This is a genomic window from Mastigocoleus testarum BC008, from assembly GCF_001456025.1.
Lineage (GTDB): Bacteria > Cyanobacteriota > Cyanobacteriia > Cyanobacteriales > Nostocaceae > Mastigocoleus > Mastigocoleus testarum.
In genome coordinates, this window is sequence record NZ_LMTZ01000106.1 from 1 (window position 1) to 57,671 (window position 57,671).

42 protein-coding genes and 1 pseudogene (1 of these 43 running past the window's edge) are annotated in these 57,671 nt (G+C 37.3%); 18 read left to right on the plus strand and 25 right to left on the minus strand.

The window, feature by feature from the left end; translation table 11 throughout:
* Nucleotides 1-217 precede the first annotated feature (217 nt).
* The 3 genes and pseudogenes from BC008_RS25110 to BC008_RS47625 form a co-directional block, all read right to left on the minus strand.
* On the minus strand, nt 218-1,246 hold the full coding sequence (locus tag BC008_RS25110) for a zinc-dependent alcohol dehydrogenase (protein WP_027847008.1): 1,029 nt from the start codon (nt 1,244-1,246) through the stop codon (nt 218-220).
* Nucleotides 1,247-1,442: 196 nt separating this feature from the next.
* Nucleotides 1,443-1,628, minus strand: coding sequence for a hypothetical protein (locus tag BC008_RS25115; protein ID WP_058183994.1), 186 nt, complete (start codon nt 1,626-1,628; stop codon nt 1,443-1,445).
* A gap of 127 nt (nt 1,629-1,755) precedes the next feature.
* Nucleotides 1,756-3,222: pseudogene (locus BC008_RS47625) on the minus strand (IS5 family transposase).
* A gap of 245 nt (nt 3,223-3,467) precedes the next feature.
* Between BC008_RS47625 and BC008_RS25125 the strand changes: the two are divergent.
* Nucleotides 3,468-3,884, plus strand: a complete 417-nt coding sequence (locus BC008_RS25125; RefSeq protein ID WP_082650626.1) for a transposase — start codon at nt 3,468-3,470, stop codon at nt 3,882-3,884.
* A 177-nt stretch (nt 3,885-4,061) separates the two neighbouring features.
* Here BC008_RS25125 and BC008_RS25130 read toward each other — a convergent pair whose 3' ends face one another.
* From BC008_RS25130 to BC008_RS25150, 6 genes are all read right to left on the minus strand, one after another.
* Nucleotides 4,062-4,259, minus strand: a complete 198-nt coding sequence (locus BC008_RS25130; RefSeq protein WP_058183995.1) for a hypothetical protein — start codon at nt 4,257-4,259, stop codon at nt 4,062-4,064.
* 748 nt (nt 4,260-5,007) lie between these two features.
* Entirely contained in the window at nt 5,008-8,115 is a 3,108-nt protein-coding gene (infB, locus tag BC008_RS25135) for a translation initiation factor IF-2 (protein WP_058183996.1), read from the minus strand.
* A 435-nt stretch (nt 8,116-8,550) separates the two neighbouring features.
* Nucleotides 8,551-8,823, minus strand: coding sequence for a YlxR family protein (locus BC008_RS46750; RefSeq protein WP_072207768.1), 273 nt, complete (start codon nt 8,821-8,823; stop codon nt 8,551-8,553).
* A 63-nt stretch (nt 8,824-8,886) separates the two neighbouring features.
* Nucleotides 8,887-10,260, minus strand: coding sequence for a transcription termination factor NusA (gene nusA / locus BC008_RS25140; protein ID WP_036267399.1), 1,374 nt, complete (start codon nt 10,258-10,260; stop codon nt 8,887-8,889).
* A gap of 357 nt (nt 10,261-10,617) precedes the next feature.
* Nucleotides 10,618-11,076, minus strand: coding sequence for a ribosome maturation factor RimP (gene rimP, locus BC008_RS25145; RefSeq protein ID WP_027845607.1), 459 nt, complete (start codon nt 11,074-11,076; stop codon nt 10,618-10,620).
* 240 nt (nt 11,077-11,316) lie between these two features.
* A complete protein-coding gene (locus BC008_RS25150; protein ID WP_027845608.1) occupies nt 11,317-12,768 on the minus strand; it encodes a hypothetical protein in 1,452 nt (483 codons plus the stop codon).
* A 270-nt stretch (nt 12,769-13,038) separates the two neighbouring features.
* On the opposite strand from BC008_RS25150, the gene BC008_RS48650 reads away from it, so the two are divergent.
* Complete coding sequence (locus BC008_RS48650) at nt 13,039-14,319, plus strand: peptidoglycan-binding domain-containing protein (protein WP_235595936.1); 1,281 nt, start codon at nt 13,039-13,041, stop codon at nt 14,317-14,319.
* Between the two features lie 23 nt (nt 14,320-14,342).
* Here BC008_RS48650 and BC008_RS25160 read toward each other — a convergent pair whose 3' ends face one another.
* Together BC008_RS25160 and BC008_RS25165 are read right to left on the minus strand one after the other, a co-directional pair.
* Complete coding sequence (locus BC008_RS25160) at nt 14,343-15,266, minus strand: SDH family Clp fold serine proteinase (RefSeq protein ID WP_027845019.1); 924 nt, start codon at nt 15,264-15,266, stop codon at nt 14,343-14,345.
* A 191-nt stretch (nt 15,267-15,457) separates the two neighbouring features.
* Complete coding sequence (locus BC008_RS25165) at nt 15,458-17,062, minus strand: bifunctional ADP-dependent NAD(P)H-hydrate dehydratase/NAD(P)H-hydrate epimerase (protein WP_027845018.1); 1,605 nt, start codon at nt 17,060-17,062, stop codon at nt 15,458-15,460.
* A gap of 186 nt (nt 17,063-17,248) precedes the next feature.
* On the opposite strand from BC008_RS25165, the gene mnmA reads away from it, so the two are divergent.
* The gene (gene mnmA / locus BC008_RS25170) at nt 17,249-18,307 is read left to right on the plus strand and encodes a tRNA 2-thiouridine(34) synthase MnmA (RefSeq protein WP_027845017.1); all 1,059 of its coding nucleotides are present in this window, start codon (nt 17,249-17,251) and stop codon (nt 18,305-18,307) included.
* A gap of 307 nt (nt 18,308-18,614) precedes the next feature.
* Here the strand turns inward: mnmA and BC008_RS25175 are convergent, their stop codons facing one another.
* Complete coding sequence (locus BC008_RS25175; RefSeq protein ID WP_058183998.1) at nt 18,615-18,950, minus strand: hypothetical protein; 336 nt, start codon at nt 18,948-18,950, stop codon at nt 18,615-18,617.
* 332 nt (nt 18,951-19,282) lie between these two features.
* Between BC008_RS25175 and BC008_RS25180 the strand changes: the two genes are divergently transcribed.
* Nucleotides 19,283-20,176: an alpha/beta fold hydrolase gene (locus tag BC008_RS25180; RefSeq protein WP_027845016.1), complete on the plus strand. Its 894-nt coding sequence runs from the start codon at nt 19,283-19,285 to the stop codon at nt 20,174-20,176.
* Between the two features lie 189 nt (nt 20,177-20,365).
* Nucleotides 20,366-21,895: a protein kinase domain-containing protein gene (locus BC008_RS25185; protein ID WP_082650627.1), complete on the plus strand. Its 1,530-nt coding sequence runs from the start codon at nt 20,366-20,368 to the stop codon at nt 21,893-21,895.
* 197 nt (nt 21,896-22,092) lie between these two features.
* Here BC008_RS25185 and BC008_RS25190 read toward each other — a convergent pair whose 3' ends face one another.
* Complete coding sequence (locus tag BC008_RS25190) at nt 22,093-22,770, minus strand: PEP-CTERM sorting domain-containing protein (RefSeq protein ID WP_027845014.1); 678 nt, start codon at nt 22,768-22,770, stop codon at nt 22,093-22,095.
* A gap of 748 nt (nt 22,771-23,518) precedes the next feature.
* Between BC008_RS25190 and uvrA the strand changes: the two genes are divergently transcribed.
* From uvrA to BC008_RS25215, 5 genes are all read left to right on the plus strand, one after another.
* A complete protein-coding gene (gene uvrA / locus BC008_RS25195; protein ID WP_027845013.1) occupies nt 23,519-26,431 on the plus strand; it encodes an excinuclease ABC subunit UvrA in 2,913 nt (970 codons plus the stop codon).
* A 393-nt stretch (nt 26,432-26,824) separates the two neighbouring features.
* Nucleotides 26,825-27,559: a dienelactone hydrolase family protein gene (locus tag BC008_RS25200; RefSeq protein ID WP_027846653.1), complete on the plus strand. Its 735-nt coding sequence runs from the start codon at nt 26,825-26,827 to the stop codon at nt 27,557-27,559.
* 120 nt (nt 27,560-27,679) lie between these two features.
* Entirely contained in the window at nt 27,680-29,155 is a 1,476-nt protein-coding gene (locus BC008_RS25205; RefSeq protein WP_058183999.1) for a sensor histidine kinase, read from the plus strand.
* Nucleotides 29,156-29,335: 180 nt separating this feature from the next.
* Nucleotides 29,336-30,487, plus strand: coding sequence for a CapA family protein (locus BC008_RS25210; protein WP_027846654.1), 1,152 nt, complete (start codon nt 29,336-29,338; stop codon nt 30,485-30,487).
* Nucleotides 30,488-31,200: 713 nt separating this feature from the next.
* Entirely contained in the window at nt 31,201-31,812 is a 612-nt protein-coding gene (locus BC008_RS25215) for a TVP38/TMEM64 family protein (RefSeq protein WP_058184000.1), read from the plus strand.
* A 42-nt stretch (nt 31,813-31,854) separates the two neighbouring features.
* Here BC008_RS25215 and BC008_RS25220 read toward each other — a convergent pair whose 3' ends face one another.
* From BC008_RS25220 to BC008_RS25230, 3 genes are all read right to left on the minus strand, one after another.
* Complete coding sequence (locus BC008_RS25220; protein WP_027841469.1) at nt 31,855-32,583, minus strand: diacylglycerol/polyprenol kinase family protein; 729 nt, start codon at nt 32,581-32,583, stop codon at nt 31,855-31,857.
* A gap of 215 nt (nt 32,584-32,798) precedes the next feature.
* Nucleotides 32,799-33,227, minus strand: coding sequence for a DUF2358 domain-containing protein (locus BC008_RS25225; RefSeq protein ID WP_027841468.1), 429 nt, complete (start codon nt 33,225-33,227; stop codon nt 32,799-32,801).
* 111 nt (nt 33,228-33,338) lie between these two features.
* Entirely contained in the window at nt 33,339-34,490 is a 1,152-nt protein-coding gene (locus BC008_RS25230) for a glycoside hydrolase family 10 protein (RefSeq protein WP_027841467.1), read from the minus strand.
* Nucleotides 34,491-34,571: 81 nt separating this feature from the next.
* On the opposite strand from BC008_RS25230, the gene BC008_RS25235 reads away from it, so the two are divergent.
* From BC008_RS25235 to BC008_RS25245, 3 genes are all read left to right on the plus strand, one after another.
* On the plus strand, nt 34,572-35,429 hold the full coding sequence (locus BC008_RS25235; protein WP_201026178.1) for an alpha/beta fold hydrolase: 858 nt from the start codon (nt 34,572-34,574) through the stop codon (nt 35,427-35,429).
* Between the two features lie 101 nt (nt 35,430-35,530).
* Nucleotides 35,531-35,809 (plus strand): DUF2470 domain-containing protein, encoded by a 279-nt coding sequence (locus tag BC008_RS25240; RefSeq protein ID WP_027841465.1) that lies wholly within the window; start codon nt 35,531-35,533, stop codon nt 35,807-35,809.
* A 917-nt stretch (nt 35,810-36,726) separates the two neighbouring features.
* Nucleotides 36,727-38,178, plus strand: coding sequence for an SLBB domain-containing protein (locus BC008_RS25245; protein WP_027841464.1), 1,452 nt, complete (start codon nt 36,727-36,729; stop codon nt 38,176-38,178).
* A 156-nt stretch (nt 38,179-38,334) separates the two neighbouring features.
* On the opposite strand, the gene BC008_RS25250 is transcribed toward BC008_RS25245, so the two are convergent.
* From BC008_RS25250 to BC008_RS25260, 3 genes are all read right to left on the minus strand, one after another.
* Nucleotides 38,335-39,882 carry a hypothetical protein gene (locus BC008_RS25250; RefSeq protein ID WP_027841463.1) on the minus strand — a complete coding sequence of 516 codons (1,548 nt, stop codon included), beginning with the start codon at nt 39,880-39,882 and terminating at the stop codon, nt 38,335-38,337.
* 230 nt (nt 39,883-40,112) lie between these two features.
* Nucleotides 40,113-40,826, minus strand: a complete 714-nt coding sequence (locus tag BC008_RS25255) for a TIGR03943 family putative permease subunit (protein WP_235595937.1) — start codon at nt 40,824-40,826, stop codon at nt 40,113-40,115.
* A 424-nt stretch (nt 40,827-41,250) separates the two neighbouring features.
* On the minus strand, nt 41,251-42,303 hold the full coding sequence (locus BC008_RS25260) for a permease (RefSeq protein ID WP_027841461.1): 1,053 nt from the start codon (nt 42,301-42,303) through the stop codon (nt 41,251-41,253).
* Between the two features lie 1,300 nt (nt 42,304-43,603).
* On the opposite strand from BC008_RS25260, the gene BC008_RS25265 reads away from it, so the two are divergent.
* The 3 genes from BC008_RS25265 to BC008_RS25275 all read left to right on the plus strand — a co-directional run bounded on the left by BC008_RS25265 (nt 43,604) and on the right by BC008_RS25275 (nt 47,773).
* Nucleotides 43,604-44,776: a glycosyltransferase family 4 protein gene (locus BC008_RS25265; RefSeq protein ID WP_027841460.1), complete on the plus strand. Its 1,173-nt coding sequence runs from the start codon at nt 43,604-43,606 to the stop codon at nt 44,774-44,776.
* A 735-nt stretch (nt 44,777-45,511) separates the two neighbouring features.
* Entirely contained in the window at nt 45,512-46,375 is an 864-nt protein-coding gene (locus tag BC008_RS25270) for a glycosyltransferase (protein WP_027841459.1), read from the plus strand.
* Nucleotides 46,376-46,627: 252 nt separating this feature from the next.
* Nucleotides 46,628-47,773, plus strand: coding sequence for a glycosyltransferase (locus BC008_RS25275; protein ID WP_027841458.1), 1,146 nt, complete (start codon nt 46,628-46,630; stop codon nt 47,771-47,773).
* 127 nt (nt 47,774-47,900) lie between these two features.
* On the opposite strand, the gene BC008_RS25280 is transcribed toward BC008_RS25275, so the two are convergent.
* Both BC008_RS25280 and BC008_RS25285 read right to left on the minus strand, forming a co-directional pair.
* Nucleotides 47,901-48,164: a hypothetical protein gene (locus tag BC008_RS25280; RefSeq protein ID WP_027841457.1), complete on the minus strand. Its 264-nt coding sequence runs from the start codon at nt 48,162-48,164 to the stop codon at nt 47,901-47,903.
* A gap of 1,202 nt (nt 48,165-49,366) precedes the next feature.
* Complete coding sequence (locus tag BC008_RS25285; RefSeq protein ID WP_027841456.1) at nt 49,367-50,116, minus strand: DUF561 domain-containing protein; 750 nt, start codon at nt 50,114-50,116, stop codon at nt 49,367-49,369.
* 546 nt (nt 50,117-50,662) lie between these two features.
* On the opposite strand from BC008_RS25285, the gene BC008_RS25290 reads away from it, so the two are divergent.
* Nucleotides 50,663-51,079: a hypothetical protein gene (locus tag BC008_RS25290; RefSeq protein WP_027841455.1), complete on the plus strand. Its 417-nt coding sequence runs from the start codon at nt 50,663-50,665 to the stop codon at nt 51,077-51,079.
* Nucleotides 51,080-51,303: 224 nt separating this feature from the next.
* On the opposite strand, the gene BC008_RS25295 is transcribed toward BC008_RS25290, so the two are convergent.
* A complete protein-coding gene (locus BC008_RS25295) occupies nt 51,304-51,864 on the minus strand; it encodes a DUF2854 domain-containing protein (protein ID WP_027841454.1) in 561 nt (186 codons plus the stop codon).
* Nucleotides 51,865-52,092: 228 nt separating this feature from the next.
* Here BC008_RS25295 and BC008_RS25300 point away from each other — a divergent pair, with 228 nt between their 5' ends.
* Complete coding sequence (locus BC008_RS25300) at nt 52,093-52,275, plus strand: hypothetical protein (RefSeq protein ID WP_027841453.1); 183 nt, start codon at nt 52,093-52,095, stop codon at nt 52,273-52,275.
* 160 nt (nt 52,276-52,435) lie between these two features.
* Here BC008_RS25300 and BC008_RS25305 read toward each other — a convergent pair whose 3' ends face one another.
* The 3 genes from BC008_RS25305 to BC008_RS25315 all read right to left on the minus strand — a co-directional run.
* Nucleotides 52,436-52,849: a response regulator gene (locus BC008_RS25305; protein ID WP_027841452.1), complete on the minus strand. Its 414-nt coding sequence runs from the start codon at nt 52,847-52,849 to the stop codon at nt 52,436-52,438.
* Between the two features lie 161 nt (nt 52,850-53,010).
* On the minus strand, nt 53,011-55,221 hold the full coding sequence (gene ppk1, locus BC008_RS25310) for a polyphosphate kinase 1 (protein ID WP_027841451.1): 2,211 nt from the start codon (nt 55,219-55,221) through the stop codon (nt 53,011-53,013).
* Between the two features lie 263 nt (nt 55,222-55,484).
* Nucleotides 55,485-57,671 carry the 3' portion of a carboxypeptidase regulatory-like domain-containing protein gene (locus BC008_RS25315; protein WP_027841450.1) on the minus strand. The gene runs 1,224 nt beyond the window's last position, so only the last 2,187 of its 3,411 coding nucleotides appear in the window; its start codon lies beyond the right edge, outside the window; the stop codon is at nt 55,485-55,487.

Below are 57,671 nucleotides of genomic sequence, written 5' to 3' on the forward strand. Positions count from 1 at the left end.
TAATTCGGGATAAGTCCTCTTCTAATCCTTTTGGTTGGTCATGGATACCTGAGTAACTCCTTACCCCGGAATTTTGAGGGGATACATAAAAAATTTGTGGGAGTATGGAAAGCACCTCTATTCAGAGCCTGCGGCGTCGGCGGAGCGAAAGACAACACGGGAGAATTTATTGTGCGTTAAAAAATAATTTAACATTTAAATACTTGCTGCTAAGTTTTTAAGGAAGCATTGCGACTTTAACCACTTTTCGTTCTCTCATGTCACACAACACCTGTTCCAAATCTTTCAACGGTCGCTTTTGAGTGATTAATAAATCAAACGGTATTTTGCGACTTGCGATTAAAGATAATGCTTCTCGAACGAAATGAGGGGTATTATGAAAAACACCTTTAAGTGTAAGTTCGCTGTAATGCAGTTGTTCGGTATTAACCTTAATATTTGTATTTCTCGGACAACCACCAAATAAATTTACTGTCGCACCAGGACGAGCGCAAGCGATCGCAGTTTCCCAAACACTGGGTACTCCCGTAGCTTCAATGACTACATCTGCACCCCATCCTTGGGTTATTTCCTTCACCACCTCAGGGATATCAACCAAATTATGATAATTAAAAATGTGGGCTGCACCTAATTCTTTACCAATTTCTAAACGCGAATTATTACCACCAAACAATAAAACTTCTGCGGAAAAATCGCGAGCTAATTTCGCTACAAACATTAATCCAATTGCTCCATCACCCAAAACAGCTACGCGATCGTCTGCTTTAACATCAGAACGGGCGACTCCATGGAGTACACAAGCTAAAGGTTCTGTAATTGCTGCTAATTCATCGGGTAATTCGCCAGGAATAGAAAGCATATTATGGTTAACAATTGGTGCTGGAATTTTGAGAAACTGAGCAAAAGTTCCATTATTCCAAGTTAAATTTGGGCACAGAGAGAACTCCCGACGCTGACAAAAAAAACATTCCATGCACGGAGCAGAATTATTTGCAACAATGCGATCGCCAATTTGCCATTTGGTAACACCTTGACCCACAGCGACAATAGTCCCAGCCGCTTCATGACCAAAAAGAGTGGGAGGTTTAAGCATTCGTGCATGACCGCCACGTCGCCATACCTTTAAATCCGTACCGCAGGTTGTAGCTGCATCAACTCGGATTACAACCTCTCCTTGCTCTGGTGCTGGATCGGTTACCTTTTCCCAACGTAGATCCTCTTTACCGTAAAGTACTGCTGCTAACACGTCGTTTTTTCAGTTATCAGTTGTCAGTTTATGGCTAACGCCACGCCCTTACGGGCTACAGTTATTAGTTGTTAGTTAACTGTTCACTGTTCACTGATAACTGTTCCCTAAATAAAATCAACTCCACCCGATTTTATCAGGTGGAGCAAGAAATTTTGGTTTTATGAAAAAATAAAAATCTGGAGTTGCAGAAGACTTAGGAATTGATTACTGAACGGCGAAATACTTTACTATCAATAGTTTCAGGGGTAGATATCTGAGTAACACCTAGAGAAGGTACTTCTTGCCAGCAAGTTTTACAAAACCAGTAGACTTCACTTTGACGGACATGACGCAAGAGAGAAGAACCACAACAAGGACAGTTGTTAACTTTCATGCTCATACCGATGTCCTCCTAAAAAAAGGTTATTAATTAGGGCTTGCTGAAAAAGTAAGATACAGATTGATTCGTTATTCGAGGAAAAACAAAAAATAAGTTTTGAACATATTAAGGCAACTAAAATATAAATTCATCTAATACTAGACTGTAAAAAAGGTGTATTTCTGAAAAATAGACATAAAAAAGCCCTAATTAAACGTGAGAGATGAGTAGAAAGATTCATCACTAAAAAAGCAATAGCAATTGCAGTTTCAGATGTACAAGAAAGTTTTGTCATAATTTGATTGAGGCTAAATTTTCTTTTAGCTTGTCCAAACTTTCCCTCAATACAATTGCGAATCCTTTCGTCTTGTAAAGCTTGCTTTTTTTGTTCCTTGGTAACCATTTTAGTTGGTCTACCTAAAGGGGGACCACTAATTCTAATACCTCGTTCTTTGCACCAAGCTCTATTTTCTCTTGTGCGGTAAATTTTATCTACATGAACAGATTCTGGATAATAACCAGTATATTTTTTAAATGCTTCAAATGAGTGTTTTTAAGTCTCCTGATTCGTTAAAGTTATCCCAACTAATATGGTCTAAAAATATATACCCATTAAAACAACTAGCTGATAACTTTGCACCGAATTCCACGGATTTACCGGCTTTACCTCTAACGATTGGACGGATATGTGGTTGATTTAAACTGACAATACGATCATCAATACTCTGCTTTTTATTCTTGTGCAACCATAGTTGTTGTCTATAAACTTCTCCTACAACTAGCAACATTTTATATTGTCTTTTACTTAAACCCTCTAGAGTAGCTCCTAACATAATTAGCCGCTCAATATGAGATAGGTTTCTTTTAATGTACTGGAGCTGTTTTTTTATTGCTTTTCTTCTTTTCTCTCGCAACACACAACGCTTTTTAGCTACTTTTAAATACTCTTTTCTTGCTATGTCTCGATATGTTCTTGGTTTTTTATCTAATTTTTCTTTTATCTGTTTATAAAGTAAATCTATAATTTTTTCTGTCTGTTTTCTTGCTTGGTTTAATAATCCTAAATCTGTTGGATAGCTGATATCACTTGGCGCACAAGTAGCATCTAATATCAGTTGACCACGATTTTTTGATTCACTTACTTCTTGTTCTTCTTTTTTTTTTCATTTCCTGGAGTTGTTCGTGCCCCGCACGGGTGCAAAGATGTTTCTTCTAACATCCTCTTCACCATTTGTTGATTTATTTGATTGACTAGATTTACGCCTATTCTTTCCCGAAAATGAACTAGCATTGATGGGTCAAATGGAGCTTTATGATTATAGGATGACATTCCTATAAAATACTGTAGATAAGGGTTTTCCTTTATTTGCTCAACTGTTTCTCTATCACTTATTCCTAACTTTTCTTTAATAATCAATGCCCCTAATGCCACCCTAAATGACTTTGCTGGTGCCCCCATTTCCTCTGAAAAAAATGAAGAATATTCTTCTTCAAACTCTGACCATGGTACTAAAGAAGCCATGATTACCCAACGGTTATCTTCTGATAACTTTCCTTGAAACGGAAGCTCAAAGTTTTCAGGTGATATTTGAGATTTTTCCTCTTTTCGGTACATAAATACTAGTTGCACCCCTTGTTCTTCCTCACCGTGATGCAAGGGTTTTGAGTTATTTTAGACTGTTTTCTTGCATCTGAATATATTCCTTGGGTCTGATAATGTATTAACCATCACCTTTTTGTATTTATTCAGCAAGCCCTATTTACACTCGTGGTTCTCTGATAGGAAATTAAAAGTGTTTCCCTAACTTTAGTAATACAGCAGTTTTGAGGTATATGAGGTACAAATAGTATTAGTGCATCATATACCTCAAAACTGCTGTAAGTGTAATAGGAGCAATTTGCTTGAAGAAAGTATTGGGTGTGATGACTTTAAATGGATCAATGGATGGAGATGCATATAAAGTTTTTGTAGAACATATTTTACTACCGCAATTATGGGTAGGTGCGGTTGTTGTAATGGACAACTTACCAGCACATAAAGTCGAAGAAATTAAGCCCTTAATTGAATCTGTAGGTGCAAGTATTCTTTACCTATCTCCTTATTCACCGGAATTTAATCCAATAGAACATTGGTGGTCACAATTAAAAGCTTTTCTTAAACAATTCTCTCCAAAAAATGCATTTGTAGTTGATGGTTTAATTAAAATCGCACTGCAATTAATTAATCCACAACACCTAAAAAATTGGTTTACAAATTGTTGTTACTGTACCTCATAAACCCCAAATATGCTGTATGTGCAAGTGACGACCGACAAGTAAAGTCGAGCGAAATTATCCAGAAATACGATCCAGAAATATACTACTCAGAAATCAGCTATAGAAGGAAAAATTTGTATGTTATATATATTTCCATCTGTGCTGTTGACAAGATAAATGTGGGAGGTTATGAGATTTTTAGTAAGCCAAAGCTTCTAAAGTTTCCCGCAAGTAACATTGTACTTGTTCCTCTAAGGGCAATTTTTTTAGCTGATTATCTCCATCGTGTAGCCAGCGTTGGAAGCCAGAACTAGCGGCGATAGCAGATTTCAGGCTATACCAAATTTCATTATCACCAGAAAATAGTTGTTCGCTAGAAGCTAAAGTGTGATTCATAGTTTTGATCCTTGTATTTTTTTAGAGAATCAAGGAGAACAAGACTTGGGTAGATCCATAATCCGTATCTCCAGCGTGAAATATTGCTTAATACAATCTCAAGGTAATAGTTTTACAGTAACAAATTCTGTTTAATTGGCAACTAAATTTGCTTTTCTAAGATGTTTTTTTTATATCAACCGCATTAATTTTAACGCTTTGTAGAGAAGGATTCAGAATTCAGAAGTCATAAATTTAAATAAGAATTTATACTTTTAAATTCTTTTATGACCTTAAAAACTATCTTTGTGTCTTTATCAAAAGTTTTTCCAGCTTAATCTTACAAGAGTTGTAATCATAGCACTACATAATAAAGTTAGGGCATAGGTAAATCCTGTTTGTCCTACGGACACGCGCTTAGGTTAACGCCGACGCCATAAAAGCTTCAACTGTAGCCGCGCTACCTACGGTTAAGTCTTACTGCATTGCTGCGCTAACGTCGTCAGAGGCGTGCATTCGTCTTTAGACGCGTCCAAACCGTTATGCTTTGCTAGACGCTAATGACTTACGCATAGCGCTATATATCGCTAACAACAAATCAAAAAACTGGAGTTCTGAAGGCAGAAATCTCCAGTTTTTTGGTATAGCTTGCAAACATAGAACTATTTGCAGCTAACCTTATGTAGGCGATGTCCCCGTAGAGGATGTGCGTAGCTCTTATGAGATGAGAGGGTCAACTCATCCCATTCCCTGATACTCACCTTGGGAATCATCTTGCAAGTGATAGAGTCCGGCGCTTAGTAACCATTTGGTAGGCTTCAATGACGTCACCTTCTTGCCAAGAATTGAATTTATCAATGCCAATACCGCATTCATAACCAGAATTCACTTCTCGGACATCTTCTTTCATCCGCTTGAGTGAGTCTAAGACTCCTTCGTAAATGACCCGATCACCACGGCGAACCCTCAATTTGGAGTTACGCAACAGTTTTCCGGATTGAATGTAACAACCAGCAACTGCTCCTCGACCCACAGGGAAAACAGCACGTACTTCGGCTTGACCCAAAGCTTCTTCTACTAGTTCCGGTTCCAGCAATCCTTCTAAAGCTCCCTGGATATCTTCTAGCAGTTTGTAGATGATATTGTATTCTCTTACATCCACACCTGCTTCATCCGCAGCATGTCTAGCTCCGCTAGCGTAAGTAGTATTAAAACCGATAATTACAGCACCACTCGCTGCTGCTAAGTCAATATCAGTTTGAGTTACTTCTCCTGGCGCAGCTAAAAGTAAACGAATTTGCACTTCGTTTTGCGGAATTTGTTGAAGCGATCCGAGAATAGCTTCGATAGAACCTTGAACATCAGCTTTAAGAATAAGGTTGAGTTCTTTTAACTCGCCTTCCTGTGCTTGTGCAGAAATTCCAGTTAAAGTAACGCGCCCCTGCATCAAACGAGATTGACGTTGCTTCTCAGCACGCTCACTAGCAAGTGCTCGTGCTTCTTTTTCATTATTGAAGACTTCGAATTCATCACCTGCTGCAGGAACATCATTTAAACCAAGAACCTCTACAGCAAAAGAAGGAGCAGCAGTTGTTACTCTTTCACTTCTATCATCAACCATAGCCCGCACTTTACCAAATACCGAGCCAGCAACCAAAATATCGCCGACTTTCAAAGTACCATTTTGGATTAGTAACGTAGCGACAGCGCCTTTGGCTTTGTCCAGATGGGCTTCGATAACGGTTCCTTTCGCCATACGATCCGGATTCGCATTAAGTTCTTCTACTTCTGCTACTAACAGAATCATTTCCAAGAGTGTGTCTAAGTTCTCACCCTTGATTGCACTTACAGGAACCATAATAGTTTCACCGCCCCATTCTTCAGGGGTTAGACCATACTGGGTTAATTCCTGCTTAACTCTATCTGGCTGTGCTTCTTCCTTATCAATTTTATTAACTGCCACAATGATTGGAACCTTGGCAGCTTGAGCGTGGCTGATAGCTTCAATGGTTTGGGGACGAACTCCGTCATCAGCAGCTACTACCAATATCGCAATATCTGTAACTCTTGCCCCGCGCGCCCGCATCGCTGTAAACGCTTCGTGACCCGGCGTATCTAAGAACACAATTTGTTCTTGTTTATCATTATGCTCCAAGTCTACGTGGTATGCTCCAATGTGCTGGGTAATGCCGCCTGCTTCTCCAGCTGCGACCTTACTTTTACGAATAGAATCAAGTAGGGTTGTCTTTCCGTGATCGACGTGACCCATAATTGTCACAACTGGCGGACGACGATGGAGATATTCCAAGTCTTCCAAATCGATCATTTCTGTGACCTTGCGAGCTTCAGCTTCTGGTTCTTGGGTTTCAACTTCAACCCCTGCTTCGTTCGCAACCAAAATCACTGTAGGAACATCCAGGTTTTGGGTAATACTTACTGCCATGCCTTTAAGGAACAGAATTTTGACAATTTCTGTATCTGCTATTGTCAATGCTTCTGATAACTCCTGCACAGTCATGGTGCCGGTTATTTGTAGTTTTTCAGGTCGCTGAGGCTTCTGCTCTGTTTCGCGACGGCGATTTTGATTTTGTTCGCCTTTAGATGTAGAAGGTTTTTTCGTTCTCGCGCTTGGGGTCGCTCTAGTAACTGCTTGTGCAGGTTTAGCGCTTTTTGGTTTRGGCGGRCGAGCGAYCGCGTTACTTACTTGAATTGCTTCTACTGTATCTTGATTTTCATCATCTAGGAGATCGTCATCTTCAAAATCATCAACGATTGGTTTTTGACGTTTATTTTTAGCTGGGCCTTTACCAACCTTACTTGATTCTTTAACTTCGTCTAAAGTATCTACTTCCGAATGACGTTTTTTACCACCTCTATTCAAACGCGGTGGTGTTGGACGCTTAAGTTCTATTGTTGTTTCAGTGACGACATCATTGTCATCATATTCTTCGCTAGATACTTCTGCTGGTTTATTTGGTGGAATTGCTTTGACAGGTGCAGGAACTGCTGAAGCTGCTGGATATTCCGTGGAACGTCCAGGCTTGCTCGGGCGCTGAGGCGATGCTGCCTTTTCAGACCTATTTGTCCTGATTTCTGGCTTACTCGGTGCAGAAGATGCCGAACGCACTGGTTTCTGCGGCAAAGGTTTGGCTGCATCAGCTTGTTTTTGCTGTTGCTGTTGCTTATTAACTTTTTGCTTGCCTTGCCCTTGTTGATCTTTATTGCGTCTGAGTATTGGTTTCTCAATGTTAACACCCGAAACATTTGCCGTTGGTTTTGGCGCTGCCGGTCTTTGGGGAGGAGCAACCAACTGTGGTTTTTCTACCGGACTGACTGCTTTTGGAGCAACTGCGGCCGGTTTTTCGGGTCTTGTTTTACTAGTATCTGCCGTTTGATTATTATTGCGATTACTGTTGCTATTGTTATTGGCAACAGCAGGTTTTTGTTGATTTTCTGATTGATTTTGTACTGGTCTAGTTGATGCCACAGGCTTCATTGGTGGAACGGTTGGAGCGAAAGGCCGGGGGGAAGAAAGAGGTTTAGCCTCATCATTATGAGCAGCTTGTTGGTCGGTAGCAGCCGACGCCTCTGGGTTGTTGGAGGCAGAATTTTTCACCACTTTGGGTTTACGAATCTCCAAAATTTCTGGTTTTTTAGGTGTAGCAGATCGAGAACGGGAGCCAGTTTGTGACGGATGATGTCTATTGGGTGGAAGTTTTTCGGCTGCCGACCGGATACGCTGGGCTTCGGATTCTGTAATCGTACTGCTGTGACTTTTGACCGCGATGTTGAGCTGGTCGCAAATTGCTAATAGCTCTTTGTTATCCAAATTCAATTCCTTTGATAATTCGTAAATTCTAACTTTGCCGTTGTTCATCCACTCTTCCCCTTAAATTTACAGCTTTAACGGATGGTTGCCAGATTAAAGCGACATCTCCATCCTTTGATACTGTGTAATAGTTGCCGTAGAATTTCATATTGGCAGCTATGCTTTAGGAAAGAGAGATGTTTCAGTTCAATGCTGGCATCTCACCTAAATTGATGGTTGACGCCACAATGGGTGTAGGCGCTACCCGTTGTTGGTTGTGTAGGTTTTTGTTTTGCAGATTTTGAGTTTTCCACGACACAAGCAAGTAAGACTTGTTGGAGGTTTGATTTCGCTGCTAAAAATTATTAGAGCGGGGTGTATGACACCCATATATATTCTACTCCGGCACTACATGAACCATCATAGAGGGTTTAATGACAGCCACAGGCAATAATGACTGTAATTTTTATTCGGAGTATGGATTGCTGCAAAAATAAGTTCAAATTATGAACATTTGGTATGGGAATTACTTTGATTTAGGCGTTCCCACAATGTCTGATACACCGTATCAGGGACAGATACACGCAGTGCTCGCCCTAGTCTATTTTTTTTCCCTGCCGCTTGCAAGCAGCTAGGATTCTGACAAATGTAGGCGGAGCGCCCCATACCCCTATCTAATTGTACCTGCCCGGATGAGAAGACTCTGACAATCCGCCAAAATTCCTCCTTCAAACCCACTTTGCGGCAACTAATACAACGCCGATAATTTGGTTTCATTAGTTTTGTGTTGTGGAATTTTTGGTAATTCTAGTTAAGTTTTAAAATTTCATTTATTTAAGTTTATACCGACTCTTCTTTAGTGGTCTCAAATATCTCATTTTCCTCTAATAATTCCGTTTTTTCTTGCTCTAAGTTTACTAGTTGTTCTGATAGCTGTTCCGATGAAAATTTCTCAAGGGGAATTTCTTCATGAATTCGTGTTTCTGTCGGGCTTACCTCTTCTTCTAGAATTTCTTCAACCTCATCAAATTCTTCTGATGCATGTTGTGCTCTTGTTTCTGCAAACTTAGCGTCCTCTGCTGCATAATCATATTTGGCTTTGTCTTTGATGTCTATTTTCCACCCCGTTAAGCGAGCAGCTAGGCGAACATTTTGTCCTTCTTTACCAATGGCTAAACTGAGCTGATCCTCGGCAACCAAGACATGAGTTTGTCTGGTTTCTGGGTCCATCAAACGCACCTCATCTACCCGTGCTGGGCTTAAAGCATTGGCGATATAGGTTGCAGGATCTGGCGACCAACGAATGACATCGATTTTTTCACCCCGTAATTCGTTTACTACCACCTGAATCCGCGAACCTCTTGCCCCAATGCACGCACCAACGGGATCTACATCGCGGTCGAGGGTATCAACAGCAATTTTGGTGCGAGGTCCAACATAACGTGATGGTGGATTAGCTTCTCGCGCCACCGCTACTATTCGCACGACTTCATCTTCGATTTCTGGGACTTCATTAGCAAACAAGTAAACGACTAAACCAGCATCAGCACGGGACACTAATAGTTGTGGACCTCTTTGCTGCCCCTGAGAAACTCTTTTGAGATAGACCTTAAATGTAGCATTCGCTCGATAGTTGTCATTAGGTAGCTGCTCGCGTTTTGGTAACTCAGCTTCTACTTCTGGTTGACCAAAATTGCTACTCACTGCCATAATTACTGACTGTCTTTCGAATCGCAGGACTCTAGCTTGCAAGACAGTTCCTTCTAAATCCTGAAATTCTTCTTGCACCATTTGGCGCTGTTGATCGCGGAGTTTTTGCGCCAGAACTTGTTTGGTTTGCATTGCAGCCATTCGACCGAATTCCCCTTGATCTGGGGTAACGTCCAATACTACTTCCTGACCGAGTTGGGCTTCATCACCGCCCATTTCTTGGACTTGCTTAAGGGAAATTTCGTGATCTGAATTGGTAACTTCTTCAACTATTGTTTTAGTTGCAACAACTCGAAAACCCTCATCTTCAACATCAAGTTGCACGTCGAAATTATTAAAATAGTCTTCATCAAATTGTTTGCGTTCCAAATTTTGGGCGCGGCGAAAACGTTCATATCCTTTAAGTAAGGCTTCCCTGATTGCTGATTGAACTGCTAGCCGGGGTAAATTCCTTTCCTTACTGATACTTTCAATTAATTCTTTTAATCCTTTTAAATCAACCATTGACATAATTAATCTCCATTGAAACAATAGGAAATAGGTAGAAAAACAAAAGAATAAGAAATAATATTCGCAATTGACTCCTTTTTCGATTTGAGGTAAGTTGTCAATTTTCTAGTATGTTCTTTTATCTTTTGCCCCCATTTCTTAGGCTTTTTAAGTCTATAAGAGTTAATTTTTCTTACTCCGAAACAGAGGTAAGACTTTTTTCGTCCGCCTGTTTCTCTGGGAACTAAATAATGTTTTGTTGGTAAAAGATTAAGATATCACCAACATAGGGGAATAGCTAATTGTTATCCCCAAAATACCTGTCCCAGAACTTAGATAAGAAGAAATTAATAACCCCTACATCTTTATCTCTCAACCTTCACTCAACTGGACTTTGGTCACAGAAGAGCGAGGAATACCAACTGTACGACCTTTACGATTCAAATACAACTTGCTTTCGTCACGACTAATTAACTGACCGCTCCACTCTTGCTTTCCGTTGTAGGGTGGAGAAGTGGATACAGTTATAGGGAATCCTTTGAAGGAAATAAAATCTCTTTCAGTGACTAGCAGTGGTGAAACACCAGGACTTGATATTTCCAAAACATAAGAATCTGGAATAACTTGTGCCGTATCTAAGCAAGCTTCCAAAGCACGGCTCATCCGTTCGCAATCATCCAGGCCGGTATCTTGCTGGGGGTTACGGATGTCTAAGCGCAAAACTGGCGGACGTTGGTTGGTGTGAAAGACAACGCCAACGACCTCTAATCCCAGTTGTTTGGCCACTGGTGTCGCTAATTCAATAATTTGCGGAACTAAGGGATGAGTCATGCAACAATTCCAACAAAAAAAGTGGGCTTCTACCCACTTCCGGTGATAAGTATATCTTCCAAGAAGTCTTGTCACGAATCAGTATTGATTCATTTCTATTCTGAGTTTAGCGCATTTCTTCTAGAGGAAGAAGGAAAGTACAAAATCAGGCGTTAATTTTTAAGATCCCTCAAAATCCTTCTTTTAAAACTAAAAAGATAATACTGGGAATAAAGAAAATAGCGATGGTTATATCTACTGCTATTTGATTTTTCTCATTTCTACTAGAGTAGAATTTTGCTTGACAACAGCGGGTACAGATACTTGATTTTTTAACTGCCTAGTTTTTTCTAATATTTGTTCCATGTCTTCCTGAGAAAGACGCTGTACGTAGTTAATTTTTACTTCCTCAAGAAAGTCGAACAATAAACTTTGGATTTCCGTTAAGATTTTTTTCCGCTGTATTTCGTCTCCCAAGCTTTCACCAAAACGCTGTATGAGGCGACTTGAGAGCTGCGCTGCAACTGGATCTTCTACTGCTGAAACTAAAGCTTTGTGCAGGTTAGTGGTAATTTCAGTCGCTAATTTCTCACTGAGTTGAGTTTGCATTTCTCCCATTCCTGGTAAGCTATGCAAGTTGCGATAGATCGGAGATTGATTCAGGGCGCTATCAATACTGTGTCGTAATAAGGCTACTATCTCTGGTTGGATTTTTGGTAAGACTTGATGTACCGTCGCTTTAACTACAATTCCACTAATCGCTTCAATTTCGTTGATATTATTAATATCTACATAAGTGTTTACACTACGGCTTTGTTTTAACCAGCGAGTCAAATCCCCGTTGTGGATGGATTGTTGAGTTTGATCGATTACGCGAATCACTACCATCTGGGTAATTTCTTCAGCAAAGTTAGCAACAATACCTTGCTCAATTTGTCGGCGCAATCCATGTAGTTTTAATAGCTGTGCTTTATCTAAGCGAAAAGCTACTGGTATGATTCGCAGCCACCGCCAAGCAGGTATCAGAAAAATTGCGTCATACCAATGCCACAAAATAGCGTTTAACCAACTAAAACTACTGTGACGGCGCTTGATGAAGTAACTGCGTACTATTAAGTCTAAAGTAAATAAAAGTACAATTGGCAAGTCATATAGCCAAAATCGATCGATATATTCACCATTTTCACCAATACGGCGGTAATAATTACTGGCAATTAAAGGCTTGATATTTCGAGCAAAAAATCCGATTTCTTTCGTAAAACTTTGTTTTGAGAGATACTCTTGAGACCAAAAAATACGGAAAGCTTCTTTTGCAGAATCATCACCGATGTGGGCACGCATTCGATTTTTGATTTTTTCCAAAGTTCCGCTTTTGGAAGCACTAGCAAAAGGATTTTCCTCAATCATTTCGACACTGAGGTTTTTTAAATCTTCAAGAGTTGCTTTGACTTGCGACGATTGCAAACCTGTATTGCTTATCTGGTTTTGCAATCGATTTACTACTTGGAGGTAGTTTTGTGTATCTCTGTGAGGTTCAATTCCTTTAACCGGATCGTAAACTTGGGTTAATTTTGGTAGATTGCGGAAATAAAAAGTTCGCCAAGGTACGTAGCTCAAATCGAATAAAACGAAACCTAAATTTATTGCAGCAATGATTGCCATAAATCTCTCAAACCAGAGATGATATCGCTTTGGGAGTTGATTCTGATTCATTACCATAAATAACCAATTTTGGCAAATACATTTATTATTTATTTAGTAAATATATCCAAAGAGGGATGACATTAAAAAAAAATGAGCAATCCCTCAAAAATAATTAATAAATAAAGACAAAAGCGTTAAACAAAATTAGAATGCAGCTACCAAGCACATATGTCTTGATAAAGATTGATTTAACCAATAGGAGTTTAAACCATGTGGTGTGGGATTCGTCGATCCACAAGTGCGAGAATAGCTACCATTTGTTTATTTGTTACTGGTATAGTGACTTCTAACACTGCCCTAGCGTTGAGGGAACGTAATTATACCCCTGAGGAATTTTGCGGTGTATTGCGTGGATTGGGTTATGAGGTTGAGATATCAAATACCTGCTTACAAGATTCCCAAACTAAAAAAGCAGTCGGTGAATTTCAACAAGGCTATAAGTTGGGTGTTGAGAGCGTTACTGGAGCAAAAACTCAAAATCACGCAGCCAGCATAGTCAAAATTCTTCAGACTAATTTAAATATGATTGTTAAGCCCGAACCACCCTTACCAGTAAATCAATTCTATGGTCCTCAAACAGCAGCAGCAGTCAAGAAATACCAAGAAAAATTGAAAATAGAACAAACTGGTATTGCTGATCTAGCTTTGCGACAACGTTTAGATAAAAAAGTTAAGGAAATGTTAGATACTCCAGAGTCAGGAGCAACAACTACTCCAAGTTCTGAAGTAACAACTCCAAAATCAGGAGAAACCACTACCCCGAGCCCTGAAGCAACAACTACTCCAAAACCAGGAGCAACAACTACTCCAAGTTCTGAAGTAACAACTCCAAAATCAGGAGAAACCACTACCCCGAGCCCTGAAGCAACAACTACTCCAAAACCAGGAGCAACAACTACTCCAAGTTCTGAAGTAACAACTCCAAAATCAGGAGAAACCACTACCCCGAGCCCTGAAGCAACAACTACTCCAAAACCAGGAGCAACAACTACTCCAAGTTCTGAAGTAACAACTCCAAAATCAGGAGAAACCACTACCCCGAGCCCTGAAGCAACAACTACTCCAAAACCAGGAGCAACAACTACTCCAAGTTCTGAAGTAACAACTCCAAAATCAGGAGAAACCACTACCCCGAGCCCTGAAGCAACAACTACTCCAAAACCAGGAGCAACAACTACTCCAAGTTCTGAAGTAACAACTCCAAAATCAGGAGAAACCACTACCCCGAGCCCTGAAGCAACAACTACTCCAAAACCAGGAGCAACAACTACTCCAAGTTCTGAAGTAACAACTCCAAAATCAGGAGAAACCACTACCCCGAGCCCTGAAGCAACAACTACTCCAACTCCTGAAGCAACAACTCCAAAATCAGGAGAAACCGCTACCCCAAATCCAGGAGCAACAACTCCAAGCTCAGGAGAAACCACCACCCCAAACCCAGGAGCAACAACTACTCCAACTCCGGAAGCAACATCTACTCCCAGCCCAGAAGCTACAAGTACCCCAACTCCGGAAGCAACATCTACTCCCAGTCCAACACCAAAACCTAAACCAGAATAGAAAGTAAAAGCTGAAACTGATAGCTAATAATCTACTAATGAGCAGTTAATTTTTTCATTCATTTGGCTAGGTTCTTCTAATGGTCTTCCCTTGGGAACAGGTAGAGTGGGACGACCGTCGTTATAAGGCATGGGAATGTACTGTACTGTCGGGCGTCCACCTTGCGGTTGAGGGTACAGATCCATCAGGTCGTAAACAGACCGGGGCAGTCCAACTGTAATGGGCAGCCCCATTTTCGTTGCTTCTTCAACGGTAATGGGATAATCATGGGTTACTTGTCCGGTTGTTAAAGCTTCGATGATCTCTTCGATATCTTCCGGTTTAACTTTTTGTTTGGGGATACAATCATTAAGTAAAGTACGGACAAATTCTTGTACTTGCTTAGTTGCTTTGCGGGCGATATCCGCCATAATTAGAGTTTGATCGTCAACTTCACCAATGGGTTTATCTTCGACGACTTTAATAATACTTGCGGCAGGATAATTACCAAGCTGAGGATCTACAGGTCCCAGCACAGCATTAGGATCCATGATTATTTCATCAGCAGCTAGAGCTAACATCGTACCACCACTCATTGCATAGTGAGGGACATATACAGTAACTTTTGCTTGGTGACGGATTAATGCCCTAGCAATTTGTTCAGTTGCTAAAACCAGACCACCTGGAGTGTGCAATATTAAATCTATAGGAACATCAGGGGGAGTAAGACGAATCGCTCGTAATATTTGCTCTGAATCTTCAATAGTTATATAGCGAGATAAAGGTATTCCGAGAAAACTAATAGATTCTTGGCGATGAATTAGAAGTATTACCCGACTCTTGCACTTTTTTTGAAATTCTTGAATTACGCTAAAGCGCCGATATTCTATTCGACGTTTTTGCCAAATCGGTTGGAGAGAAGACAATAATAAGAAAATCCAGAATAAATCAAAAATACCAAAATTCATAGAATAAATTCTTCAAAAATTAGATTCGCCGTCATTATTGTCACAACTTTTTCTAATTCTCAAGTCTATCTGGAGAAGGGGGTTGGGGTAGGCCTGCACTGCTATCACAGCGAATAGTGACTGGCGACTAGGGATGGGCATTGGGTTTGAACAGTTTAGTGAAGTAATTTATGTAACTATTATCTTAAATATCAAAAACTTACTACCCGCATTAAATATTGAGTCAATGTAAACGCATCTACCCCTAACTCTGTACGTTCTACAGCTGCTAATATCCCGGCTTGAGAGTGCCACCACGTAGCAAGTGCGGTAACCGTATCAGGTGCAATTTCACGAGAAATTGATTGTGCTAATAAACCACCCATTAAACCTGTTAATACATCGCCACTACCGCCACGAGCTAGAGCTGGAGTACTTTCAGGATTAATCCAAATTTCACCTTGGGGGTTTGCGATCGCAGTTCTTGGACCTTTTAATAATACGATTGCTCCACTTTGTTTAGCTGCTTTTTTCACAGCTTTGATCCGGTCTTGCTGTTTCTCATTTATTTTGGGAAACAAGCGAGAAAATTCACCAGTGTGAGGGGTCAAAATTGTGGTGGCTTTTCTTGTTTTATCTATAGTTCCTTGCTCGAGCCAAGGATTTTTCATTTGAGCCAGAATATTTAAAGCATCTGCATCTAAGATTAAAGGCACAGTACTATTCAATAGTTGTTTAACTACTGAAATTGCATCAGTGGTCAATCCTGGACCACAAGCGATCGCAGCAAATGAATTCAGGTCGATATTATTGGGTAATAACTGGGAAATTGCACCAGATTCGGTTTCCGGACAACTAAGAATTAAAGCTTCCGGTAATTTTGATACCATTAAATGCTTAAGGGATTCTGGTACCGCGACTGTTAGCATACCAACACCAGAAGCACGGGCACCCAAGCTAGTTAAAATAGCGGCTCCAGCATAGCGACTAGAACCACAAACCAATAATAAACGTCCTTCTTTATACTTGTGGGTAACAAGTTTACGAGGTAATAGAGTTGAATTTGTAGATGCTTTTTCTTTACCAATGATGGATCGTGCTACTTGTGTGGTAAAGCGTTTAATTTTCGGGGATTCTCCCAAAATTGCTTTTATGTCAGCTAATGGGATATCAAAGTCGATTAGTTCAGTTTTACCAAGGTACTCTAAAGCCGATTCTTGTAAGAGACCAAGTTTCCATAAGCCCAGACATAAGGTGTGTGTAGCGTGAATAGCAATTCCTAATACCTCACCTGTATCTGTATGCAACCCAGATGGTACATCAATGCTAACAACTGGTTTATTCGATTGATTGATTATATTGATCGCACTGGCGACAGGTTCTGCAATTGCTCTTTGCAAGCCAAAACCAAACAATCCATCAATAAATAGATCGCAATTTTTTAATTTTTCAACGGATTGATAGCAAGGAATACCTAAGCTTTCCACATATTTTAAATGCTGAGAAGTTAATTCTTTTTGTTTAAACAGTGGATGATACACATAAATTTCATATCCACGAAAGTGTAACTCCCGTGCAACAACCAAAGCATCGCCACCATTATGACCGGGACCAACTAATACCCCAATCCGATGGGAAGATAGAGGTGAAGATAAAGAAATAGGAAAAAGTTGCATAATGCGATGGGTAATAAGCCCTGCAACCTTTTCCATCAAAGCGGCTACAGGAATTCCAGCGGCAAAAATTCGTCCCTCAATATCCCGCATTTGTTGGGCTGTCACTACAAATTGCTCTATGGCTGCTTGTCTATACTGCATTGATTCTGGTATTGAGTTATCAGTTCAAAGTTAGCAGTTATCCTTAGCCATCGTTCTGCTCATTTATCTCTCCTCACTCATCAATCCCTAATTCTTTGAAAAAATTACAACTATTTACTATAAAGACCAATCAATTTATGCTTGTAGCTGTTAGGTTATATAGAGTCGCCTAGCACATTTACTAAGATGAAAAGAGTCGTAGTTGGTCTTTCAGGTGGCGTTGATAGTTCCACTGCTGCCGCCATATTGCACAATCAAAGTTATGAAGTAATTGGTCTCACCCTTTGGCTGATGAAAGGGAAGGGACAGTGTTGCTCTGAAGGTATGGTTGATGCGGCTTACATCTGCGAACAGCTAGGTATCCCCCATCATGTAGTTGATATTCGGGAAGTTTTTCAGACCAACATTGTAGATTACTTGGTAACTGGTTATAGTACTGGCGTCACACCTTTACCTTGCTCTCAATGTAATAAAACTGTTAAGTTTGGTCCCATGGTGCGTTATGCTCGGGAAACCTTGGACAGCGAAAAAATTGCCACAGGTCATTATGCTCGTATCCGCTATAACGAGAATAGCGGACGTCATGAATTATTAAGAGCTGCTGATCGCAATAAAGACCAATCTTATTTTCTGTACGATCTATCTCAGGATTTGCTAGCTGCTTCCATATTTCCCCTAGGAGAATTACAAAAAAGTGATACTCGGCGAATTGCTAGTGAATATGGATTGAAAACTGCTGACAAACCCGAAAGTCAAGATTTATGCTTGGTAGAAAGCAATGGCTCAATGCGAGCATTTTTAGATAAATATCTTGCCCCAAAAAAGGGCGAAATTGTTGATGCAAACGGTAAAGTGTTGGGTCAACATGATGGCGTTCATCACTACACCATCGGACAACGTAAAGGTTTAGGTGTTTCAGCTCCGGAACCTTTATATGTGATTGCTCTAGATGCAATTAATAACAAAGTGATTGTCGGCGATCGCACCAAGGCGACCCAGCCAGAATGCAATGTAGAAAGAGTAAACTGGGTTTCTATGGCTGAACCATCTGCTCCCATTAAAGCAGAAGTACAAATTCGTTATCGTTCTCAGCCCGTACCAGTCACAATTATTCCCTTAGAAAATTCTCGCGTCCGTGTAGTGTTTGACGAACCGCAATTCAGCATCACTCCCGGACAAGCTGCAGTATGGTATGACGGAGAAAAAGTGCTTGGTGGTGGAATAATTGAACGCTTTGATGGGTAATTGGTAATGGGTAATTGGTAATTAGACGAAAAACACTGAGTACAAACTACAGAAAATCAACTACAAAAAATCCCGCTTACCGTTGGTATCCGGGATTGTAAACACTGTTTTGAGTATAAGAGTATAAGGAACAGACAGAACCAAACAGTCCTGTCTAAGGAATTAGGTGTGGGTACAAGATAGCAATACATATTTACTATCGAGTAAAAGTAGTGATTAACTACTTGAAGGAAAAAAACTTTAATGTAATTGGTATTGGGACGATATCCTCCTATTTAAACTTTGTATGTCTTAAGCTTTGTTTGATTTAATTTTGACCGTTGTAGATTGCACGTTTCTGCTGTTTAGCAGATTGCATAATCCCATCTAGCTGCGACTGCTGTTCGGAAGAAAGGTTTAAATTACGGACAGCAGTTTTCATCTTTTGACCATTGTCCAAAGCATTTCTTAATTCTGCTTGCTGTTCGGCTGTTAAAACAGCTTCAATTTCAGAACGTGCGTTGTTTTTCACCTGCTCCAGTTGAGTTTTTTGAGCTTCGGTTAAGTTCGCTTTCCTAGCTTGGTTACCAGCGAAAACTGAAGTGGGAAAAATAAAAGTCAATGCAGCAGATGCAGCCAAAATTGGTAGCAGCTTAGATTTCATCTTGAGATAACCTCAAACATCTTTGAGCCTGACAATTTTTATATTGAGGGATGAATATGACATCAAGATGGCAAGGAGGAATTAATAGGAAATTTGAGGAATGACTGTGGGAAGTGTAAGAAGTGTAAGAAGTGTGTGAAGCGCGGGAAGTAGCGTAAGGGTAAATACTAAAAATTGCAATTGAAGCTTAAATTTAGGATTTGATATTACCCAATCCCCATATGGCTAACGCCACGCTATGCTAACGCCGTTAGGCGCGGGCTCACCCCAATCCCCAATCCCTAATCCCCAATAAATACTAAGATATTAAAAAAGCTTTATGAATCTTAACAATGACTGTAACTACACAGCACCTTTCAACACAAGATTCCTTTGAAAAACTATTTTGGACTTGGAAAGGTTACAAAATTCAATACAGCGTAATGGGTTCTGGACAACCCTTGGTTTTAGTACATGGTTTTGGTGCTTCTATTGGACATTGGCGAAAAAATATTCCAGTGTTAGCCAATGCTGGCTATCAAGTCTTTGTCTTAGACCTTTTGGGTTTTGGTGGTTCGGAAAAAGCAGCAATTGATTATTCAGTAGAAGTATGGGTAGAACTACTGAAAGATTTTTGGGAGCAACATATTCAAGAAAAAGCTGTATTTATTGGTAATTCCATTGGTGCACTTTTAAGCTTAACCGTAGCTGCAGAACATCCGGAAATTACTGAAGCAACAGTACTCATTAATTCTGCAGGAGGTTTGAGCCATCGCCCCCATGAATTAAACCCACCCTTAAGATTTGTTATGGGAGCTTTTAATAAGTTAGTTAGCCATCCAATAACAGGCAAATTTGTTTTTAATAATATTCGTCGTAAATCTCAAATTCGTCGCACTCTTTACCAAGTTTATCGTAACCGAGAAGCCGTCACCGATGAACTTGTAGAAATGCTTTATCAGCCTTCGTGCGATCCCGGAGCAAGAGAAGTTTTTGCATCAATTCTTACTGCACCTCCTGGACCTTCTCCTAATGATTTGCTACCAAAAGTAGATGTACCATTACTGGTTATTTGGGGTGCAGAAGATCCCTGGACGCCGATTACCGGAGCCAAGATTTATGAACAAGCAAAAGAAGCTGGAAAGCAGATTAGAATAGTCCCTATTTCTGGCGCTGGTCATTGTCCCCATGACGAAGTTCCAGATATTGTCAACCACCAAATTATAGAGTGGCTAGAATCTTTATAACTTTTTTGTAAACTACTCATAAAAAATGCAAAGATGTAAGAATTTTCTTATTATCTATACATCTTTGCGCTAGATTCACATTGTCGTTGAAAATAATTTATATACCCCAGACAGAAAGAATATTAAAATTTATTTGAATATTAATTATGGTTAATAGTTTTGTTTGTAAAAATGAAATAATTCAGTGATATGTCCGATAAATTTTATCATAATTTTTCCAATAGCAATCATCAAAATCAAAACAAAAATCAAAATGATCAAAACAAAAATCAAAGTAAAATAGATGGAAGTTTTCGTAAATATCCATACTTCTCTGTTAACGGCTATGAAGTTACTCAAGAGGTAGGCTGTAATCGAGAAGGAGGACGCATTACTTATATTGGAAAGATGACAAAATCTGGGATAGATGTGGTCATCAAAGAATTTCGTTTTGTTCAGAAAGACAGTAATTGGTCTGGCTTTAAAGCTTATCAACAGGAAATAGAAGTTTTAAAACAGCTAAATCATCCACGAATACCTCGGTATTTAGATTCTTTTGAAACTCCGGAGGGTTTTTGCCTTGTTCAGGAATATAGAAACGCTTCTTCTTTAGAGGAAAAAAATAGTTTTACTACAGAAGAAGTAAAAAAGATTGCAATCTCAATTCTAGAAATATTAGTTTATCTCCAGGAATTCAATCCACCAATTATTCATCGAGATATTAAACCAGAGAATATTTTAATCGACGAGCAATGTAATGCTTATTTAGTTGATTTTGGCTTTGCACGTCTACAAAATGAAAACGTTCCTCTGAGTGGAATTGTGGTTGGAACCCCAGGTTTTATGGCACCTGAAAATATTTGTGGTTATACCCTAACTCAGGCATCAGATTTATACAGTTTAGGAGTTACTTTAATTTGTTTATTAAGTAATACTCCTTCAATTGAAATTGGTAAATTAATGGATAGCAACTATCGTTTTGATATTGAAAAGTTACTACCAAAAATTACAAATAAATTTGCTAGATGGTTAACAAAAATGGTAGAGCAAAATATCGAACGCCGCTATCCAAATGCGGCAAAAGCTTTGAAAGAAATAAATTCTATAAATACTGTTGTTCGTTCTCAAAATAAAACAATATTAGCCAGCGTTATAAATAATAAAAAGCGACTAGCAATTTTTGGTATTCTTGGAATTGGGACTATAATAGCTAGCAATTTTACTACTTTCAAGTATGAGAAAAATCATTCCTTGACTCAACTACACAAAACTAAAGAGTGTCAGGCTTGTAACTTATCATTTGCTTACTTAGCATCTACTAATCTAAATGGTACAAATTTAGAAAACGCTAATTTAGAAAATTCTAATTTAGAGAATTCACAACTAAAAAATGCCAATCTGAAAAAGATTAATCTCAAGTCATCCAATCTTGGAAGTGTAAACCTAGAAGGTGCAAATCTTCAAGGTGCAAACCTTGCACTGAATAATTTGGTAGATGCAAACTTGCAAGGTGCAAATCTAGAAGGTGCTAACTTGGAAAATTCCAATTTGGTACATGCTAACCTTGAAGCGGCTAATCTTATGAATAGCAATCTTCGGAATTCCAACCTGTGGGGAACAAATCTTAAGGATGCAAATTTAAAGGGTGCAAATTTAAAAAATGCTAATTTAACCGGTGCTAATTTAGATGGTGCTAATTTAGATGGTGCTAATTTAGACGGTGCAATTATTGCAAGATAGTCGTCCCAAGATGGTAATTAGTGTTAGCGCAAGCGTGACGCGTTAGCATTCGCCGCTCGCGGTGCGGTCTAGCGGGACACGCAAGTGTACACAGCGTCATATGGTAATTGGTAGCAATTATTTAAATTTGTATACTTAAATTTGTAAGTAAAATTTGTAAGCAAAATTTGTAAGCAGCGCTCAATAAAGAGTGACTATTATTTTTTAAGCCTTAACTTTTTCTCACCGTATTTGCGCTTCATCCAATATCCCATAGTTCCTGCAATTGCAGTACCAGCTAAACTCAAGGGTTCGGGTACCGCTTTTTTGTCTGGAGGTATATCATTATTTTTATCTCCGCGCTGAAAGTCATTGTGAATTAAATTTTGCTTTTTATCACCATCTCTAAGCATATCTGCTAAGGTTATTAGCAATGGCATGTAGCACAGCAATGAAGATTTTTCAGAATCGGAATCATCCTCATCCTCAGAAGTATGGGCATATAAGCATAAAGATATCATTGCTCCCACTGGAAGAAGGGTACCTAAGCTAGTACCACCATCATCACCAAAATTTTGCAGATTTCTGACCAAATCTTTAGCAGCTATATTCTCTTGATTTTGAATACCTTGCTTTATGCTATTTCTATTATTGCGATCGCGAGATAGTTTTTCTTCCGATTGGGAATCTCGATTTAAAGAGTTTTGTTGTAGTTGCAAAACTATTTCTGTGATGTCTTGTCTATTCTCAGAAGCAAACTCTTGCTCTAGGTTAATTTGTGCTGCTTGTACTGATAGGGTTGGTATACCGCAAAAGCCTACAAAACAGATAGCAATAGTTAAATTTTGCTTACTAAAGTTCTTCAAGGTGGTATTAATATTTTTGAGATTCATCATTTGATTAAAATTTGAAAGATAAGCGTGCAGATATAGCAAAATACTCTGCTAATTCGAGCAGCTAAGACCGATAGATATGCGTAAATGAATTACCTGAAAATCCTTGTCGAAAAGTTACTATGTCTTGCAATATGCTTCACTAAAGATTTCCATATGATGGACTGCGGGTAGAAAAGAAACTCCCAGATAACTAGTAAGCAATAACAAACCTAGTTATAATCAATCCTTTGTGATGTATATTACTTTTAAGTAAACCAAAACTGCAGTAAGTACACCCTTGACTTGAAGTGTATGTCAATCAAAACTCTGAGTACACAAAAAACGATGTGTTTTAAGTTACTTTATACTTAGGATGGCAATATAAATCCTAAAATGTAAAGCTAATTTAGTTTATTTACAGAATCATTACATTTACTTCTTCGTCATATATCAAGCAATAAATCTTAGAACTAGGAATTTATCCTAATTAACCCCACTGTTAAAATTTTTGACGATATGAATTTTTCTTGAATTTTACTGCCTAAGAGTAGTTTGTGTGAACTTATTAGATATTGTTTCTATTTGAGTAGGTTAATATTATTTGTTTTTTAAAGTATTATATAAAACCCAAAGATAGTTAAGAGCTTATTATTCTATATCAATAACGATATAAATATATATTTAAGCAATAGTACTATTGTTCTGGATTTAAAGGTTGAACAGTAGTATTATTAAGGATTATTTTCCGCTGCTCCTTCACTCTGTTGATATGTCAGAAACCAAGCCTACTGTTTCCTTGAACGGACATCTTCCCCATCTGCATCATAACGGTCAAAATACTATCCGCATTCGGGGTGCCAGACAACACAATCTTAAAGATATCGATCTAGAATTGCCAAGAGATAGTCTGATTGTTTTTACAGGCGTATCAGGTTCTGGTAAATCTTCTTTGGCATTTGATACGATTTTTGCAGAAGGGCAGCGTCGATACGTAGAATCCTTGAGTGCCTACGCACGGCAGTTTTTAGGACAAATGGATAAACCGGATGTGGAAGCCATTGAGGGGTTAAGTCCGGCAATTTCTATCGACCAAAAATCTACTTCCCACAACCCCCGTTCAACCGTGGGAACAGTAACCGAAATTTATGACTATCTACGATTGTTATTCGGAAGAGCAGGGGAACCCCATTGTCCAATTTGCGATCGCTCTATTGCTCCACAAACCATAGATCAAATGGTAGATCGAGTAATGGCTTTACCCGATCGCACCCGTTTTCAAATTTTGGCACCTGTAGTCCGGGGTAAGAAAGGTACTCACCGCAAATTAATCTCGAGTCTTGCTTCTCAAGGTTTTGTTCGAGTTCGAGTTGATGGTGAAATCAGAGAATTATCTGATTCCATTGAGTTGGACAAAAAATATACCCATACCATTGAAGTAGTCATTGATCGCTTAGTGAAGAAAGATGGTATTAATGAGCGCTTGTTTGATTCCCTTTCTACTTGCTTGAAGCAATCTAACGGAATTGCAGTCATTGATATCAATCCTTCGTCAAAGCCAGAAGAGAAAGATAAGGAAAAACAGGAATTAGTATTCTCCGAAAATTTTGCTTGTCCCGAACATGGTGCAGTAATGGAGGAACTATCACCGCGTTTATTCTCGTTTAACTCACCTTACGGTGCTTGTTCTCACTGTCATGGTTTGGGTACTCTCAAGAGGTTTTCCCGAGAATTGGTAGTCCCAGATCCAGATGCACCTGTTTATGCTGCGATCGCTCCATGGTCAGAAAAAGATAATTCTTACTACTTGGAATTGCTTTACAGTTTGGGACAAGAATATGGGTTTGAATTACAAACACAGTGGAACAAGTTAAATGAAGAGCAACAAAGTGTAATTCTCCATGGGGAAAAGGAGAAAAAAACTACAGAAGAACAAAAAGCACAAAGAATATTCAAAGGGGTACTCCCCATATTACAGCGCCAGTATGAAGGCGGTACGGAGATAATTAAGCAAAAATTAGAGCAGTATTTAGTTGACCAACCCTGTCCGGTTTGTCATGGAAAACGCTTGAAACCAGAAGCATTGGCTGTTCAGTTGGGACAATACGGGATACTAGATTTAACTAGTGTTTCCATCCGAGAATGTCAACAAAGAGTAGACGATCTCAAGTTGAGTCCGCGCCAAATGCAAATCGCCGATCTGGTGTTACGTGAAGTTCGGGCTCGGTTAAAGTTTCTCCTCGATGTTGGGTTAGATTATCTGACACTAGATCGCCCAGCAATGACCTTATCTGGTGGTGAAGCTCAGCGAATTAGGTTAGCAACACAAATTGGTTCTGGTTTAACTGGAGTACTTTACGTATTGGACGAACCAAGTATTGGTTTACATCAAAGGGATAATGGTCGCTTACTACAAACCCTGAAAAGATTGAAAGATTTAGGTAATACCTTAATCGTAGTCGAGCATGATGAAGAAACTATCCGTACAGCAGATTATATTGTTGATATTGGTCCGGGTGCAGGGGTTCATGGTGGAAAAATTACCGCCGAAGGCGATTTACAATCATTATTAGATGCGAAAGAATCCCTAACTGGGTCATATTTATCGGGACGAACAGTAATTGAAACTCCAGTTCAACGTCGGGAAGGAAATGGAATTAGTTTAATTCTCAAAAATGCCTGTCGCAACAATCTGAAAAATATTGAAGTGGGAATTCCTTTAGGTAAACTCGTTGCTGTCACTGGTGTTTCTGGTTCTGGTAAGTCTACCTTAGTAAATGAATTACTTTACCCCGCACTGCAGCATCACCTCACCAAAAAAGTCCCATTTCCTAAAGATATAGAAAGCGTTCAAGGACTTAAAGCCGTTGATAAAGCAATTGTAATTGACCAATCCCCCATTGGCAGAACTCCCCGTTCTAACCCCGCAACCTACACAGGGGTTTTTGATGCAATTCGCCAAGTTTTTTCCGAAACAATTGAAGCTAAAACTAGGGGTTACAAACCGGGACAATTTTCCTTTAATGTCAAAGGTGGACGTTGTGAAGCTTGCGCTGGACAAGGTGTAAACGTAATTGAGATGAACTTTTTACCCGATGTTTACGTGCAGTGTGAAGTATGCAAAGGTGCCAGATATAATCGCGAAACCTTACAAGTTAAGTATAAAGATAAGTCGATTTCCGATGTCCTCAACATGACAATTGAGGAAGCATTGGAATTCTTCCAAAATATTCCCAAAGCAGTTAACAAACTACAAACATTACTTGACGTTGGTTTGGGATACATGAGATTGGGACAACCTGCGACAACTTTATCTGGTGGTGAAGCACAAAGGGTGAAACTCGCAACCGAATTATCGCGTCGTGCGACAGGTAAAACACTTTATCTAATTGACGAACCAACCACAGGTTTATCTTTTTATGACGTACACAAGTTACTAGACGTTTTGCAAAGGCTAGTAGATAAAGGTAACTCAGTTTTGGTTATCGAACACAACTTGGATGTCATTCGTTGTTCTGACTGGTTAATAGATCTAGGACCAGAGGGTGGCGATCGAGGTGGTGAAGTGATTGCTGCAGGTACACCTGAAGATGTTGCAAAAAATCAGAGGTCATATACAGGAAAGTATGTGAAACAGGTTTTGGCGCAATATCCAGCGAATAAAGCAGCAAGTAAGGTTGGGTAACAGTAACGGGCGAAGTTTTCTAGCCGATGGTGAGTTAATGTTTGTATGTCGTGTTGCAGTATGGGTGAGTCAATTGTGCGTTATCTAAAGTTGCACGATCGCTCTTCTGCTTCACTAGAAAAATAATACCAATTTATTTTAAGATTGCGACACTTGGAACGCAGCAAGCCGAACGCTTACAAAAGAAAGGGAACAGCGCGATACCCCGCAGGTTGGGAAAGAGTCGCAAGACAGGGAACGAGGAACAGTAAACTAATGTGTGGCGTTGTTTTTTGAAATTGGTATAAAAAGATTGAAAAATAAAAAGTAGTTCTTGTCTTAGACTGCAAACAGCATGATAAAATCTAAAATCTGAAAACCCGTTAGCTAAAAGGCTTTCACAGGAGTGATGATATGCAAATCAAACAGACAGAAGTAATGATTTCCACTCCTGACGGAAAAATGCCTGCATTTTTGTGTGCACCCACTGAGGGTAATCGCAAACCAGCAGTCATTCTCCTCATGGAAGCATTTGGCTTAACATCTCATATTCGAGATATAGCAGCCCGAATTGCGAAAGTCGGTTATGTTGTCATAGCTCCAGATCTGTATTATCGCGAGTTGCCGAACAACAAATTTGGTTACGATGAGCTTGAACCAGCGAAGGCGATGATGTGGCGTCTTGATTTTGATAAGTCTGTAGAAGAAGATATTAGAGCTGCTTTGGCTTATGTCAAGTCATTACCAGATGTTTACCCCGATAAGGTGGGAGTGACTGGATTTTGTTTGGGTGGTGGACTAACTTTTCTTACCGCTTGCAAGTTGTCGTCCGAAATAGCTGCTGCTGCACCTTTCTATGGTGTAGTTCTTGATGAGTGGATCGAGGCAGTGAAAAACATCACTGTGCCTGTATACTTGTTTTTTGGTGGTGTCGATCCATACATTCCCCTCGAACGAGTTAAACAAATCGAATCCCGGTTCCAAGAAGTTGGTAAGGAAGCTGGTAAAGATTATACATTAAAGGTTTATTCTGATGCTGACCATGGATTTTTCTGCGAAGAGCGTTCTTCTTACAATCGCTCAGCAGCAGAAGACTCTTGGCGAGAAGTCACTGAGTTTTTCAATAAACATCTGGGGAAAATTGTTTAGTGTTACTAAATGAGTCAATATCCCAGACATAAGTCCAAAATTCATGATGTTGTTTGCAGCCCAAAATAGGTATGATATTTTTCTGTCCTTAGAGTAATAACAGAGGACTAGAAAAGCCTAATGAAAGATTCAAACAAACATCAAAATTGGTTTGTGTTAGTTGGTTCCGTCATCATCGGATTCGTTGCAACTGCTTGTATTATTGGTCTCAACCAAAATGCAAAGCAGCATAAACATGCTGAAGGACTGATGACAGCAATTGAAGGGCAACTTTACAAACTCAGTGCTGTAGAATGGGAGGCAATAGCTAAAGCAAAATTTGATCGGGAAACACAGGAAAAAGTTAACACAATTCGTCAGAACATCTCAGAGTTATTCCTAGAAATTCAATTAAATCATTCCACTCAACCAAAACTTTCCAAACTGATTAATTCTTATAACGAGTACAATCAATTTTTAGACCAGGAATTTGAGTTTCTTAAAGTTGGAGAAGTAGAAAAAGCAATTGCTATTGATGAAGAAAAAGTCGATCCAAAGTTTGATGAAATTTCAGAGCAACTAGATGTATTAAGCTCCTCTTATAAAAGCAACTTTGAAGCCGTTTATCGAAATGCTAACATTGGCACAGGATTTTCCTTAACTTTAGCTGGAATTACCATCGGCTTATTATTTTGGCGTTATAATTACCGCTTATGGCAGAGCAATAATGAACTTAACCGTACCTTGAAAGAACTCCAAGCCAGTCAAGCTCATTTAATTCAATCTGAGAAAATGTCCAGTTTAGGGCGAATGATTGCAGGAGTTGCTCACGAGATCAATGGTCCAGTCGGTTTTATTCACGGTAATTTAAACTATATTCAAGATTATATCCAGGGTTTGTTAGGTTTAGTGCAGTTGTATCAGCACCACTATCCCAATCCAGTTTCTGAAATTCAAACCGAAGCTGAAGAAATCGATCTGGAGTTCATTCAAAACGATCTACCTAACATCCTCTCCTCAATGCAAATGGGTAGTCTTCGCATTTGCAAAATTCTTTCGTCTCTACGTAATTTCTCCTATCTGGGTAAAGCCGAAATCAAACCAGTTAATATCCATAAAGGACTTGACAACACTCTGGTAATTTTGAACAATCGTCTCAAAGCTCAACCAAAACGACCAGAAATTCTGGCGATCAGAGACTACGGTACTCTTCCAGAAATCGAATCCCATCCGGGGTTACTAAATCAAGTGTTTATGAACATTCTTAGCAATGCTATTGATGCTTTGGAAGAGAAAATTGAGAAACAAACACCTCAGGAGCGTCAAGAAAGTCCCAGTTATATCAAATTAAAAACATCTCTAATCAACGACCAGTCAGTGCAGATTGCGATCGCAGATAATGGTCCTGGTATACCTCAAGAGATTCAACAATATATCTTCGAACCTTTCTTTACAACTAAATCTATTGGTAAGGGAACAGGAATAGGAATGTCCATCAGCTATCAAATTGTAACTGAGAAACATGGGGGAAAGTTAGAGTGTTTCTCTGAATTTGGAAATGGAACAGAGTTCGTAATTCAAATTCCTGTTCGACAGACAGTCGGTGGTAGAAGCTAACGAAAAACTAACGAATCGTTGAAATTTTGCTGTATTCTTATACAGTATTAGGATAAAATCGTACTTTGTCAGAGATTATCCTGAATTACAGAATAATTAAAAGTATCAAATTACATATAATCACCATTGGTGCGTACTGATCCCCTAGCTAGATTGAAGCTACATTATGAGGGATAACCTATGGTGGGAAGAAATTATGGAAGGTGCTTATCCATAATCATTATTCTATGTGGCGGGTTGTGTGCAATCTTTAGTATTGGATTACTCAGTCATTTACTTAAACTGCAAGCATCCCATGAAACCCGAACTAATAAAAAATCTATTTATTCTGTAAAATATAAATCCGTTGTATCTGAAAATAAACCCAAAAAAACAGTTATCATCCAAGCGGTCGGGGACATTATACCCGGAACCAACTTTCCCGATCACCGACTACCACAAAATAAAAATCAGTTAATACCTCAATCGGTAAGAAAGTATTTCAAAAAAGCAGATATTCTTTTCGGTAACTTTGAAAGCAGTCTAACCAATCATCCTTACAGCGCTAAAGATATTAGTCGCGGTCAAGTTTTTGCTTTTCGTTCTCCTCCTGAATATACCAAATTATTTACTGATGTTGGATTTGATATTTTTAACATTGCAAATAATCATTCCTTAGATTTTGGTAAAATTGGTTTTCAAGATACAAATAAGAATCTGAATAATGCTGGGATAAAAACTTTAGGTCATAAAAATCAAATTCTAATTTTAGAAAAGAATGGTATTAAAATTGCAGCAGTTGGCTTTGCTCCGTATGAATTTTATAATTCAATTCACGACCTCAAAACTGCCACAGCATTAATTCAAAAAGCAAGCAAAAAAGCAGATATCGTAATAGTTTCAATGCATGCTGGAGCAGAAGGGACTCAAGCATTACACGTAAAAAACAAAACAGAAGTTTTCTACGGAGAAAATCGAGGTAATTCCATCAAGTTTGCTCGAAATGCAATTGATGCGGGTGCAGATTTAGTCATTGGACATGGTCCCCATGTTCCTAGAGCAATGGAGATGTACAAAGGAAAGCTAATTGCTTATTCTTTAGGAAACTTTTTAGGTTACCGTACTTTATCCACAGTCGCTCAAACTGGTTACTCAATGATATTGGAAAGCAAGCTCGACTCAAAAGGAAAACTAGAGTCAGCCAAAATTATCCCTGTGAGGATGAGTAAACAGGGAATTCCATACATAGACCGACATTTCAATACAGTCAAACTAGTACGTTACTTAACACATCAAGATTTTCCCAAAACCCCACTAAGAATTAAAAGAACAGGAGAAATTATCTATAATTAAATAAAATTTTGGTCACTCGCTCCGACACTCTAAATTTTTTACTTTAAACTTTAAAACTTTAAACTTTAAGTAAAAACAGCATAATATTATACTAGTATCGGCGTTGGTGAGTGCGTAATGCTTTTGGTGCAAATATCTACGAAAAATTAATGTTTCAATAACTTAATTTCTTGATTAGCATTCTCTATTCAGCAACGCCCTAATATCTATTATGTTAATCTACTATACTTAGTGTTATATTTCTGAATTTGTACGTTTTTGATGTAGTGGTTTAATTCTATTAAACATATATGAATATATTATCTACAAATTATACTTCAGTTGCATAAGCATAACTAAATACACTTTTTAAAGTGCATTAGTAAGTTAATAATAACTCGCTTTAGAATGCTCATACCAAATCGGATTTTTAAATATACTGTATCGGAATTTTTCTATACCTTCTACACATTATACATTTTCCAAACTATTCCCCTCATTCTTAAAAGAGGTAATAAACATGGGTTTAGTACCAAAAGAGGTAATAAACGTGGGTTTGGTATCAATTGTGTACCTAAGGGGAAATTTGCTTAAATAAATAAAATTAATATAATCGAAATTAGATAGTAATTTAAATTATACAGCAAAGGGAGTAGGACTCATTTTATAATGGTATTAATTTTATAATTTCGTTTTACTTGGTTATTGCTAACGTAGATAATAACTTCATGTCGATGAATTTCAAATTTAAAATAAAAAAGATATTCAGATTAATCAAAAAATCTAACTTTAAAAAAATATTATTCCCGATTATATTTGCAGTATTTATCTATATCTTAATAACCGTTGGTTTAAAATTTATAGGTTTAGAAAGAGCTCAAATCTGGATAAAAAACACAGGTAATTGGGCTCCAATCTTGTTTGTTATCTTATGTATAATGAGTCTGGTATTAGCTCCCTTAAGTGGTAGTTCGCTATTTATTACTGGGGGTACACTATTTGGTAAAGAATTTGCTTTTATACTCAGTTTTGTGGCTTCAATTATTGGATGCAGTATTAACTTTTGGATCTCAAAAAAATTTGGTCGCCGGGTAGTGTGTCATTTTTTGGGTAAAAACAATTTAGGAGAATTAGATAAATTTATTTCTAGACTCAGAAGCAGGCATAGTATCCTGTATATAACATTTATTATGCCATTATCACAGGATATTGTCAGTTATGCTGTTGGTTTAACCAAAATTAAGTACACCCATTTCCTAATATCTTTAATCTTCAGTGCAACTGTGGTAGTTGGAGGCTATATTTATATTGGGAGTAGTTTGTTAGAAGTTTTAATTAGCAATTAACTATTAAGTTTTACTATTGACTTTTATAATTAAAAATAGACTTTAAATCAATAAAACAGATAGATTGTTAATTAACAAATATACAAATATCACAACTATCGGTATCAAAATATTATCGACTTCCTTAGGACTAAAAGCTTCTGTAAGAGTTGCAATAATACTCACAATTAAAATTTGGATTATATCTAGTTGATTCGGTAAAATTAACCACACAAAAAATATGCTTGCAGCGAAAGCAAAAATCAACATTGATAAACTTCCTTCTAGGCTTTTGTCGCTAAGAATTTTATACTTTAATCTTCCATATCTTGTTCCAATAATTGGTGCGATACCATCACCCCAAGCAAGAATTGACATTGCTACAATTCCTGGAATTGTTTTATAAAATAAAGTACCGCAAATAGTCGCCACAATGACAAAATAAAGTGGACCTTTTAATAGTTCACTCCGATCGCCATTACGAGTCATCGTTCTCACAGCTTCATCATCTTCATCTGCAAATAATCCCTTAAAGATAAGTAAGAATATCCAAACAATAAAAATAGCTACATTTAAATATTTAGACCAGTGGGAATCATCATAGAGAAACAAAAATCCAATTATCGACCCAGCACCGATATGGGTGATCTTACGACTAATATCTGTTGGTAAAGCAAACTTAGTAACGTAATAATTGAGCAGTGCAACTAAACCAAAAACATAAATAAATGTTAATGCTGTTACTACTAAATTTCCTAAAAATGGATTTAAACCTAAAAAACCAAACAACATCAGTAAATCAAATCTTAATGTATATTTATATTTTAAATATCAAAAAATATTGAATTATTTGTTTATGATTCTGTATTTATTCATTGGGGAATAATTTCAAATACGATACTAAATTACATCATACGTACATAGTATTTTTAAGAAAACTTATTTTTAGAGAAACTAAATATTAGTTATTTAAGTTATATGAAGTGATATTGATCCATGTAATAACACTAACTATTTTTAGGCAAAAACTGTCGCAGAATTTCCGTTGGTTTGCTTTCCCAAGTATCGATATGTTCAAATATTAAACCTTCAGGAGTAAGCTTATAATTCGAGTAACCGTCAAAAAGCATTTCTGCTTTCCAAGGAAGTCTTAAGTTTCCACGGACCGTCCATTTTGCCACAATCATATCTTCAGTCGATTGATATACATCATGCAAGTTAAAGTTAATTTTTGTGAAGAATGCTTTTGCATGAAATCTGAGAGTCCAATAGACAATTCTATATTGAAATTTGCCTGTATATTTATTTATTGGATCTTGAAAATAAATATCTTGAGTGTAAATCTCATAGCAAATATCCTGTTCAAAAAGTTTTGGTAAATCCTGCTTTAAAGTGGATATGACTTTTTGAATCTGGGACTGGTATTCAAGTTGCATTTACTAAAAATTGTATTTACTTGTATTTATTTAAACGAAGTAGTAATTAACTGCCTTAATCAATAGATATATTATTTTCAATAGTTTACAGCACTTTTATCTGGTGCACATTTAAAATATATTTTCCCATAATTTAAGCAAGTTGATTTTTTTCTTCCGTACACTATGGTTAACTGGATTATCTTTTAATTCACTAAGAGTTGGAAATCTAGCTGTTTCAGAGTAGCCATGGGAATATAACACTTTAGCCAGGGCGTCATTATTTTTTCGCAAACCTTCATAGAAAAAGAAAACTTCCCCTAAAACTCCACAATAACGGTTATATTCAATCATTTTGATTAAATTTTCCGAACTGATCAAATAAGAACCAACTTTCATTAAGATTCCTGGTGCTAACTTTAATTTATTTTGACCTCTAAATTGCTGGGCTAATAATTTATCGATCGCACATTTATAAGCAAGAAAATCTCTACGGTAAAGCTGTGGGTGGATAATATCAACCACTTCTTTTTTTAACCAAGTTTCAGAATCTTGTAAATATTCTTGAAATCCCCAATGATGTATATTGGGAGCCATTGAAACCAGCAAATGAGAATTTACGGATTTTACTTCTCCATATAGACGCGATAAAAACTCAGTCAGAATATCAGCTCGCCATTGCAACCATTTTTTATCCTTGGGGTTGGATGGTGGATTTGTACCAAACTGTTTATAGTAAAGCTGGACTGTCATGGAATCGTAACCACCTTCACAGGGTAATGCAGGTAAGCGGTCGTCTCCTTGAATACCATCAATATCGTAGTTTCTGACAACTTCTAAAATCAAACTTAAAATAAAATCTTGTACTTCTGGGTTTAAAGTATTAAGCCATTCAAAACCATTTTTTTTAAGTAGATTACCCCGACAATCGCAAGCACCCCATTCTGGTTTTTTCTGAATTAATTTACCGCCATTCAAATTGTAAGAACTAGCAAATCCATATTCAAACCAAGGAATAACTTTAATATTTACCTCATGAGCTGCATTCACTATTTCCGCTAAAGGGTCACGTCCTTGATATCTGGAGTCAATTTCCCAGCCAAAAGTTTGTTGCATTACCTTTGATGGATAAAGAGTCGCAGCTTTATTCCAGACAACAGGAAAGACTACATTAAACCCCATTTTTGCTAGAAACTCTATGGCTTCAACTATAGTCTCCTGAGAAGATAAAACGCTGCTATCAGTATTAGTAAGCCATACACCACGAATTGCTATTTTAGTCATTTTTTGTATATCAAAGTATCCTTTCAATAAACACTTTAGTTATACTTTTCAAGTAATTTTATTTATTCACATAATATATCAATGTCAGAAAACTCTTGGAAGCACGAATATATCACCACTAACAACATCAAACTACATTACGTTACCCAAGGTAGTGGTCCTCTGATGTTAATGTTGCATGGATTTCCTGAATACTGGTATTCATGGCGACATCAAATTCCAGAATTCGCTCGGGATTATCAAGTGGTAGCTGTTGATTTACGGGGATATAACGATAGCGATAAACCCACAAAGAATTCAGCATATGTGATGAATGAATTTATCCAAGATATCAAAGGAGTCATCCAAGGCTTAGGATATGAAAAATGTGTACTGGTTGCTCATGATTGGGGTGGAATTATTGCTTGGAATTTTGCTTATACTTACCCTGAAGTGCTTGAAAAACTAATTGTCCTAAATATACCTCATCCCGCAAAATTTATTGAAGGTTTATGGACTTGGAAACAGTTACAAAAAAGCTGGTATGTCTTTTTCTTTCAACTTCCTTTTTTCCCAGAACAATATTTGCGGGCTTCAAACTATCAAAAAATCGAAGAAATATTTGCAGGTATGGCGATCGACAAAACAGCTTTTCCCCCAGAAGTTATAGAAGCTTATAAACAAGCTGCAGCAAAGCCAGGTGCTTTAACAGCAATGATTAATTATTACCGCAATGGTCTTGATTTAAAAAGTCGCGGTCGGAGTTGGGATATTTTATCAGTACCAACACTAATGATTTGGGGAGAAGAAGATACTGCTTTAGGTAAAGAGTTAACCTATGGTACAGAAGCTTATGTCAGAGATTTTCAGATTAAATATATTCCCAACTGTAGCCATTGGGTACAACAAGAACAACCCATATTAGTAAATCAGTACATGCGAGAGTTTTTGGGAGTTTGATTAAGATTGCGCTATGCCAAATTTAGAATCACTTTTACCTCAAAATTATGCTTAACTGAGTAATGTTTAGAGCCAGCTAAATTTAACCATCAGAAAAAATTATGTCTGCTGAATTTTCTCATGAGGTCAGTTCCCGTATTTGCAAACACATGAATGAAGACCATGCAAATGCTGTACTATTGTATGCTCAACATTTTGGTGGCGTAGCAAATGCGACAAAAGCTGAAATGTTAAAAATTGATTCTGTGGGTATGGACTTAACAGTGCAAGTTAGTGAAGAGACTTTACCCCTACGTATTGAATTTGACCATAACTTAGTTGATTCAGAAGATGCCCACCATACATTAATCGCTATGGTAAAACAAGCAAGGACAAGCTAAACATCTGCTGATAAAATTTGAGATTCATATTAAAAACTCTCAGAGAATAATTGACTCGTAATCATAGCCTATTATTTATGGAGATGTAGCAACACTTACCCTAAATAGTTAAATGCTTTTTATTCGTAGAATCCTTCTATTTAGGGCTCACAATTAACAATCATAATTGTAATTAGTTCATATTAACTTAATAAACAACAAAACATTTATACACCCACAACAAGCTATATTTGAGTTCCAAACAAACTCTCTTTTTGCTTGACCTAATATATATTCACAATAAATATATTCACAATAAGAAACTTTTAATTTATTCCAAGCATCCAAATTAAGGATTAGGATATGTGTAAATTTCCTACACTCAGATTTATGCAAATAATCAAGACGATATCAGGTTCTTAAATATTTCTGCTGTTTATAAGTTTCTTCTTCTACCTGATATTTCTCATGAATTGCGTGTATCATTACTGTTTACTCCCAACAGATAATTACTACTTCCACAAATAAATAATTGGGAGCATCGACAACTAGGAGAAATTCTACAACATATATAAATAGGATAACCTGAATCGTTGGTGATTAACTTTATTTTTAAAGATTGCAAAATAATTACTTGACAATTTTAAACGATTTATTATTTATTAATTATAATTCTTCATTATCTTCCTATAACTTAATCTATTTCTTATTGCTTATAAATGTAAATTCTGCCACCATAAAATATAATTTGATATGTTTTAAGCTTATGTAGTCTTCAAGATAAATTTAATAAAATTTCAAGTTCAATAAACGCACTACTTCCTGAGAAATACTATCTTTTTAAGAAGATAAGAATGGCGAGGAACTTGATATACGTAAGTATAGTCCACTTTAGAATGTTCAAATAGTACATCATACAGCTCGGTAACAGGTAAATAATGTATAATACGAATTTGTTAAAAAGAATCTCTCAACCAGTTGCAGGTTTTGCTTTTCTTGTTTCTGTAGGAACTGCTTTACCATCTGTAAGTCTCGCCCAGGAAACAACTAATCCTACCGCTACAGCTGCACAATTAGATAACACTTATACTTTGGGAGGCGGCGATCGCATAGCTGTAAATGTACTAGAAGTTCAAGAATATAGTGGTGAATATCAAATTCCTCCTGGTGGAGCCATAAACTTACCTTTAATCGGTAGCGTACCAATCCAAGGTTTAACTACAGAACAAGCAGCAGATTTAATTGCAGAAAGATATAGGGTTTTTCTCAAACGCCCAATAATATCAGTTAATCTCTTATCTCCTCGTCCCATAAATGTTTTAGTTTCAGGTGAGGTAACTAGTCCTGGAGCCTATACCTTAAGTTTACAAGGAGGAGCAGGTGACAACCCTGGGGTACAATACCCAACAGTACTAGCAGCACTACAAACAGCCCAAGGGGTAACAGCAAGCGGTGATATGGCTGAAGTGCGGGTAACGCGGCGTATCGGAAATAACAGAACGCAGACTGTTAACCTTAACTTGAAAGATTTGATCCAAAAAGGTGTAGCACCATCAGACATTACCTTACGCGATGGGGACAAAATTCATGTTCCCACAGCTACTAATATAGACCTTGCAGAGGCGCGTAATTTAGCAGCTGCTAACTTTGCTGCAGATCCTAGCAGACCTCGGAACGTAGCCGTAATCGGCGAGGTAGTTCGTCCTGGTTCATATTTAGTCACTTCCGGTGCAACGCAAGGAGGACAAAATAATCCCACTGGTGCACCTGGGGTTACAGGACAACCAACAATCATGCGCGCGCTTCAACTTGCAGGGGGAGTTACTCCACAAGCAAATATTCGGGATGTCAAAATCCGAAGATTAACAAGAACCGGTAAAGAGCAAGTTATAAATCTTAATCTTTGGCAGCTACTAGCTAGCGGAGACATAAGTCAGGATCTTCTTCTCCAAGATGGTGATACAATCGTTTTTCCTACAGCAACTGAAATTAACCCTGCAGAAGCTACTCAGTTAGCAACTAGTACTTTAGCTCCATCACAAATTCAAGTTAGTGTTGTTGGTGAGGTCAAAAGTCCGGGAGCAACAAACCTTCGACCCAATACTCCATTAAATCAAGCGATTTTGGCTGCAGGTGGATTTAATGATTCCAGAGCAAGAAGAGGTAGGGTTGAACTAGTTCGTCTCAATCCTAACGGTAGTGTCACCAAGCGGAAAATTAAAATTGATTTATCTGCTGGAATTAATGAGAAGACTAATCCCATTCTCCGTAACAACGACGTTGTTTTAGTGCGACGCTCTGGACTCGCCAAAGTCACTGACCCATTCCGTCTCGTTGCTGGTCCATTGGGTACTATCGTGAATCTAGTTCGCTTCATTACCAATCCTTAAATTTATTAACGCTGATGGCTAATAAGCGCGCCCCAAGCAAAGAGCATGGTGTTGTTTTATTGGTAATTGGTAATTGGTAATTGGTAGTTGAGAATTAATATCCTGCTGAGTTTTTGGTTAGGATATTAATGTTTTTTGTATTCTACTTGCTGAAGACTAAGGTAACCAACGTGGATGAAATCCCAACAAGGAGAGCTTTTGGGGTTTAGTTTTGGCTGTATCACTAGAGTCACTGACTGGTAACAACGGCATTAACCATAAACTACTACTAGTAATTGCACTACCAGTTCTAGTTTGGATTGAATTTTCGTTGGATGTGACGCTTGTATTAGTCTCTGGTACAGTTTGATCCAATAATAAACCCAAGCCATCCGGCGATAAACTAATTTCTAAATTTCTTTGCTCAGCAGGAAAAATCAGTAAAGGCTTTTGTTCCCCAGTTTTCAAATTAATTGCAACTAAATATGGTTGCTCTTGATAAAGTTCTCCAGATAATAACTGGGTGAGCAAACAATAGAGAGTTGGAGAAGCCGTATCAAACTGACATTTTAAAATTCTACCGTCGGTGCGTAATAGTTGCTTTTCTTCACCTTGATTTGTGACTAAAAATAAATCTCTTGTAAAATCAGTATTGAATTTCACCATTGCAGCTTTGGAACCGTCTCTGGAGAAAGCTTTAACTAACCCAAATTGTGGGAAAAAATCTAAAGGTGTGGTTGAATCCTTTTGTAGAGGTAAAATTGCTGTTCCCTTACCTTGAGCGATCGCTACAGCTTTACTGTCTGGGGTAATCATAAAATCTCCTCCTGGTGAAGTTTCTATTTCCTGGAGGCTTTTTTCATCCCGGTTAACATCCATAAACCATAAGCCGAAATCCCCTGTTTTACTTCTGCTCGCCCTTTGAATAACAATTTTTTCTCCATCAGGGGACAGGTCAAATTTCAAATTTTGATACTTTTTATTATTGATTATCAGGTCAACTTTCCCAGGTGCAGCTGTTTTCCTAGAAAAAACAGTTGGTACGCCAGTGGTAACAGTATAAACTTTTGCTGCTAATAAATCTTGAGTTCTAGATGGAATCGCAGAGAATAAAATTTTGTCGCCATCTGGGAATGGTTCAAAGTCAATTACAACTAAATCTTTAGATGTCAGAATTTTCTTTTTTTCTTGAGTTAAATTATAAAGAATTAAGCGTCCTTTTTCTTCTTTTTCCGATCCAATGTAGAGAATAATTAGGTCGCGAGTTTTAAAACTGGCTTGAAATGGTTTTATCGTGTTTTTTTCTCCTTCCTTAACACTAATTCTGTCCCGCGCACCTTCCAAACTCAATGTGTAATCAGCACCATAAGGAGCAGGGGTAAATAATGTATAAACCATTCTTCTACCCGCCCAACTTATTTTACCTGCCAGTGGTGGATCTATTTTTAAGTTTTTCTCAACACTTTTAACATCCATAGGACGGGTAAAGGTCATACTAAAAGATGTATGATCTTTACTTATTTTGACGTTATCACTATTGGAATTATCATCTGTTAATGATATATCTTTCTCTGGAATTAATTGATGTTGCCAAGTAAGGTCGCGCACTCGAGCAGCTACAACATTACCTTGAGAAACAACTAAGAGAATTATTATACTCAACAGTAACATTAAAGCGATCGCAACCCGGTCTATTGGTAATAGAGATCCTTTTTTATTAACCATTCTCATTGGTTATTTATTATTGGTAATTGGTAATCAATCAATTGGGAAGGTAACGTTAAATAGTAATTATTAATCAGTTTGTATATATTATGTAGTTGCTATTTTTCTAGCAATACTATTGATGGATTACTAAGTATAAATTATTATTATTTTATTATTTATTTTTGATTATTTTTTTATTGATAATGATAGATTAAATCAATAAAAATAAATTTTAGTAACTATAGGGTTTAGTAACTATAGGGGTTTTTCGGTCGTTCTATTTTCTTAACTGATTTAGCTGCAATAGTAAGTTGACGTTTACCTGCAATTTTTTGTGTAATCATTTCTCCTTCTACTTCCACCCAAGTATCGAGGGGATATTTTTGACGATTTCCTTCCAGTTTCACTGGTAACCCAATAGGATAAGCGTCAGCAGCACAACAAGTAAGTACAAATCTTGCTAAAAAGAAATATTCTTCTCCAATATCCTCTGAGTGCATAACAAAACCTTTTACCCTAGCTTTTTGTCCAGAATATTTATCTGGTTCTGGATAAACTTTGAGAGTACGTACCCAGTCTACAAGCGTTCTATCCTCTGAATTAACTGTAGTACGGCGAAACTCTTGGGGTTGAACCCGCGTACTTGATAGTAAATCCGCAGTATCAGTTTTTAAAGCCTTATCGCTAGCAAAAACGCGGGGTGTCACTACTAAACCTAGGATTGCTGTAAACAATAATAATCTGCTACCCAAACCGGGAGGGAACAAAGTTACATGTTCAGTATTAGGAGGAGGATCGGTTAGCTTCGAATTTTTGACCTCAAGAAATCGAATTATGCCAATGATAGTTAAAATTATGCCACTCCCAGTAACCAATTCAAAATAATTAGGATGAATTAGTAAATATAACTTACCGCTAAAACGATAGTGTAACATTACAATTCCCCAGGCTAGGATTGCCATAACGTCTACCCAGGGATTTAAGCGATTTAAAAATTTTAATATCTTAAATTTGCGAATGTTGATTCCTTTCATGGATAATTATCATTAATAATTTCGCGGAGAATTAAGTGAGAAAATATTACTCAGAACCTAAAGCTTAAAAGTTAGGGTTTATGATAAAGCATAGAACATATATCTATATAAAAAATTGACAGTAAATTCTAAAACTTTACCCATATATTTTTACCCATACATCAACAGTCAAGAAAGTATCGGTCGACTTTGAATAGTTATCCAACAAAAATTTCAAATAATTACTATTAATTCAGTTCAAAGAGAGCATAATAAAGAATATTTTTAGTCTATCAAGTAAAATTTTAAGCATATAAAATTCTGGAAATAAATTTATCTACGAAGCAGTCACAAATCATTTTTCATCGTATTCTCACAGTAAGTGTAAGTTAATGTAGAGAGTAAACAAAAATGTTAGTTGCGCAGCTAAAGCAAATAGGTAAAATACTGCTCGAGGCTTAAATATAGAAAGCATTAAACCTATACCTTTAAGGTCAATCATGGGACCAAACACTAGAAATGCTAACAAAGAACCGGTAGTAAACGTAGAGGCAAATGACAATGCAAAAAATGAATCTACTGTAGAACAAATTGATACTACTGTTGCTAATATTAGCATCGTTACAATGGAAGTAATTGGGCCGCTACCCAAACTTAAAATTAACGACCGGGGTGCTAGCACTTGAATCGCTGCAGCAATTGCACTTCCCAAAATCAGTACTGCTCCCAACTCTCGAAATTCCTGAATTGTATTATCTATTACTTGCTGCCATTTTTGCGCTCGGATCGCTTTAGGACTTTGTGCTACATTAACACCAACATTAACAGAATCCATTGGTATAGTACCTCCAGATTTACCGCCAAGAATGTAAGTACCTGGTTGTAACAAAGTAGAAGTCACACCTTGTTGTTTTTCCGAAGTTTCCTTTGAAGTATCTTTCCTTGCAAATTGCTGCGGTGGATTATACTTCAAATAACGTGCTAAAGCAGGCTGAACAATAGGTTTTAAATCCTTTTGAAAACTAAATACGAAACCAATTATTGTGGCAATTAATAGTGAAAGTATAACCCTTAATACTACTATTTCTGGCTGATCGCGAAATGCTGTCCAAGTAGCCCAAATAACAATTGGGTTGATAGTTGGTGCTGCAAGCAAAAAGCCAATTGCTACTGGTGTAGGAGCTCCCTGCATTATTAAGCGGCGAGCAACAGGTACGTTACCACACTCACATACTGGGAACAGAAAGCCTACTAAAGAGCCTACGAAAGCACCAAGTAATGGATTTTTAGGCAATTTTTCTGCTAGTTTGCGCTCATCTACAAAAAAAAGCAGCAAACTAGAAAGTAACACTCCCAGTAATAAAAATGGGATTGCCTCTACTAGTAGACTAAGAAATAGAGTGAAACCATTGCTTAGTTGATTCATGGGTATCGCTTGTTCAAGCGGTGTTAATTCTCAAATTTATGTGTACGATATTTTAACTGTTTTCGATGCTGCATAATTCTGCCAGGACGATTAAATGCTGAGTGAATATATTAAATAGCAGAATTCATAAAAAACTAGTTAATAAAACTGGGATGTGAGTGATTTGCTGTAGGTAAATTCACAATTCTCTTGGAAAGATTTATTCAGCCTCAATTTTTCGTAGATGATTTTCATTCTGTGACTTCGCTACTTTCATTCGCTACTTTCAAAAGATAATAAACTACATTCTTAATTTTTAAAATGGGCTTAACTTGAACCAATACTTTTCTAAGTATTACATGCTCAAATTTTTCTCTACAGCAAATATACCTGGATATCTGTTACATATGATGCATTTGAACGAAAATTTTCCTGAAATTATATATTTAGCAGTAGAAATTGTTTCATCAATCAAATTCGTACCCCAAATACTTATTAGGTGTTAAGTCATTTAGTAATATTGGTGGTTTTGAGTTTTGTCTATTGTTTTTACTATAAAAACGATGGTGTCGCAAGGTTATAGACCTACATATATAACCTGAATCAAATGAAAATAATTAAAAATACTTTTTTTATTTTAATTTGGTTGTAAGTTTTTTTTATTAAAATTTTATATAATTTACATGTAATTTTTAATATATCCCCAAATTTTAAATATTTAATGTCTTATGCTAGCAGTTAGATGTTAACTAGTAGAAGGCGTGAGGTTATGTATAGGAATATATAAACTAGAAGTATTTACTTCTCTAATTTTTATGGTTGAATTTACATTATCCACAGCAATTTAATTCAATAAAATCAGCAAATTAAGTTATAGATATTTATATAAGTTCTACAGGTAAAGTAACTCTATTTTTCAATTTTCGCTTTGAAAGAGATATTTTTTATTTACGATGTTTATTGTTAACATAATCAATACGACTAATTTTTTCAGTATGTATGATTTTTTAGCTTAGTCGCTAGTTTACAATCAGTATTTAACTATTGCCTCAATTCTTATTATTTACTTTATTCAGCAAAAATATTCAATAATTTATGTACTTGCTTAGTCTATTTCCTAGTTAAATTAGAAACAATATGAGAATAATACGCGCAATTGAAATAAAAATAATTTTAAAAGTTGTAAATTAGATAATTTCAGTTTTAAAAAAATTAATTGGCTTTGCCCAGCCAGTTCTAGCAATTTTATAAATATAATCTACTCAATATATATATTAATACATCAGTAAAATAGTACTGACAAAATAGGAGAATAGTATTAGTGGAAAACGAACGGCAAGACAATCTTCCAAGAGCAGCTTCAATACTTTGCTTGGGAACTGGTTGGTTCCCAACAGCACCAGGTGGGTTGGAACGGTATGTTTATGAATTAACTCGCTGTTGGGCTACTAAGCAAGACAACGTGGAATTATGCGGAGTTGGAATACCTGAAGCAACAGAGGATTTCCCCATTAAATTGAATAATTTAGCATCACCTGATTCTCCCATTTGGCAAAGACTTTGGTCTATCCGTCAAAATTTTCGTCAAACAAGAAATGCTAAACCAGATGCAATCAATCTGCATTTTGCTCTCTACAGTTTTCCGTTACTGGATATTTTTCCAAAGGAAGTACCAATTACTTTTAACTTTCATGGACCTTGGGCTTCGGAAAGTAAACAGGAGGTGATGCATCGCAAAATCAGTAACTTTTTGAAATATTGGCTGATAGAGAGAAAAACTTATCATAGCTGCGATCGCTTCATAGTCCTCAGCAAAGCATTTGGTAACGTACTCCATCAGGAATACCAAATTCCTTGGGAGAAAATTAATATTATTCCTGGTGGGGTTGACATAAATAACTTTAAAGCAAATTTTTCCTTACAGGAAGCACGTCTTCAACTAAACTGGCCTCAAGATCGACAAATCATCTTCACTTCTCGTCGTTTAGTACATCGAGTAGGAATAGATAAACTTTTAACAGCTTTCGCTACAATTAGAACAAAAATACCTGATGTATGGTTAGCGATCGCCGGACGGGGTCCCCTTGAAGCGGAACTTAAACAGCAAGTTAAAGACCTAGAACTTGAAGATCGAGTTAAATTTTTAGGATTTTTGCCCGATGAACAACTACCCATTGCTTATCAGGCTGCTGATTTTAGTATTATGCCTTCTCAATCCTTCGAAGGGTTTGGTTTAGCAATAGTTGAATCTTTGGCTTGTGGAACCCCTGTGATTTGCACTCCTGTGGGTGGAATGCCAGAAATCTTAACACCATTTTCTCCCCAACTCATTACTTCTTCAATTAGCGCTAATTCAATTGCAAAGAAATTGGAACAAGCTTTACTAGCTAAAGTATCCATTCCATCAAAAGAAGATTGCCGTCAATATGCCTCTGCAAATTTTAATTGGAATAAAATTGCAAATGAAGTTAGAGGTGTTCTTTTAAGTCCTTAGTAGATTATTTAATTTTAAAATATAAAAAAATAAATTACTTCTGAATACTTATTAAATTTATTTAAAATTCAAAAAATCAGCTTAAAGGAGATTTAATTGCGATTTTTAATTGATTTTAGAGTGATACTATTATTTGGAATAAAGGAATTAATAAGCGATATAGACTAATATTAACTACCAACCGATAAAATTGTGTTGTTGTCGTATATAAATAATTAATTTTAATTATCTATCACTACAGCATAACCCATAGAGTAATTGCCAACCTTGACTCTAAACTGATTGAAAACGCTTTTTTACGAAGATTAACATTTTTAAATAATATTTATAATTTTCTGCTCTGCTCAATAATAAGGATTAAAGTTGATATTTTAAATTGCATCGAACAACGGATATATTTGTCACAGACAATCAATAGAAATTAATTTTACACATACTAACGCTATAAATTATCTACGCACTTTTCTGATGACTGATAAAACCTAATTGTTACTGATACCGGTTATATTCGAATACTAATAGCGAGTGAGTATATGAAAATTAAAAAGATTGGCTTGTAACTATAACCTACAAATTATTTTGTATCGAATTAATAAAGATTTAGCAATAATTTATTCTAGTCTGTAAATAATAGTCAAAGCGGCGTAGTATATATCACTCAAGCGATAGATAGATTTATAATTTTACGTTAACATAAATAACGTTTGAATCACGTAAATATGAGTCTAAATAGTGATGAAGCTGAGCGTAGTCATACCTTGCTTCAATGCAGGTAACACCATCGGCATGCAATTAGATGCCTTAGCAAAGCAGAAATGGTCTCAACCTTGGGAAGTAATCATTGCAGATAATGGCTCCACAGACGACACTCTGACTATAGTCCAGGAGTACCAACAAAAAATTCCCCATCTTCGCATTGTCGATGCATCTCTAAAATCTGGAGCTGCATATGCTCGTAATATTGGGGCAAAAAGTGCTCAAAGTGAGGCTCTAGCATTTTGTGATGCTGATGATGTAGTTGCTCCTGGTTGGGTTGCAGCTATAGGCGAAGGGCTAGCAAAATATGATTATGTCGGTGGTAGAAATGAACACTGCAAACTCAACGAATCTTGGCTAGTTAAAGCCTATGGTTGCGAAGAAAGTAATGGTGTGTTTTTCGATCATCCATATTTACCGCTAGTAAGTGGTAATAACTTCGGTGTTAGAAGGAAGCTTCATGAAGCGATTGGTGGTTTTGATGAAAAACTGTTAAAACTTCAAGACGTGGATTATGGCTGGAGATTACAAGAAGCAGGAGCCAAAATTCATGAGATAGAAGAAGCATTAGTTCATTTTAGATTCCGTAAAACCATATCAGATATATGTCGCCGTGCGTGGCAAAGCGGCTGTCATGAAGCCTTACTTTACAAAAAGCATCGAAAAATGGGAATGCCACAACTCATATGTTGGACTACCCTGATTAAGACAGCAATCATGTCTCCTATATGGTTTATAGCGAGAGTTCGCGATAAAGCTAGTTTGGTCAAACTTTTAATGGAGTTATGTTGGCGTGCTGGTCAGCTACAGGGTTGTATGCAACACAAATATCTACCAATTTGAATGTCATATATCCTACAGCACAAAATTATTGAGAGAATCATATTTTTCTCTTATTTCCAAAAGCTTCAATATATACATCCAAACTAACGACTTCCAAAATAATTTCCAAAATAATTAGGGCTTGCTGAAACCAGGGAGATGGGAGAGAAGGGGGAAGCAACCGAAAAAGGAAGATAGAAGATGAGGGTAAGTAAGGATGTTTTTTGTTATCATCCCATTACCCTACCCCCATTTACCCATTGCCAATCACAAATGAAAATTCTTTTTTTAGATCAAAGTGGTAAACCAGGTGGCGCTGAGTTGTGTCTAATTGATATAGCCAAACCTTATCGTCAAGATTGTTTAGTTGGTTTATTTGCCGATGGTTCTTTTAAAACGTTACTTGAAGAAAACCAAATTCCTGTCAAAGTTCTAAATCGCAAAGAAATTGAAGTTCGTAAAGAAAGCTCTCTTCTTCAAGGGCTACGCAGTCTAGGTCAAATTTTACCCTTGATTTTAACAGTGGCTAAAATAGCCCGAGAATATGACCTGATTTATGCTAATACTCAAAAAGCTCTAGCGATCGGAGCTTTGGCAAGCTTTTTCAGTAACCGTCCTTTGGTCTATCACTTACATGATATTCTGTCCCCAGAACATTTTAGTCAGACTAATCGCCGGATTGCGATCGCTTTAGCGAATAAATTCGCTTCCTTAGTAATTGCAAATTCTCAAGCCAGCAAAGATGCTTTTATTACTGCAGGCGGAAAATCGGAAATCGTGAAAATAGTCTACAACGGATTTGAGCCTGCTAAATACAAGGTCAAGGAATCTCAAGTTAATGATATTAAACAAGAACTAGAATTAGACGGGAAATTTGTCGTCGGACATTTTAGCCGTCTAGCCCCTTGGAAAGGACAACATATATTAATTGAAGCGATTGCAAAATCTCCCAAGAATGTTATCGCGATCTTGGTTGGCGATGCATTATTTGGCGAACAAGAATATGTTAGCCAATTACACAAACAAGTTAGGAATTTGGGATTGGAAAATCGAGTCAAATTTTTAGGATTTCGTGATGATATTCCCCAACTTATGACTGCTTGTGACCTAGTTTCTCATACTTCTACCTCTCCCGAACCATTTGGTAGAGTGATTGTTGAAGCGATGTTGTGTCAAAAACCTATCGTTGCTGCAAAAGCTGGTGGTGCTATGGAATTAATAGATCATGAAGTAAATGGTTTTTTAACAACGCCAGAAAATACTCAAGAACTTACACAAATTATTGATAAGTGTCTGAACAACCCAGAAGAAATTACAAATATTGCTAAAACCGCTCGACAGAATGCAGCTGAACGTTTTAACGTCGTAAATATTAATCAGCAAATAACCCAACATATAGAGTCTACGATGGGTTTATAAATCAAAACTATTCAAGATAAAAGATGAGTAATAAAATTCAGGAGTCATGAGTTGGGACTCAGAACCGGGGCTAGGGATTTATCATACTCTATTGGAGTATCGCGTCTTGGATAAATCCCTTTTTAAATCAAGCAGCTTCTTGTAATTGAGGTTGTTCGCTCACTTCAGTGATATTAAGCGCCAACTGTTCGGGTTGAGGTGCTTCAGCTTTCTCTAATACTTTTACTTCAATATTGACACTAATCAAATAGTTACCTGATCGAGCATTAACTGCTTCAGCAATTAATTTCGCCATTTCTGGGCGTTTCGCACTCAAAACATCCCGTAAAACACATTTGTCCCATTCGTGCTTAGCTGTAGGACTGAGGCTGAGAATGTAATGCTTAACCATAAGATATAAACCCTTAACCCTTATCTTAACCTTTTGATCCTGAAATTAATCCAGTATTATGGATCTCTAAATTTATTATAGTACATAAATACTATTGTGTCCGGCGATTAACTCAAACTTCTCCAATGGTGCAGATGCAATTTGCAATGAAATTATTGAATATTGATGATTTATTATTTAGAAAATAATTCTTCTTTCTATTTAGTACTGACGCATATGTCCTGTAGAATGCGCAAGACCTAAAGTACCCCGTCGCTAGGCGCTAACACTTTGTAAATAAAATGCTCAGTGGTGCTGCGCCAACGTGTAATGATGGTAAATATTTTTGTGTGTGCATAAAATATACTCAGTGATGCAATCGAAAATTAAGCAGATACAGAAAAACACTAAAAAACGTTCCGGCTTCTAGGGAACGTCTTAAACATTTGCGGTAAGTAAGCAACCTGTATCGCACCTGTATTATCTTGTCTTGCATGTATAGTTGCAGTACGGATTAGGATTTAAATTCCAGTAGCAACTTTGCTCGGAGAGAAAATGGTAGCCAAAAAAATTATGAGCTAACAAAATATAACAAAAATGCGATGCAAATTTACCCAATTAAATGAATTAACGTGCTAAGTTTATCTCAAGACAATGGGAAGAATTTACTCAAATATCCACTTTGGTAATCAAAAAATTATTTTTGTGCTAAAGTGCATTTTTACAAAAATGGAAGGCAAGCAAAATCGGAATTTTCCCAATAAATCTTAATTATCGATGAAGTAATTTAACTAAAGATCTAGATTCTCCAGTTACTACATCACATCTTGAGGGGCGTATTTTTCTAAAGGTAAATTCTCCAGGACTACACCAATAGATGTATCAAAATTTTACCAATAAGGATGGAAATTCTGTCTGGCACAATTAATTAATAACTCTCGGTTGTATCCATACATATTGGGAGTGTTACAAACACTACACTACTGCTAGCATTTCTTAACGTCGTAAAACTTATAGTGGTGCCGACGAGTTTCCACCCGTACTAGAGTAATTGGATGTATAGACACAACTGAATAGAAATTAATCTCCCTTTTTCATCGTTATTAAAATCTTTTACGGGCTTGCATTCCCATAAATAGACTTACGGGCTTTTTCCCTATGACTATTGATTTGCGTGAGTTCTTTAAGAATCCAGTTACAAATAGAAAGATGCTCCTGTTTTCCTAAAGAATATTGATTCTTTTCCGGTTGGCCATTAATGATTCTACTATACCCCTAACAGCAGCAATCATTGCAATTTCACTGTTAAGTTGGTTGATTGCCGAACCTACACCAACACCAGCTGCACCAGCAGCAACAGCAAGGGGCGCTGTCACACTGGAGATACCAGAAGCACACAATACCGGTACCGAAACAGCACGAGAAATCTCATAAGCAGCAGCCAAAGTTGGGGCAGCTTTTTCTATTAATCCTAATGTTCCGGGATTATTGGGCTTACTGCTAGTACCACCTTCTGTCTGAATAATATCTGCGCCTACTTCCACCAATTCTTCTGCCAATTCCACTTGTTGATCCAATTTAAGAATGTGAGGAACAGTCACAGAAAGAGTAATTTTTGGAAGAAGAGCACGAGTTTCTTTTGTAAGTGCTAAAACTTCTTCAGCTTCAAATTTACGCCCTTTGACATAAAAAGAATCAAAATTACCAATTTCAATAAGATCGGCACCAGCATTCACTGATGTCACAAATTTCTCTGGTTCTACTGCTGATACACAGATAGGCAGATTAGTCAATAGTTTTACTGTCTTGACCAATGCAGGATCTGCAGCAATATCAATGAAGGTAGCACCACCATGATGTGCTGCTTGAACAGTCGCGGCAACGCTCTTAGGATTGAAATTATTCAAACCACTGATAACTTTTAAAGCATTGCGGTTGAAAAATGCACGTTGCAAAGAAGGATGCATCGTCATAGTTATTCTCTTGAGGCTTTGAAAATAAAAATATTTTACCCTTTCCCTGTAAACAAATAATATCGTATCCTCTGGAACACTTTATTATATGTGTTGAACTTATGACTCAGATTTTTTTAACATTTCACAACCATGGAACAGCAAATCACTAAAAAGCTACCAAAAGTTCATAGGTGTTAGGGCATTGAGTATAAATTCCATTTTTCTACGCAAACATTAGAAAAAGGAATCAAATAGGTAACTGTAGTAAAAACATATATTATTGTACTATATGTAACCTAAAAATATAACCTAAAATTTATAGCAATTATAAGTTTTCTCTAGGACTCGCTTTCAATTACTGACCATTATTTACACTTTTGAGTTTCACAAAATAAAAGAAATGAAGAATTAACGTTCGAGTATTTCTGTTATTAGGACGTGTAGAAATAATTGATTGTGAATCTGTTTCACTTTGAAACCATGTCAGGTATGCAAAATACTACTCCTTCAAGACTATAGTTTATAGTTAAAGCTAGGGTTTACAGTTGTTAATGCCAGATATTAATGTCAGAACAAGTTATTTGGGTACATGGTGATTGTTTGAGTCCAAAAAATCCAGCATTTGAAGAATATCCAAACTCTCCTGCAATCTGGATATGGGATGACGCACTGATCGAAAAATGGCAGATTGGTCTGAAACGAATTACCTTTATTTATGAATGTTTATTAGAGTTACCTGTCACAATCCGTCGTGGTGATGTTGTCAGTGAAGTTTTAGCTTTTGCGGTAGAAAATAACGCTAATAAGGTTATTACTGTCGACACTCCCAGCCCTCGCTTCCATAGTATTTGTGATGAAATTGAACGTTACAAAAAATTAGAGGTATATGAGGCCGATCCATTTTTTGAATACGATGGTTTCATTGACCTAAAACGCTTTTCTCGTTACTGGAAAGTCGCCCAAAAGCATGTGTTTGATTAATTCATGATTTAATAAATCTCAAATTTCACTAGTTTCGCAACTACCAAAGGTTAGATATCAAAAATTTATACATAAAATCTATACGGTAGCGTTAAGCATACTTGAATAACCAAAAGCCAGTGCCAGTTTATTTTTTCCCAGGAGTCTATATGCTTTAGTAACTACTCCCCCATACGAATGAGGAAGATTTTCACTATTGTTTTGCTTCTGTAAATGTGCAAATTTTAATCAGCTTTTTCCTCAAGCAAAGTAACCAATGCTAATTCAATTCGATCTTCACCAACTTCTGCAATTTTTACGTCTACCCCAGGACCAAAGTATTTAATCATTTTCTCATATTTTTCTTTCCAGGCATCAATAGAAAATTCTGGGGAGTCAAATTCTAGAATAATCGTATAAGCACCTTCAGTTTCTGTTTCTCTTAAACCAGTTATTTCAGGTAAATCGTCATCGGTTGCACCAAGACCTAAATAAGATAGAGCTCGGTCGAAATGTACATTTTGACCGTAACAGTATCTAGTGATATCTTTGCGAATTTTGTTTTGAGTTAGGGTTGCTTGTTTTTCCCGTAATGCCAAAATCTCTGGTGTTGTTGGTTGGGTAAACTTTATTGGCTTGAGTTCATTAGCTTTTAGTGCTAGTCCTCCAAGTAATAAAGGAAAACCATAAAAAAATCCAGCAAGGTTAAGAGTCGCATTATCCGTAGCATAGGCGACAAAACCAACTATAACAAGAATTCCACCAATACTTAGACCCAAAGTCCCCAAAGAAATCTGGCGTAACATGATTTTAATTTGTGTATTAATTATTATTACTTCATTTTTACTATCATCGTTTATTATCAGTACCTTGCCAAGATATTCACCTATGGAGCAACAGTGAAAGGAAAAAGCTAATTGTAATTGTCCGACCCAATTACTAGGCACCTATAATTTATTCAAATATAAAGCTAGTAAAGTAAAGTAGGGATAGAGCTTTAGACTGAAAAAATTAATTTGTGTTGGAGAGTAAGAATGGACGCCCAGACGATCAAGGAAAAAATTACTGCAATTAGAAGCAAAAGAGAATATTTACTAGGTCTTCTAGAAAAACCAAGTTTAGGTACTTTAAGGATTGATGTTAACCAAGCTTTAGAAGAAATGGATGAGTTGATTGACGAATATGAACGTACTTTTAATGAATCTGAAAATAATTAATTCTAAATTAAATTAAAAGCAACAGTTAAGCCTGGAAATTGCGCCGGTAGTAAACCCAAGATGTGCTGCCGACGCATTGCTAAAAAACACATATACTACTCCTATTGACCCTGAAACGATTTCGTCTATGTATTGATAAATAATTTGCAAATATATTCGATCATGTCACCGAATTATTTATACTGTTCTCTCCCAACTTTTTAATCAGAGAAATTAGTTCATTTGTTGGCGCGTCTTTTTTACAAAAAGCATCCAGACTAGCTGTTACTTTTTTCTCATGATATTTAGTTTCTTCTAATGAGGAATAAGCAATTATTTTTGTATTAGGAACAATAGTTTTAATGTGATTGGAAGCCATCCAACCATCCATTACTGGCATTTGTAAATCCAGGACAACCACATTTGGTGGGAAACGTTTGACGATTTCTATCGCTTCTTTCCCATTCTCTGCAACACCTACGATTTGAATATTTTCTTCACGAGAAAAAGCAAATTTCAGAGCTAAACGAGTAAGTTCGTGGTCGTCAACTATTAGAACCCGCAAGATAGAAGACTTACAGGACAACATTAACATTGAAGTAAAATTAAACTCAATTTACAGTAACTTTTATAGTCTATGCGAACATGCACCGCAACTGACTCTATCCTATGGTTGAATAAGTTTTAATTTTATAATTAAAGCTAACAAGGGTTAATCAACTGATACATTGGGACTACCTTAATATTTTTTGCAATTTAACTATCTGGAGAAAATGAATTTTGTTTTGGACTTATTAAGTTAGGAGGAATAGCAGCTGAACCTAACGCCATAGACATAAGTATTTTTTGCGAGACAGCTTCTGGACAATCGCCGGGACGTCGTTGGATATAACTACCATCAGACTGTAATTCCCAAGCTTGGCGGTTATCTGCTAGCATCATGCCTAAAATTTCTTGTAGGTCTTTTGCTAGGTCAGAATCCTGTATGGGAGTGATAGCTTCTACTCGCCGATCCAGATTGCGGGGCATCCAGTCTGCGCTACCGAAGTAAATCTCTTCATGTCCGTTATTGTAAAAATAGAAAATCCGCGAATGTTCTAGGAAACGGCCTACTATACTAATTACACTGATATTTTCACTCACATTTTTCAACCCAGGACGCAAACAACAAGTTCCCCGTACAATTAAGTCGATTTTTACTCCTGCTCGCGAAGCTTCGTATAACGCGGTAATAATTTGCGGGTCGATTAGGGAATTCATCTTGGCTACAATCCTTCCAGAAAGACCTTTTTGGGTATTTTCTATTTCCCGATAGATCAAATTCATGAAGCGATCGCGCATATTGACCGGAGCAACCAATAACTGTCGATAGGATTTTTGCCGGGAGTAACCTGTTAAGTAGTTAAATAAATCTGTTAGATCTGCTCCTAGATCTTCACGACAGCTAAATAAACCTAAATCTGTATAAAGTCTGGCTGTTTTCGGGTTATAGTTTCCGGTTCCGATATGTACATAACGACGGATGCGTTCTTTTTCTCGTCGTACTACCATGACGATCTTACTATGGGTTTTCAGTCCCACTAAACCATAAACTACGTGAACTCCTACACTTTCTAAACGTCTTGCCCAGTAGATATTATTTTCTTCATCAAAACGTGCTTTCAATTCAACTAAAACCGATACCTGTTTGCCATTTTCCGCTGCTGCGATTAAGGCATCTACAATTGGTGAATCACCGGAAGTCCGGTACAAGGTCATTTTAATTGCCAATACGTCCGGATCGTGGGCTGAATCTGTAATAAATCTGACAACAGAACGGCTAAAGGATTGGTAGGGATGATGTACCAATAAATCTTTTTCTCGGATTACAGAAAAAATATCCTGACCTTCATCAAGCTTAAGTAATCCAGAACCGGTATTAGGCTCTCTAAGAACTTGTAATCTTGGATGGACTACAGAACGCCAAGGTTGGTCTTTTAATTCTGGAAGTGGTAGTGATAAAAAATACATCAAGTCTCGCAATCCCAAAAGACCTTCCACCTGATAAACATCGCTATCAGACAAATTCAAATCTTGCAAAAGTCGGTTGCGAATAATTTCTGGAGTTTGAGATTGAAGTTCTAAGCGAACCGGAGTACCACCAACTCGACGCTTGCGTAATTCTTGTTCAATGGCTAAAAGTAAATCATCGGCTTCATCTTCTTCTAATTCCAAGTCAGCATCGCGGGTAATTCGGAAGGGGTGATATTCTTGAATGTTCATCCCCGGAAATAAATACTCTAAGTTGTGAGCAATTGCTTGTTCTAAAGGAACGCCCGTCCAAACAATGGATTTACCGTTGCGATTACTGCTTAAATCAGATGGTAAGGGTATAAATCGGGGTAGAACTTTGGGAACTTTGACTCGAGCGAAGAATTCCTGTTCGGTTTCTGGATTTTTAATAACAACAGCTAAATTTAAACTCAGGTTAGAAATATAAGGAAATGGATGACTGCGATCGACTGCAAGAGGAGTAATAACAGGAAATATTTGTTCTTCAAAATAATTGTTTAAATAATTCCTTTGTTGCTCGGATAGATCTATGTAATCTAGGATATGTACTCCATGTTTTGCTAGTTCGGGACGGAGTACTTGCTCAAAATGTTGGTTATGTTGGGTGACTAAAGGACGTAGTGCAAAGCTAATTTCATCTAATTGCTGTTGGGGAGTACGCCCATCAAAAGTTAATTTGCTTACTTTCGCTTCTACCTGTTGCTTTAATGCAGCAACTCGCACCATGAAGAACTCATCTAGATTTGAACAAAATATTGCTAAAAACTTCAGGCGCTCTAGGAGAGGAGTTCGTGGATCGCAAGCTTCGTGGAGTACTTTGCTATTAAATTCGAGCCAGCTCAATTCCCGGTTGAGATAGTATTTGGGATTGGTCAAATCTATTTGATCATTAACGTTCTTCTTGGACTTTGGCATGATTACCTGAGGGAAATTCGGTTGTGGGCAATAATGGGCAATAATTCAAGTCATTGACTAAATTTTTTGATTCCCTTGAAGAAAGTATTTTATATCTATATGGTTATGGTAGTTGAAATTGGACACGAAAATGTCCCTTCGCAAGATAATTAAACCAACCACTAGGTTAAAGGTTTTGATGCAAGGTTAAATTGCTGTTCTAAATTGCTTGAGATTTACCATTAATTCCCAATCCCAATATCTCGATATTTAATCCCCAAATATCAATTTTTCTTGCTTTCTTTCGTTGCAGTAGAAATAGGTAGTCGCAGATTCTGGTCGTAAACAAATTCGTTGCGAATTTCTATATTGCGTTTGGGTAACCGTCTTTGCTTATTTAGATTTTCCTGAGGAGAAATCTGTAATGTATATTTGCCAACAGGAACTCCGTCAAGGCGATATAGACCAAACTTATCCGTAACGCCGGATAATACTCTTGCCCCAGAAGGATTTACTAATTCTATTCTAACTCGGGACATCGCTTTACCTGCAGTATCAGTAATTCGCCCCGCAACACCATATTCTATTCTCGTTGGAAAATTGAGCTGGGTAACCGCAGAACTAGCAACTTCAGCAACCATGCTAGTTTTTGGAACTGCTATTTCTATTGGTAGCTCTTCTGTTTCTAATTCCACCACATGTAGACCTACTTTTAAATTCCCAATAAAGAAATTACCATCTTTATTAGTTTTTGAACTACCAACCAAATTATTGTATTGGTCATAAACCTTGACAAAAGAGCCCTTTAAGTCCCAATTTTGCTTTTTATCTTCTATTATTAATTTCCCAGCGATCGCACCTCGCTCTTTACCAATTCCACTAGCTCTTGCTGGTGTAACTCTACCACCTACAAAGGATAGATCTGAGATCAATGACACAGACAAACTACCGTCATCTAAACCACCAAAACCATTCCTAGCCCTCGAAGGAATTCCTTGATAATCAAGTCTAGCCAATAAACCGGGAAGTACTTGCATGCTTGCGCCTACCAATGGTCCGAATTCACCATCGCTGTAAGCCAGTCCCAAATTCCAACTAAGTTGTCGCAAACTTCTGGGGGAACGACCAAAACTGACTGAGTAACGGGGAGCTAAACCTTGACCGAATTCGCTTCCCAAAGACACTTGGTAATTGCGATTGAAATCGTATCTTAAATCAGAGATGTAGGCATCACCGTAGGTATTAAAAGATAATCTTGTGGAGTTACTCGGTCTAAAGAAAGCGTTGAATAAATAATCTCCATTGATATCTGGTCTACCGTTTAAAGAGAGAGTAGAAAAAGGTCTAGCAAAAAAAGTTGGCAAAATATAATCTGCTGAACTACCCCCATCTTTACGACTGCGACCAATAACACCTAGGCTGAATTTATTACTAAAGCGATACTTTGCTTCCAAGCTATGGTTAAAGCGCTCTCCAGTACTGTTAATACGATATCCTTCAGGTAAAGATTGGGAATTCGCATTGATTTCCAGCTTATCAAATTGGATATCCAAGTCCGCAGCATAACCAAGTTCGCCACGGGAACTACCCACACTAGCAGATAAAATTATTGGATTTGCTAAACGCCACACCAAGCCAGCTTGTCCCTGTAAAGCATCAGGAACGGCTTGCAAAGAACCTTCAAGAGTCAGATTATTAGTAAGACCTTGGCGTAATTGATAAAAACCAACTGGTTTCCCTTCATCAGAAGAGGTGTAATCATCAAATAAACTATCTTGAACCAGGTTACCGTTAAATCCTAAACCCGCTAGTTGGACATTACCTCCAGATGGTAGTAATAGGTCAGAAGCATTCAACCTAACGGAACGAATATCTCTAGGTACGCGTAAATCATTGCGGTCAAATATCGCAATTTCAATTTCTTTACTTTGACCGACAGGTAATCTAACATCAAGAAATTCATATCGCCCGTCAAACCCTACTTGCTGTTGGGCTATAGGAATACCCCCAACTCTCAATTGGACAAAACTAGCTGGTGGGGCTTGACCGCGAAAGGTTTGTACTGGTCGAGAACGTCTAGGTACGAGTTCGTTAGCGTTATAACTTGGATTAAATCTATCTTCAGGGAGATTACTATAACCAAGTTGAAACCCAGTAAGACCAACTCCATTAAGGAGAGGGTGCAAACCTACTCTTTGTTTACCTACCTGATAACGAAATCGACCGTTACGTCTGTAGAAGAAATATTCAGAAATATTTGGCTGATTCTCAAAGTTATTATCTAAACGTAAGCGGAAAGCACCGCCTAAAAGTCTACCACCCAATTGGCTCGAACTACGTAGAAGAGTATCTCCCCTACTATTATAAAAATTAAATTCTTGCTTCAAACTAGAAATTCCGCTTCTGGGAGCCAAAAAATCAGGTTGTAAATCTATTCCTTCTCGTCTTCTTTGTTGGGAACCTCCACGCCA

What these genes read in the sequence shown, in the direction of transcription:
- BC008_RS25115 (WP_058183994.1), bottom strand. Translation starts at nt 1,628, where the DNA reads ATGAGCATGAAAGTTAACAACTGTCCTTGTTGTGGTTCTTCTCTCTTG.
- BC008_RS25130 (WP_058183995.1), bottom strand. Translation starts at nt 4,259, where the DNA reads ATGAATCACACTTTAGCTTCTAGCGAACAACTATTTTCTGGTGATAAT.
- BC008_RS46750 (WP_072207768.1), bottom strand. Translation starts at nt 8,823, where the DNA reads ATGAAACCAAATTATCGGCGTTGTATTAGTTGCCGCAAAGTGGGTTTG.
- nusA (WP_036267399.1), bottom strand. Translation starts at nt 10,260, where the DNA reads ATGGTTGATTTAAAAGGATTAAAAGAATTAATTGAAAGTATCAGTAAG.
- rimP (WP_027845607.1), bottom strand. Translation starts at nt 11,076, where the DNA reads ATGACTCATCCCTTAGTTCCGCAAATTATTGAATTAGCGACACCAGTG.
- BC008_RS25150 (WP_027845608.1), bottom strand. Translation starts at nt 12,768, where the DNA reads ATGAATCAGAATCAACTCCCAAAGCGATATCATCTCTGGTTTGAGAGA.
- BC008_RS25160 (WP_027845019.1), bottom strand. Translation starts at nt 15,266, where the DNA reads ATGAATTTTGGTATTTTTGATTTATTCTGGATTTTCTTATTATTGTCT.
- BC008_RS25165 (WP_027845018.1), bottom strand. Translation starts at nt 17,062, where the DNA reads ATGCAGTATAGACAAGCAGCCATAGAGCAATTTGTAGTGACAGCCCAA.
- mnmA (WP_027845017.1), top strand. Translation starts at nt 17,249, where the DNA reads ATGAAAAGAGTCGTAGTTGGTCTTTCAGGTGGCGTTGATAGTTCCACT.
- BC008_RS25175 (WP_058183998.1), bottom strand. Translation starts at nt 18,950, where the DNA reads ATGAAATCTAAGCTGCTACCAATTTTGGCTGCATCTGCTGCATTGACT.
- BC008_RS25180 (WP_027845016.1), top strand. Translation starts at nt 19,283, where the DNA reads ATGACTGTAACTACACAGCACCTTTCAACACAAGATTCCTTTGAAAAA.
- BC008_RS25185 (WP_082650627.1), top strand. Translation starts at nt 20,366, where the DNA reads ATGTCCGATAAATTTTATCATAATTTTTCCAATAGCAATCATCAAAAT.
- BC008_RS25190 (WP_027845014.1), bottom strand. Translation starts at nt 22,770, where the DNA reads ATGATGAATCTCAAAAATATTAATACCACCTTGAAGAACTTTAGTAAG.
- uvrA (WP_027845013.1), top strand. Translation starts at nt 23,519, where the DNA reads ATGTCAGAAACCAAGCCTACTGTTTCCTTGAACGGACATCTTCCCCAT.
- BC008_RS25200 (WP_027846653.1), top strand. Translation starts at nt 26,825, where the DNA reads ATGCAAATCAAACAGACAGAAGTAATGATTTCCACTCCTGACGGAAAA.
- BC008_RS25205 (WP_058183999.1), top strand. Translation starts at nt 27,680, where the DNA reads ATGAAAGATTCAAACAAACATCAAAATTGGTTTGTGTTAGTTGGTTCC.
- BC008_RS25210 (WP_027846654.1), top strand. Translation starts at nt 29,336, where the DNA reads ATGGTGGGAAGAAATTATGGAAGGTGCTTATCCATAATCATTATTCTA.
- BC008_RS25215 (WP_058184000.1), top strand. Translation starts at nt 31,201, where the DNA reads ATGAATTTCAAATTTAAAATAAAAAAGATATTCAGATTAATCAAAAAA.
- BC008_RS25220 (WP_027841469.1), bottom strand. Translation starts at nt 32,583, where the DNA reads ATGTTGTTTGGTTTTTTAGGTTTAAATCCATTTTTAGGAAATTTAGTA.
- BC008_RS25225 (WP_027841468.1), bottom strand. Translation starts at nt 33,227, where the DNA reads ATGCAACTTGAATACCAGTCCCAGATTCAAAAAGTCATATCCACTTTA.
- BC008_RS25230 (WP_027841467.1), bottom strand. Translation starts at nt 34,490, where the DNA reads ATGACTAAAATAGCAATTCGTGGTGTATGGCTTACTAATACTGATAGC.
- BC008_RS25235 (WP_201026178.1), top strand. Translation starts at nt 34,572, where the DNA reads ATGTCAGAAAACTCTTGGAAGCACGAATATATCACCACTAACAACATC.
- BC008_RS25240 (WP_027841465.1), top strand. Translation starts at nt 35,531, where the DNA reads ATGTCTGCTGAATTTTCTCATGAGGTCAGTTCCCGTATTTGCAAACAC.
- BC008_RS25245 (WP_027841464.1), top strand. Translation starts at nt 36,727, where the DNA reads ATGTATAATACGAATTTGTTAAAAAGAATCTCTCAACCAGTTGCAGGT.
- BC008_RS25250 (WP_027841463.1), bottom strand. Translation starts at nt 39,882, where the DNA reads ATGGTTAATAAAAAAGGATCTCTATTACCAATAGACCGGGTTGCGATC.
- BC008_RS25255 (WP_235595937.1), bottom strand. Translation starts at nt 40,826, where the DNA reads ATGGCAATCCTAGCCTGGGGAATTGTAATGTTACACTATCGTTTTAGC.
- BC008_RS25260 (WP_027841461.1), bottom strand. Translation starts at nt 42,303, where the DNA reads ATGAATCAACTAAGCAATGGTTTCACTCTATTTCTTAGTCTACTAGTA.
- BC008_RS25270 (WP_027841459.1), top strand. Translation starts at nt 45,512, where the DNA reads ATGAAGCTGAGCGTAGTCATACCTTGCTTCAATGCAGGTAACACCATC.
- BC008_RS25275 (WP_027841458.1), top strand. Translation starts at nt 46,628, where the DNA reads ATGAAAATTCTTTTTTTAGATCAAAGTGGTAAACCAGGTGGCGCTGAG.
- BC008_RS25280 (WP_027841457.1), bottom strand. Translation starts at nt 48,164, where the DNA reads ATGGTTAAGCATTACATTCTCAGCCTCAGTCCTACAGCTAAGCACGAA.
- BC008_RS25285 (WP_027841456.1), bottom strand. Translation starts at nt 50,116, where the DNA reads ATGACGATGCATCCTTCTTTGCAACGTGCATTTTTCAACCGCAATGCT.
- BC008_RS25290 (WP_027841455.1), top strand. Translation starts at nt 50,663, where the DNA reads ATGTCAGAACAAGTTATTTGGGTACATGGTGATTGTTTGAGTCCAAAA.
- BC008_RS25295 (WP_027841454.1), bottom strand. Translation starts at nt 51,864, where the DNA reads ATGTTACGCCAGATTTCTTTGGGGACTTTGGGTCTAAGTATTGGTGGA.
- BC008_RS25300 (WP_027841453.1), top strand. Translation starts at nt 52,093, where the DNA reads ATGGACGCCCAGACGATCAAGGAAAAAATTACTGCAATTAGAAGCAAA.
- BC008_RS25305 (WP_027841452.1), bottom strand. Translation starts at nt 52,849, where the DNA reads ATGTTAATGTTGTCCTGTAAGTCTTCTATCTTGCGGGTTCTAATAGTT.
- ppk1 (WP_027841451.1), bottom strand. Translation starts at nt 55,221, where the DNA reads ATGCCAAAGTCCAAGAAGAACGTTAATGATCAAATAGATTTGACCAAT.